Below are 57671 nucleotides of genomic sequence, written 5' to 3'. Positions count from 1 at the left end.
CCGAGATAGTGGCGCTCCCGGGAGCCACGCCCTTCACGAGGCCACTGCTATCCACCGTGGCCACAGCCGTATTGGAAGAGCTCCATGTAGTGCCGGCTGGCGCGGATGCCGTCGATCCATCGGAGTAGGTCGCCGTCGCGGAGAACTGTTGCTGCTTTCCCATCAGGATGGTGGTCGATCCTGGGGATACCGAGATAGTCTTCACGGCCGCCGCTGGAGTCCCGGTCTTGTTTGAGCCACTCCCACAACTGGACACCGCACATATAGTCAGAGACAGAACAATCACAAACCCGAATCGATGCAGCATGGGGCCTCATCTCGTCGGAAAGGGAACACCATCCCCAACCCGCGTAGCCAATGAGCTGATGCTCACCTGCCTCATCGATACGATGTCAGCAACGCACTCCGGGATGCCATGCCTCTAATGTTGATATCAGATGGGATTGATGACGTGAGCTAAGTTATGTGGCAGGGGGTATCTCTCAGCGCATGAACCGACCTTCCCTGGAGATGGCCGACATCGTTCACAGTGCTGGCGACGACTTCATAAAGCGCAGTCGCCAGTGGATCAGCTGGCAACATCAGAAGGTGTTGCTGGCCATCACCTGTTGCCGCACCGCTGCGCTGGGCGGACATCGCGATCGGTGCTCCAGCTGCGGACATTCCGCCATCTCCTACAACTCGTGCCGTAATCGACATTGCCCAGGATGCCAGGGCAACGCCCGGGTGCGGTGGCTCGAAGCCCTCCAACGCGAGTTGCTCCCCACCCGCTACGTGCATGTTGTCTTCACCCTCCCGCGCGAACTGGCCCCACTTGCCCTGCAGAACAAGCGGCTGATTTATAACCTGCTGTTCCACTCCAGCGCCGCGACCCTGCTCGAGATCGCTCGCGATCCCCGGCACCTCGGCGCCGAGATCGGCTTCTTCAGCGTGCTCCATGCCTGGGACCAGCGCCTGCAGCATCATCCCCATGTCCACTGCGTGCTCGCCGCCGGCGGCCTCGCTCCAGACCACTCCCGGTGGATCTCCTCCCGCCGCTCCTTCTTTCTCCCCATCAAGGTGCTCAGCCGCGTGTTCCGCGGCAAGTTCGTCGCCGGACTCAAGAGCGCCTTCCATACAGGCACACTCCAGTTCTACGGCAACCTCGCACCACTCGCAGCCCAGGGGACCTTTACCTCCTGGCTCAGACTCCTGTTCCGCCACGACTGGGTCGTCTACGCCAAGCGCCTCTTCGGCGGGCCGGAACACGCGCTGCGTTATCTCAGCGCCCACACCCACCGCGTCGCCATCTCCAACCACAGACTCGTTGCCCTCGCCAACGGCAACGTCACCTTCCGCTGGAGAGATTCCGCTCACGCCAACAAGAAGCGGCTCACGTCGACGAGTTCCTGCGCCGCTTCCTCCTCCACCTGCTCCCGCGCGGCTTCGTGCGCATCCGGAACTTCGGCTTCCTCGCCAACCGGTGCCGCGCTGCCCTCCTGCCGCTCTGCTTCCACCTGCTCCACAGCGCTGGACTGCCCCGACAGATAGAGGCAGCGCAGACTTCAACCCATACCCGCTCCGCACCGCTCTGGAACTGCCCTGTCTGTGGGGGAACCATGCACGTCGTCGAACACCTCTCCGCAGCTCAACTCCTGCTTCGCTCTCCTCCGCTGTCCCGCGAGTGTGCCGCATGAACCCACAGTACCAACCTCGACCTGCTTACCTGCCCCGGCACGCACAGAGTCCCTGTGTCGCATCTCGCTCCAACCGCACTCGAGACCACCGCTTCCCACGCTGTCTGCCGCCTCATCCACAAGCTTGCCTCCGCGAACTCTTTCCACAATCCGTATCCGCAGCACGCACCACCGACCTCCGATACCCTCGGCCTCCGCGCAGCACCATTCAAATCCCATAGCAACCCAACTGCCAGCGGCTCCTTCAAACGGCTCTATCCTAACTGCCCGACCGGCGATCCCGGCGACAGCAGGGCTCTGCGTGCTGGGCAGTCAAGATAGAGTCCTAACTCACTCGGGCACGACCTCAAAACCACCCCAGAATCCGAGTACGAGAATGGATCAATGGTTGCCTTCGGCAGTGGTCTTGAGCGCGATAACCGATACAATCCTCATGCATTCTTGGCAGGATCGTGGGCTGACGGAAAGAAGCAGCGCAATGCCTCTAGAGACGAAAAGCCTGGTACGCGCAATCGGTCGTTGGAGCTTGTCTGCATTGATGCTCAATACAATCATTGGTGCGAGCATCTTTGGGCTACCATCTTTGCTCGCCGCCCACCTTGGAAAGTTTAGTCCTGCCGGCTATTTGGTCACGGCGGTCGGGATCGCCGCAATTGCGGCCTGTCTGGCGGAGGTCGCCTCGCAGTTTCGGGAGGCGGGAGGTCCATACTTATATACCAGAGTCTGCTTCGGACCGTTTGCAGCGATCCAGATCGGCTGGCTTACTTGGCTGACACGCATCGTCGCGTCGGCGGCGGCGGCTGATCTTTTCGTTTCATACCTCGCCCAGTTTTTCCCGGCTGTAGAGGCTTGGGCTGTGCGGGCAATGGTGCTCGGGATACTCATCGGATTTCTCGCTGTCGTGAACTATCTTGGCGTGACTAGTGGAACAAGGCTGAGCAACTTCTTAACGATTACAAAAGTGCTTGTCATTCTCTTGTTCATCGTCAGTGGACTGATGGCGCTCCTGCTCCGTCCCGCCGTTCGTGTCATTCCGCAGGCAGTGTCTGTTACCAGCGAGAGTTGGCTAGAAGCCGTTCTGCTGATGATTAACTCATTCGGAGGCTTCGAGGCCGCTCTCTTCGTGTCGGGAGAAACACGCAATCCGCGAAAGGATGCTCCGATTGCGCTCTTGGTCGCTCTGACGAATGCGACCTTTTTGTACGTCAGTGTGCAATACATTGTTATTCATACGCTGCCAACTGCAACGACTGCGGCCAAGCCGGTTGCTGATGCTGCTCAGCATTTCTTGGGATCGTTCGGATCTTCGCTGATCGCAGCGGGCGCTTTGATCTCGGTTTACGGGTATCTCAGCGCGAACATGCTGCACACGCCTCGCCTCACCTTCGCCATGGGAGAGCAAGGGGACTTCCCGGCTCTTTTCGCGGCTGTTCACTCCCGTTTCCGCACTCCCTATGTGTCGATCGCGAGCTTTGCCGTTCTTTTGGTAATTTTCTCGGTTGCAGGCAGTTATGAGTGGAACGCGATACTCTCGGCGATATCGCGACTTTTCATCTACGCGTCCATCGCTGCGGCTCTCCCTGCGCTTCGAAGAAAACAGCCCTATGCCGACGCTTTTCGCCTACCTGCCGGAATATTGTTTGTGGTCCTTGCGCTTCTGTTCACAGGAGTCCTCGTTGTAAACATTCGTCTTGGCGGACTCATTGTTCTCGCAGTTACTTTCGCTCTGGCTTCTTTGAATTGGTTCTGGAGTAAACGACACCCCAGGACTCCGTCGGCATGGACGTAATCGGCAACCTGCATTCCCTGCGGAAGATTCGCCACTCGGGAAGAGAGTCCAACGGTTCACATGATTACAGAGGCGACTCCGTTGATGCGACGATTTATGAGCCACGACCTTAGCTCCTGGATGGTCGGCAACCCTTCCGTTACGCGCACGAACGGCCAACGACGGGGTAAGGTGCGATAGCCCGTAATCCGCCCAGAACCCTGAATCTGGAGAGTCTCGTGTCCGCACTGTTTGGTGAGTGAGTTGGTGATAATGTGCGATTTGAAATCGCCGACTGGTCCGCACTCCCTATGCCAGTACAGGTTCTAAGGTCGTCTTTGGCAACAGTTCGGGGGAGTCACCTTGGCTTTTCTGCTTTGGAATACAAGTCAATGAGAGAAAGGAACATTGCCCCAGATCTTCTGAAATCGTGGCTCCTGCCGCACAAAGTCAAACTTCTCGTCGCGCAGTTCCACCATCACATGCGCATCGGCGCCATAAGCAGCTTCGAGCCATTTGAGTGTGTTCTCTTTATCGTGCAAGTCGGCATAGACATAGACGTATGCGGTGGGCGACACATAGTTTCCAAGTGCGGACTTCGTTTTGAGCTCGCGCACTTGCCGTTCCAGATTGAATCGTCGAGCTGCCTCGGCACTTTTTTGGTAACCAAATCGTTTCAAATCCCTGTGAAACTGATCAGCAATTTCGGTTTCTCCTGAGAGCCTGTAACCCTTCTCCAGTTCCGGAGGCGCAAGATCGAGGTTCCCTGCCTTGTCGTACGAATCGGCGAGTCCGAAATGCACACCCGCGTCATTGGGATCAAAGTCCAACGCTTCTTTAAACGTCGAGATCGCTTCGGTGTAATGCTTATCACGTGCGAGATCGGACGCGTAAATCTTAATCAGAGTGACGGACGCAGGGTCAGTTTTCAGGGCCAGGCGCGCCTGTTCCAGCGCCTCCTCGGTTCGGCCTTTCTGATGGAGGATGTACCGATACCATCGATGTCCAATGGAGTTGCCCGGGTCTTCGGCAATGGCTGTCTTGAGTTCCAATTCGGCGCGATTCCAATCCCAATCCCGCTGCCCATAGAGGTAGCTTTGCGCCGCGTGCGCATCCGCATTGTGCGGGTCGAGTGTCAGGGCCTTTTCCGCCGCCGCGCTCGCCTGGGGAAAGCCGCCGAAGCCGGAAGCACCTGTTCATATTCCAGATGGCAGTAACTCTTCGCGATGCCCGCATGAGCGGCAGCGAATTCCGGATCGAGCGCCGCAGCACGCTGGAAGTGCCGCAGGGCAGCCTGGGCTTGCCAGGCGTTCCATAGAAACTGCCCCTTGAGGTACTCGTCATAAGCGTCAGCGGAGACTGCGGGAACCAATGGCCGACCTGGTCTGTCCGCAGCAGCGTGACCAAGCCGGGCACCAATATCCGACGCAATTCGCGCCACCATCTGAGGTACTTCATTCAAATCGCCCTTATAGCTCCCTGCCCAAACCTGAGTATCGGTGCTGGCAGCAACCAGGTGTGTGTTGACCTTAAAGGAGTTTCCGGTTCGTTGGAGGCTGCTCTCCACAAGAGCATCGACTCCCAATTCGCGGGCGACGATCGGGAGCGGCTTTTGCCAGTTCTTGTATCTCATCACAGAAGTACGCGAGATGACTGGAATACTTGTGTCTCTGGCCAGCGCGGTGATCAATTCGTCTGTAATGCCGTCGGTCACGTATTCCTGAGAGGAGTCTCCAGAGAGATTCGCGAGCGGCAACACCGCGACGGCCTGAAACTTCTCGCTCCCGATCACGCGCCTCGACCTCCTGCTGAAAGCCGTGAATCCGATTGCCGCGCTTAAGGCCACTGCGATGAGCGACATCGCGGCAAACCATCGCTTCCGTCGGGTCCAAAAGGGCGCGACAGGTGCAGGCTCAACCGGCATAGATTCCCCGGGAGGAATCCTTTGGATTCCATCGGGGGCCGGGGGGATTGCGCTTCCTTGTTCTCTAAAATCTGTTCGGCATGCCGGATTGGAGCGATGAACCTGTAGCCCCTCTTGGGAAGCGTTTCAATCCAATCGGGGGACGCGGCCGAATCTCCGAGCACTTCGCGAATCCGGTTTATGCAGTTGTTCAGTCCGTGATCGAAATCAACGAACGTCTCTTCATGCCATAACAGTTCGTGCAACTCCTCACGGGTTACGAGGTGACCGGCGTGCTGGAGAAGGATCACCAGGACCTGGGCGGGCTGGCCGGATAATCGGACCTTTCGTCCGTTCTTAAAGGCCTCACCCGTTGCCAGGTTGACCTCGAAACAGCCGAACAGGACCTTTTCAGCGACTTGTTCCCGGGGAAGCATACGGTTACTCGCTGGCTCCGAAGAGTACCACGCTTGATTCTCTCCATGGCACGTATTTCAGACCGTCACGCCACTGAACGGATAAGTTCCTTGCTCTCAACCATCTCGGCCGATTATGAATTCCCTGAGCTCCCTCCAGTTCTCTAATGATCGTCAGGTCGCGATCTTGTCTCGCACGGGAAGTCGCGCATCCCGCTGCAGCGGAATGGGTAACCAATCGAGGTTTTTCGGAGATTTTTATGATTGTTTGGGGATTGCACGTCCCCGGCAAAACTACGCAAAGTATGCGAGGCGATACTTGCGGGAACCGAATCATTCGCCAACTGTCGGACGACCGGCAGTTCCTTTCTGAACGATCCAATGGATCGTCCAGACCGATCTTCTCATTTTCATTCCACAGGAACAGTGGTCCCGGTCGTGCATTGGTCTGACCGATGTCCACCCGCGAAATCAAAGGAGAGATATATGCGAGAGTCTTTGCTACAGAGATGTCGGATGATTTCCCTAATCGTCGTGGTACTCAGCGTCCTCGCCTGGGAAGCTAAACCTGCTCTAATCGCCCAGGACAGGGCTGCAGAAGCGCTTCAGTATAACGTGGCAAGTATTCGAGGAGATTACGCCGTCGTCAACCACTACGGAGCCAACTTGGCGCTTGGCGTAGGAACTGTACACTTCGATGGAACTGGAATGCTTCGCGGATCCCTCCTCCTAAACAGGCCAACGTCTACCGGAGCTAGAGAACTCGTGCCACTAACTTCCACAGGAACATACAGCGTGAATGGCGACGGGACGGGAACCATTGTTTTGGCAGTTACATTGCCAGACGGTTCGATAAGAACCGCAACAGAAGACTTCGTAATCGCGCGGACCGAGGTGATTCGCCGAATTCCTGTCGCGACGGAAATCGTCGCCGAACAGCGTGAACCCAGTCTTGTTCTTGGGAACGGGGTATTCGTGACACAACATTACACGAGACGCGGGGAAGAGCCGAGGGATTAGCACAATTTCATCTGCCCTTTCGGCACCTGCTCCCGGTTCGCTACCGGAAACATGTAAGCCCCTCTGGGATTCGTTCCAGAGGGGCTCTTAATATGGCTCTGTTGCATTAACTAAGGCCGTGTATGGTGAGAGGTGAGTCGAGGAGTCCAGCAGATGTCCATCTTCAAGCGCCGCCGATTTCCGGTCGAGATCATCCTGGTATGCGTGCGGTGGTATTGCAAGTACGGCATCACGTATCGCGATCTCGCGGAGATGATGCAAGAGCGCGGAGTTGAGGTCGATGCCTCGATGATCTTCCGGTGGGTGCAGTATTACGCGCCTGAGCTCGAAAAGCGCATCCGCTGGTATCAAGGCTACCGCTCGAGCTCCTGGCGGGTGGACGAAACCTATGTTAAGGTCGGTGGACAGTGGAAGTACTTGTTCCGCGCCGTCGACAAGCATGGCCGATTGATCGACTTCATGCTGCTGGACCGCCGTAACGCGTGCGCGGCACACCGCTTCTTGGGCAAGGCACTGAAGACGATGCGCAACTGGCCGCCGCACTCGATCACAACCGATAAGCTGGGCTCCTATCCCAAGGCGATTGGCCAGGCGTCCATGTCGCGTTTGCAGAGGGGTCGGCAACAGTGCAGAATCTACTGCGTACGAACCAGCCTGCAACCGTGTACCGCGACCGCCCGGAAGAATGGTTTACGGACGCTAATTCGGAAGAGAAAGCTCTGCTGCGCCAGATCAATGCCGAGTTACTGCTTCCGATGCCCGGGCGTGCTCGCCTGATAGGTCTGATGACACTCGGACCGAAGAAGTCAGAAGAAGCTTACACGCCGACGGATCTGCGTACGTTGCAATCCGTTGCCGCACAGACAGGGCTGACCCTCGAAGTTGCTGGTCAGAACGCTCGCAGATGAATCAGCGCAAAGAGAACGAATGAATCGAGAAGTCGAGATTGCACGCGAGGTTCAACAACGGCTGTTTCCGCAGAGCATCCCTGAGATTGAGGGAGTGAGTTTGGCAGGAAGGTGCCGTCCCGCGTCCGAAGTTGGCGGCGATTACTACGATCTGATCGAACTGGACGGTGGCAATCTTGGCTTTGCAATTGGTGATGTTTCTGGAAAAGGCATTTCGGCAGCACTCATTATGGCCAGTTTGCGAGCTTCGCTCCTCGGCCTGATCCTTGACGATCCAGGCAATCTCGCGAAGATGATGCAAAAGGTGAATCGTCTTGTCTATGAAGCCTCAACGAGCAGCCGCTACGCGACGTTTTTCTTCGCCATTTTCGATCCTGAGACTCGCGAACTCCGCTATGTCAATGCAGGCCACAATCCGCCCGTACTGGTGAAAAAGGATTCAGGCGAGCTTCAACGTCTTGAAGCTTGTGGCCCAGTGGTTGGGCTGCTCCCATTTGTCGATTACGAAGAACAGTCCTTGATCTTGCAGCCTGGCGACTTATTGATTGCCTACACGGACGGAATCAGCGAGACCATGACTGCCGATGATGAGGAGTCGGGCGAGGATCGGATGCTCGAAGCAGCCCCACAACGCCCCGCTGCTTCGGCATCGGAAGTTATCGAAACAATCTTCCGCGTGGCTGATGAATTCACCGCCGGGGGCCGAACAGCATGATGACATGACGTTGCTCGTCATGAAACTCATCGGGAAATGAACTTTGCATAATTACCGTTCGCTCACTTGACTTCTGGATGGTCGGCAAACAGGAAGTTGGAATGGCGAGGGATGGAAGGTTCCGGATTGCCCGTTACCCGACGAGATACGCGCTGAAGATTCGGCCTGATTTCCGGCAGGTGTTGTGACGTCGAACAAAATGCCGTCAAAGAGGGCAGACCTTGATGTCCCGCAAAATCGGCCTCGGTGCAGGAACTGAGAGGTTGTCTGGATGCTCAGGCCGGCCCCGCATGCTAATATCCTCTCCGAGGCGGCCCAACGTGTCCGCTGCAAACGACATCTCACTCACCGCTGCCATTCCGTTGAACGCGCCTCCTCAGATCCGTGAGCGCGTGGCGAACGGGCGCATCACGTGGACCGGGCCGCTGCTCCTTGTATGCGCACGCCCGCTCCTGCTGGTGGCCTCCCAGGCAGTCGTGGCCCTGATTCTGTTCGCGGCGCATCGTCGCACCCCTTGGCGGGCGGCGGGTGATTGGTGGAATGTCTACGGCACGGTTGTTGACGTGAGTTGTCTGATCGGTCTGCGTTATTTCACACGCAAAGAAGGTATCCGTCTCCGCGATCTCATCGGCCAGATTCGCCTGCGACATGGGCACGACCTGTTCCTCGGCCTGGGATTTTTTGTTGTGATCTTTCCATTTTTTATGGGTGGCAGTTATCTTGCGCGTCGGATGCTATACAGCTCCCCTCATCAGGATCCCAACGCCTATCTTCTCCACGGACACGCCCTGCCCATCTGGGCCATTGTGTACAGCATGACTCTCTGGTGGGTGATTTGGTCGCCCACTGAGGAAACCACCTACCAGGCTTATGCACTACCGCGGTTGGAGGCGCTCACCGGCCGCACTTGGGTAGCTTTCCTAATCGTCGGCTTCTTTTGGACAGTGCAACATTGCGTGCTTCCCTTCGTCCCAGACTGGCGATATCTGCTCTTCCGTTTCATCACATTTCTTCCCGGAGTACTCCTCCTGATCCTGTTTTATCTACGCACACGTCGTGTCGCGCCGCTCATTGTCGCGCACTGGCCCATGGACATTGCGGCAGCCCTGATGACCGCTATCTACTAGCTCTCTCTGCACTACGACTTGCATCGCTACCATCCTCATGCAGTCTCGCCAAGGTGCTATTCGTACTCAGCGGGGGCGTTCGCAACACGCGTTGGAGCCTGGCGCCAAGCTTTCATGCGATCAGAAGGTTCAGAATTTCTTCGAGGTAATTCGATATCAGCGATAAATGGCCCTCGCCAGCGTAAGAAAAGGCATGGCTGTTCGGAATAGCCGCTGCCATGTAGCGCCCCATGGCAATCGGCGCACTCGCATCCATTTCACCATGCCAAAGGTAGACCTCTGATCGTACGTCGTAAGGGCGGAAATCCCAAGGGCCAACCATCAGAGCGGTATCCCACTGCGCCCCGCGCGGTCCGGCACGCAATGCTCCTCTGATCATCGCGATGAATCTATCCTGGAATTCCGGGTGGGTTAGCATCGCTTGGTCGGGAACTGGCAATGTTGCCATGGCCCCTTTAACAATTTGGTGTGGCGCGAAACGCGCCATGATAGCCATTAGTCGTAGCGTGAGTCTGGAAAGCCGAGGCTTGGTACGGGCCAGCTGCATGAACCGAAGGCTGGTCGAGTCTATGCCTGCAGACAGGCCGGGTTCATCAAACGGGGCTGTGCCACTGACGATGCCGACGCGAGTGAGTCGCTCGGGTATTTTCAATGCGCAGGCGGCGGCATACGGGCCACCACCGGAATATCCGAGAACGGCAAAGCGGGCGAGCGCGAGTTGATCTGCGAGTGCGACTACATCGGCGGGCCAGTCCCCTATCTGTCTGCCGGGCTGGAACTCCGAGCGCCCGAGGCCAGGCCGATCTGGGACAATCATGCGGATGTTGAGCCTGTCTGCCAGCACCTCACCACCAAACAGACCGTATTCCAGCTTGCCACTTGGCGAGCCGTGGAAATAAAAGATTGGAGCTCCATCGGGGGCGCCATATTCGTCATAGGCAAGCAGACGGCCACTTGGCAATCGAAGCTGCTGGTTGACCTTAGTCATGATTTCCTGGTCTGCTTACTCCCCGTTCAGCGACAACCCTGGATTGTTCGTCACGTTGCAAATTGCGCCACGAACTCACATCCGTGAAAGGGCGATCCAGATGACTCTACGTTTCGTTTGGCGATAATACTAGGGAAAGAACAGAGATTGCCTGGGGAACGTTACCAGTCCTGCCTTCCCAAACCCACACCCGTTCCGAGCGAACGGTCGGCTAACAGGATGTTAGCCAGCTAGCTGATCAAGGAGAAGAGTAACTTCCGTATAGCCCGTCAACCGGGAGGAGCCGGGAAGCTGGGGAGTCGAACCGCGGAAGCTCAGAGGCGAATACCTGCTACGTTGCAAGCACGGCTTGGATGAGCCTAGCTATCGCGCCAATGATGCCCGTGGTGCCAAACGCCTACAACCGCGAACGGTCCCCGGATCACGCCTGGATGCCAACATTCACTCCACCGTGAGTTTGACGGAAATAGGTGCGGGGTCTGGGACTCCTCCCGTGTTCTTCGATGAGATGGTAATGACGTAGTCTCCGGTGGTTGTGCCCGTTGCGGGGGGCGGTGGCGGAGTTGTCCCACCTCCGGTACTTGCGGCGCCTCCTCCGCATCCAGCCAGGCAGACAACGAACATTGCGAGCAACAGCGGAGAGAGCCTCGACATCTTGCGAAGGCGCGGTGCGAGCACGAAGAGGAGTATGGAACAGAGCGCGAGCATTGGGGCGTGGCGGCCGGGGTTCTTTAGCTTGTTTGCGGTGGTGTTGGAGCTATTCGCTGTGGTTGAAATAATGAGCAAGGAGTCTACATTTCCTGCCGGAAACGGGATGAAGTTTGATGCGAAGGTGCAAGTGGGAGGGTCGTTGACGGCTCCGGTTCCCTGATAGGCCACTTTGCAAGCCAGGTTCACGTTTCCAATGAAGTTGTTGGACTGTGTGAGAAGGATGTTTACTCCGTTCTGCGTGGTGGCGCCAGCCGTGACGGAGAGGGTAGGAGCGGAGGCAGAGATCTGATAGGGAGGATCGGACGAAACGGTCACGGAGGACGCGCTCGAACTGGAGCCCAGGTAGTTCGCGTCGCCGGAGTAGACTGCGCTGAAGCCGTAGGTGCCTGCGGACGATTGCGGCGCCGTGACGAGCGTGGCTTGCGCGTTTATTACTGCGGCTTTGCCCAGACTGGTGGAGCCCTGAAAAATTCAACGGTTCCGGTGGGACTGGGAACTCCGAAGCTGATGAAACCAATCGAAGCGACGTAGGGATCGGCGACACCGGTTGAGACGGACCCGTAGGCGGGACCCACCTGCGTGGTTGTCGGCTCCTTTGTGACTGTGAGGGGCTGGGCGGTGGAGGTCGAACCGAGAAAGTTCGCATCGCCGAGGTAGACGGCCGTCATGGGCGAGGTGCCGACAGTCGCCAACGCAGAGGCCGCGTAGGTCGTTAGCGTTCCGGCAGTCAGCGGGGTAATACTGAGGATGTTGGATCCCTGGTAGAACGCGACGTTGCCGGACGGGGTCATCGCAGACGAGGACGTGGCCGCGACAGTGACGGTGAAAGCATCATTGCCTGCGAGGGCGACTGTGGGCGAAGCGATGGAAAGCGTGACAATGGATGTCGCGAAGTTGTTCGGCGCTCAGCACCTTAGCACGACGAGTGCCGCTGCCGTGATGGCTGGGGCCATTCCGGCGAGACCGATCTCGCCGATGCCACGGGCGCCGTACTCTCCGATCATGGGGTCTGGGATGTCGAGAAAGGTCACTACCCGAAGAACTGAAGAACCATCCCGGAAATGTTCTACGCAGCGTACGGTTTCAAGCTAGTTGAAATCGACGGAAAAAGAGACGGCAACCAGGCACGTTTGAGGAGTAACGAAAGGTCATCGCCGCCGAGCGTGGCGTGGATCCGCATGCAACACCCAAGACAGTGCTTGCAATCGTCGACGCAGACCACCGCCGCTCCGATTCTTTCTCGGTCACTTCGGCCTTTCGCGTGTGCGCGACGCATACCACGGGCGGATCGCTCAATGGGAGCAGTGGGCCGACCTGTCCAACTCAACTCAAGGGCAACCGACAAAAAACATCCTTCTCGTTCTAAGCTGCGGGCGTGACTACGCAGTGCTATGACCGGTTCGATGGTACTGCGAAGTCTGCTCTTTGAAAGTGATCGTCAACTGGCGAGAAAAGCGTTTATGAGGACTCAGAAGTTCTGCAGTCTTGCCTCGCTGAGAGCGCACGGGGCTTGTCACATAAAATGATTTGCAGGTCGCCAACAACATATGGAATCTGCTCGAGTTCGAATCAGGCCATTTCGCCTCGCCTTCCTGGTTGAGCCAAGGGACAGGAAAGCTCTGAAGCGCGTGTTCGAGATGAATTCGTCGTTATGGGGAGGTGCTTTCAATTACATCATCCCACTGTTCAAGAGCGTTCCTACCCGCTACAAGCAGAAGTATCAGAAGCAGATCGCCGCGAAGGCGATGATCAATGGGTTCATCGAAGCGTTCCAACCGGATTACGTGGTGGAGACCCGCGCCGGACAAATCAGGGGATATGGTGTCAACTTTCCTGAGAAACGTTCGACGTCCTTCGACGAGCTACTGGCACGCGATGAACAGAACAGGTGCCAAGTCGGGGTAGACCTCCGAAGCATCTGCCACGCCATGTACGTTGAGCAGTTTCAATTCGTGCAGCGGCACGGGCCTGAAGTCGTAATTCCAACTTGCAAGGACAGCCGCTATGCGCTGCTCTTCGCAGCGATGTTCGGAGCTTTTCCAGAGAAATCTGACGTAGCGGAGGTCTACGTTGATGCCCTCGACGCGAAGCATAAAGAATACGAGGCGCTCGAGTATCCGGACCTTTTGATTCACGAAAACTCTTCCCGCTGCGGGTAACACGCCACAAACTTGAGACGTTCCGTAACAGCCATAGCTGGCAATCCCACCTATTCTTCATGGACGAGACCTCAGAGTGGGACTTGATTGAGTACTGGAACTACAGGGCTTTGGGGTGGCCGATCGTTCCTCTGCCCGCGCGACTGGCGCCACACCTGAGGGGATTCTGCGAAAAGTTCATCGCGGACCACCACCGCCCCTTTCCGCCTCCGTCGAATGCTTGGTACGCCACCTCGCTGCTATGCGCGAAATCTCAATCCTTCGAGGGTATGCAGGCATTTGTTAGGACGCTGACGATTCCAGATCACGATCATCCATTGACGATCGACCCGCGTGTTCCTCGCCTTTGGGAAGAATGGGGGCGGGGAGCCGATCATGCAAATCCGCAGACGGTCACGCATGCGCAGGAATCGACGAACGCCCACTTGATCGGTAATGGTCTTCATATCAGCTTTCAACCGCATGAATTTGCTGAATCAGACCCCTTTTGCTCGCGCTATCTCGCTTCGGCAAACGTGATCGAATCGATCGGCTCAAACACGCCCGTCATTCCGTGGAACCGGAACGTGGCCGCGAAACTTACGTACAACTTCGGACAGGAAAAAACTTGGATTTCGCGCGAAGGGATCGTGACGTTCGGAGGTACGTATGGAAGCACCGAGCATCTCCGAATGCCGAACCCAATCAATATCTTCGGTGCTCTGGCGGAAGCCTCTGGGTTTCAGTTGTCGCTGTCGCCAGCCGGGCGAGTCTGCGAGCAAATTATTTCATCGTTTGGAAGTCTCATAGCGGTGCGGACCATTCTGGAATCGAAGGATCTTCTTCGAATGCTGGACCGCATGGCCCACGAGGGTCTGGAAGTTGAGATTGAAGAGCCCGGTGATGATCCGGAGAAAAGAAAGAGAGTAAAAAAGCCTACGCTCCGCTTCGCGAGGTCCAACGGGTGCTTCGGATGAGCAATCAGGCTGACGCCTCAAGATTGGACCGTCATCTGGCGGCGTTGACACGTTGCAATGTCCTTCGGCTCGGCATGGCGCTGAGATGCGACTCTTGCTTGCATACGAGTTGGTTCAGCCTCGAAGACCTAAAGCACACTCTCAATTGTTCGGGATGCCTGACGGAGTTTTCCTTCCCGGCTGGCGTGCCGCCTTCAAACGCCTGGGCGTATCGCGTGCTCGGTCCGTTCGCGACCTCGAATTTCGCGCATGGTGCATATTGTGTGGCGGCCGCCATGCATTTCATCGAAGAAAAAGTTGCTCACAAGGCGACTATGATCCCAAGCTTCGAGATGAAGAAAGACGGGCAGGCGGAGTTCGAAGCCGACTTCGGAGCGTTCATCACTATGGGTGCGTTGAGTCAGATCACGACGCCCTACTTGGTCTTGGGCGAATGCAAGTCATTCAATCGTTTCGAAGCAAAGGATTTCGAGCGGGCACGGAGAGCCGGAGAGCTTTTTCCTGGCGCTGTTCTATGCTTCTGCACATTCAATGATTCGCTCAACTCAGCCGAGATCACGGGACTGAAGAAGATCGTGGAAGTTGGTCGAGAGAATTTGGATGTTGGTACTCGTTAGCTCCGTCCACTCCGATGCTCCAATCGTTGCTGCCTAAGCCCATGTTTGAGGGATTTAGCGGATCCGCTTCACTCGATCGCATTCGAAGATTGATGGCTCAGACTATTTGGTGGACAGCAAAAGAGATCGAGGCATCTCTTCCAATAGAGCGGTTTGCTCTAATCGCCGGGCAAGAACGTGACTTACAATCTGTTTTCAACGCTGTCACAGAACAGCACATCGAAAGGCTCATCATTCGTGATCCCTATTGTGGAACGAACACATCCCGGCTTAAGGAGCTGATACAGTTTCTCAAGCAAAATGCCACGGCGCTAAGCTCGGTGGAAGTGCATTGTCGCGAATTGCATAGCGAGGACAAGCGGTACGAATCTGTTCCGCAGATGACAGAGCGCATACAGAGAGAACTAGCTTTCTCAGACATGAAAGTAAGTGCCTACGTTGCTTCCTTTCATAAGCATCGCCTCTTTCATGATAGGAGTCTGGAGATCGGCATCATTTCTTCACGGGGATCGAAATTAACTCACAATTACGATCTCTCCGGTGGCGTCGACCATTTGATGGACAAGAGTCGAGCCACGACGGTCTATCGCTATGCTGACTGAGTCTCGCGTGTAACCGTCACCGCATCACGGCGACAGCAACCTGAAACTCATGAAGCCATATATATTGCTGCACATGGGTATCACAATTTCTGCTAGAGGTGAACACAGAACTATGGATTTCGACTTCGATACGATTTGGACCGCGGTCAAAGACACAGCGAAACGTGGAGGTGAAGCCGCTACGTTCATCATGACAGCAGGCGGCTCAGGCGCCATTGAGAAGAGTCTCGCCGCTTATCAAGGTGAGTTAAGCAAGCACGAAGCCTCTGCTCGGGATTTCCGAGCCGCCGAATTCGACTTTAGGTCAGAAGTTAATCTCCTAGGTAAAGAAACTGCGGAATGCATAAAACTACTCAATGATGCAAAAGATTTGGTCGAACGACTGTCCTACTCAGCAATGCGATCCGCAATCCCAACAATTCCTGGGTTCAGGCCGCCTGATATTTGCAGCGTGCGCGAGACGATTGCGAACTTCGACGCCGCGATTGTCGCAGGAAAGGGCGCGGGCCTAGGCGTAGCTGCATCCACTGGAGCTTGGATACTCGTTGCACATCTCGGAACAGCTTCCACTGGAGCTGCAATCGCTGGTTTATCTGGAGCGGCAGCCCATAGCGCGATCTTAGCTTGGTTTGGCGGAGGAGCACTTGCAGCGGGAGGAGGAGGCATGGCTCTTGGAGCCTTTACGATTGGCGGCTTGGTGGGCCTCCCGCTCATTGCATTCTCAGCTTATAAGAGCTACACAGAGGCGTCCCGCATCGATGATGTGCGCAAAGAAGTCGAACAGGCCAACGCAAAGAATAGCCAGAATACTGAAAAACTGAACCAAATTAAAACGGAAGTTGTGAAATTGCGAGACGAAGTAATTGAGAAACGTTCTAGATTCGTTTTGGAATTTGGGTTGGTTCGCGAAGAGTCAAGTAAGTTGGCCTATAAAATGGCGTCAAGCGCAAACTCCTTTGCAGCTGATCTCATGGCTAGTAGCCGCGCGAGAGGCGCGACCATGTGACCGCCGTATTGCCGCTATTATTCCTCCTCGCCTCTGTGTGTGCGGGGTAAGCGTGTGACCTTCCCCACTGGATTTATTGTTGGCTGCAGGATGATGATGCGGTCATGGAACGTGGGAAGTTGTAGGGGCGAGGCGGACGCAGCGGGTGCATCGGGTTGGGCGGAGAAGCGCCGGATCGTGGAGTTCGTGCTTCCCAGGGGTGAGCGTGGCGCGTGTAGCGCAGTCAGAAGGTGTAAACGCGAATCAGGTATTCAAGTGGCGGCGAGAGTATCGCAACGGCCGGATGGTGGAAGTCGAACAGTCCACAACATCGTTGTTGCCGGTTGTGGTTTTCGCAACCAGTTTTGAAGCCGGTATTGCTTGTCCAGAACCAGCAGCGCCAACCGCTGCGATTCACATTGAGTTCCCGGGTCGAGCAACGATCAACGTCGAGCACGGCGCAGATGGTTCTTTGCTGCGGATGATTCTGGAGGCCGCAGGCGTGACCAACGAGCCCCCCGTGGAACGAGTACTTCGTCTCCTGCCAAAGCAGTAATTAAATGGAACACAACAGGAGCGGGATAATCAGAGTTCCACTCCAGTCACCCCGTATCTGGACAGGGCTTCTATCAAGCTACCGAGGATTGGAGTTTCGCTATTACGCATATTTCGCCTTGTGATCCTTGAATACGTCCTGCACGGCGTTACGGAATCTTTCGACAACGACTACCTGGTTTGGCTGGAGCTGAGAAGCCCATTTTAGCCGCTTGTGAACGAGAAGTTTTTGAACCGAAGTCGACATCGAATTGGTTACAAAGAAGCTCTCTCGCGCCGACAGATCAGAGCACAACCCCACAAATCCACGACCCAGAAACAGTCCAATGTTGCTAGCATAGAACTTGCACTCAACTGTTAATACGCACTGGTGAGATCGAGGTGGAACTGAGTTCGTGCGACTGAGAGAGCCTTCCGCGGCCGTCAAAACGACAACGTCTGCCTCGTGTATCAGCTGAGACTTGCCGCTAACATAAACACCGAGGTGCACTTCTAACATAGGTATATCGGGAAACTGAACTCGAGCGTAACTATAGTTCTGGGTAGAGGAGTACAAATGCGCGGGGCTCGTCCTGAATATAAACTGATTAGGCACTGATCCATCTCTATTGCGAAAGTCGATTGTGCCGCCTTCATTCTCGGCGGCATCGACTACGAGCCCGAAGACGTACGCTTCAAAGACGTCACCGCCAGCAGATTGAGCAGTAAGATTTATAGGCAAGTTGGAGAGAGAAGCGTCAATCTCATTCAACAAGTCGGGTAGGGGAGGAAGTGTCGCCATTTTACCGTGCTCTCTCTCGAAGTGACCCGATCGCTTGCCGCAGCGAATCCACTTCGACTAAAGCCGATTCCCTGTTGCCATATGGCAACTCAGACGAAATTTCACCATCCCGTTCAAAAAGGATCCCACGGTATGGATGTTTACTGTCTCTGTCCGCCAAGTTGCTCATGACATAAGACTGCATATCACTGCTAGATATGATCGTGCGTTCTATTGCATCTAGAAGCAAATTCAATTCCTCCTGCGCCGAATAGGATTCTGTGGTCGGCACAGTTGTTTTACGACGAGCGGCTTTCTTTTCTTCTCCCGCAGAAGTGAGCACTCTCATATGGATCAGATCAGGGGCGTCCTCCTGTACCTCAATTACAGTGCGCACTGCAGGTTTGCCGAGGCGTAGCGTCTCGTCAATTTCTCGAAGAATCCAAGTCAGATTTGACTTGGCTAGAGATTCTCGAACTCGACGCACGGCGAAAAGAAGGTCGTCCTCATTCATCTTCGCAATATATCAGGCGATCTCAACTGACGCAGAAATCCTTGACGTGGAGTGCCTTGGGAAATATGCTTCTTATCACGGCATAAGGCTAGGATTCCGGGAAAAGCCACCAGGACAATCGAGCAGATCGCCCTCGCCATTCATTGCCGTTCTTTTTGAATCGAGCCTTCACCAGAACCCTTTTTCTGAGACGTGGACGTAGTCGCAAATAAGCGGCTTTCTTGGCGTACTGCTTAGCAGCCTGTGATGTGGAGTCGATGGACTGCGCAAGGAATTGCAGTAAGAGACTTAGTATCTGCGGCGCTTCTCCGGGCTATCGACGTTCCTGTACCAGAGTCGCCTCTAAGATCCGATACTTCTCCTCCGCCGTCCCCAAGGAATGCCCATATGCGGTAGAGCCGTCCACTCGAACTAGTAAGTGCGAGTGGAAAGCGCTTGCCAAAGGTGTATGGAGTGGCGTCGGACATCACCACTGTGGTCAGTAATACTGACGGATGTAGCTGTATGCCTTACCAAAAGCTCCTGATCAGTACGGAGACGGTACTTGACAGTGGGCGGAGCTCCTTCTGAATCAGGCGCTCGCCCTGAGTCGTTGTCTGCCACTCGGGGACCGAACTTCTTCACGATGTGATCGATATCAGTCACCATGCGTTTCACAATGACGTGAGTGTTCGTGCCCTTCGCATCTTCGAATAGCTCCGTCAGGGCCTCCTTCGCCCGATCACGTTCCTCTACCAGGTCGACGTCCTTCTCAGCTTCGACGACTTGTTTAGCCAATTCGAGCATCTCCTTCAGGAATTCGAGGCTAGTGAGAAGGCCCCGTTCGTGGCATTCCTTTGACCTTCTCCAGTCGAGACACGATCACGCCGAACCGTCAGACTCCTGTCCTGCGCGTCTCCAAGAAGGCAGCAAGCTCTGCCGGGTCGCACATGTTATTTTTGCCAAGTCGGAACGCCGGTAGCGTACCCGCATTAATCCAGTCGCAGAGAGTGTTTCGGGTTATGCCGAGGATGGACATGACCTCTGAGGCGCGGACATAAGTAGTCCGCTGCCTCAGCTGTTCGATGATTGTATTTTTGAGTGTTACTTCGCTCCGAGTCATGAAGGCTAATACCGTTCAAGTGGTGCCCGCTCTGAATATCAATACGAAGATTTTTCAATTTTTCTTTTGATACCGCCAAAGGTTTGAGGATCCTTTCTATACCGACGACGCTATTACCTGAGCCGAGATATGGACACGTTACCCAAGCAAACGGGCAAAGGAGGATTATTGCTGCGTTTTTTTCGAGAAGTTTCGATTCTTGACTACCGGTTGTACATAACTCGCCAGATCATGCGACGGTAGAACCTATACGTCCATCAAAATTTTTCCTGACGATATTGCAGGTTATTGGGAGCTGGTCGGTATTAGTGTGAGGGCGCCCCGCGCTCTGCACCTAAATCGAACGCTGGAGAAACAGATGTCCATGGAAGTCAGTCCCACCAGTAAGCCCATCCCCGTGGTATCAGCGACACAGGCCGCCACGTCGAATCAGAACTCACCCACTTCACCCCTGTACAGTCCGGATCGCTCGTAGTCGCGCCGAAGAATACCCCCGGGTACTTCCTCACAGTCGAATCAGAGGCCTTCCGTCATCTCCGAAAAGCACAAGCAGCACTCCGTAACTGGCGGTCGCGGCGAACGGACTGGCTCAATCCTGGGAACCCTTGAGACGGTTCCTTCACAAGATCATCGAGGAACGCTCGGGCGTTTGCCTTGGTGATTTGTTTTCTAAGGGCCTTGTAAAGTGTCTTTTCGGTGATGTACTCGTAGCGCGACAGCCAGTAATGGTGAATGAAGGTGGAAACACTTAGGTCCGCCTGAGACGTTTCGAATGTTTGCAGAATCTGCCCCCACTTGTCCCGGGTCAGGTCAACGCCGCTGTTCGAGGGTGTTAGAAGTCTTGTAAGGTGGCCCTTCACTAGGTCAGACAGCGTGAGATCCTTTCCTCGGGTATTCAGGGTCTCGAAAATGATGTAGGCATCGTCGTCGTTATCCAGCGCCGTGAAAATGAGCTCAAGACCGAGAACCTTATCCCTGACGTTGATAAGTTCGGTTCGCAACTCCACTTTCTTCTTTTTGTCAGAGATGCTTGGTTTGTCATGCACCGTAGCGACCAGGTCGGCCAGGTTGCTTTGGAAGTACAGGAACGCCTGCTTCAGCAACTGCTCTTCAGGCCCAGCCTCTTGAGGAACTCCTGGCTTTCCGGAAAATTTCTGGATGTGCTCCTGGAAATATGGATAGGAAGTCTCCGTCTGCAGTACATAGTAGAGCTTGTCTGAAATGTCCCGGCGCTCTATCAGGCCATGGAGGCCCTTGGCCAGATCGGGGAAACCCTCCTTCTGGAAGGTATTGCGGAGGGCGCACAGTAGCAGGGTGATTGTCGTCAGGCGCTGCTGGCCATCGACGACGCCGAGCGCGGTCTTATCGTCATAAACGACAAAATTTCCGATAAAATACTGCTCGTCGTTCTCCTTTACGGCATCATTCCAGAAATCCTCTATGTTCGTCCGGTCCCAAGAGTATGGTCGCTGAAAGCGTGGAATACGGTAGAACGACTCTTTCAAAAACTGGCCCACCTGCTTGTCCATGCAAGTAATCTTCATGTCGGAACACACCTCGAAACGGATTTCCCACGGGCGAACTGAGGCTTATCGCTGTAGAGAATTACAATCTTACCTCTATGCCAAACAGGAATCTGGACCCGGAAGAGCTCAAGCACGCCAATGCCTTGCTGTCGGAAATTCGAGAGAGACTAATTGCATTGGCTGGGGACGATCCGCTCCTGCTCTTCGCATACCGCCGCAAAGTTGTGAAGGAGCTTGGATACGATGAGCGCAGTAAAGTGGTCTTCTGGGAAGTCAAGACAGTCAACGACAGTCGTATCCGTTGCAGGGCCGAGTTAGAGGAGGACAAATTCCCTCACGTGCTCAAGCAGCTATACAACTATCGTGTCTTCCTTGAGCAGGATCGGCACGTTGAGCAAGTGGAAAGTGCATACCGAAATGCGGCTAAACTTCTTGTAAAGTTGAGAGCACTAGCTGACGAGATTGGACCCACGCTGGCGTTGGGGCCCAGCATGATAGCAGCCCGCCAGGCCAAAAAGCTCGCCGTGGCCCCCTTGGCGGCTCTAGCGGTGGTTGACCTGCAAGCAGACCCCAAGGGGCCGGCTTGGATTAGCTGGAAAGCCAGTCATGAGGGCAAGCTCTTAGGCAAAATCCCGATGCGCGTTTTGGAAATCCCCGAGCCTCTAGTGTTTGCGGGCGCTCAGTGAGCGAAGTTCGACTCACCGTCCATCGCGCCCCTCCGGAATTTTCGGCAAACCGATCGATCGGGACTTCAGACTCTGGAAGAGCGGGTCGCCGTTCGAGGTGGGGCCGTTTCGGATTACGCCGCACCTGACCGATCACAGTGCCTTTGACGCCCATATGTTGCTGATCGAGGTGCAGGGAAAACGCCTCCTCTACTCGGGTGACTTCCGGACGCACGGGCGCAAGTCCCCCTTGGTGGACCGCTTCATGGCTGCGCCGCCTTCGGACATCGATGTGCTTCTAATGGAGGGCACCAACCGCTTCGCCCGACGATCTGAGGGCCTTTGCCAACAGCATGCAACCGCGGTGGCTGGTGCCGATTCATGGGGTTGCCTGGGACACTGAAGCCGAAGGGTTTCTCGTATTCGCCGCCTGACAGACGGCGAATCGATGACGCTGCTAGCTGATGAGTGATAAGACGTTCTGCGAACCACGCCCTGGGCGGATGAGACTTGCCAAGTGGGCGCCAAATTCAACATTCTTTTCGTTGAGGTTGGTAGTTAGCTAGGCTCATGGTCGGCACGCAGGAAAGTTCTGAACTCGTTTGGTAGTCGGCCAAGCCTCCAGTCAGCGCGGAAATCAGAATATTGGATCGACCCTCCGTTGGCCGAATCACCCCGATGGTATGGAAGCGCCAATGTTGGCTCCGGCCTTGTGAGCACGCGCCAGCAGTTGAAGCAACTGTGGTGGCGTGCGACGCGGGCGATCCGCATCGCGGATGCGGTGCCCGCCACGCTTGCCGCTCAGATGCTCGCGCAGCAACTCACCGGTGCGGCGATCAAGCAGACGCACGAACATCGCGTCCCATTGCACGTGCACCTGACGCCCGATCCAGCCCGTGACGCTCCGTAGTAGGCCGCTTCAACCTCGACGCAACCATCCAGGTGCACCGTGCGCTCGCCATATAGTAGTAGCGGAACGGCTCCAGCGGCAGAGCTCGCAAAAAGGCTTCTCACTTCAGTCGATGAAAATCCGTCGAGGCAAACCGTCACGCTTAGAGCTTCTTAGGACGACCTCGTCGGTTCTAACGCTCCTAAACTCCTGATGCATTCACGCAGCCTGTAAGTATAGATAGATGACCCCTGCTCAATACCTTTCTTCAGTTCAACCACCTCCCGGAAAGGGGGATTGATTCTGGCGTCACCCACGACTGTCGTGAGTAGGGTGAGGTCGGTTCGAAGATTGTCTAGCACGTCAAGAATTCCCAAGAGAACGTCCTGCACATTTTCGAGCTTTACGGGTTCTCCGGGTTTCAGTTCGGAGGCACCCGATTCACGATAGAGAAATTGTTCTCCTTTCTTCGTCAATTCAAGCGCAGCATTGTGTTCGGTTACGTAGCCCTTAGATGTAATGTCAGCCCACGCTTGGCGAACCTCTTCGTCACGAATGAAGCCAGCTTCCCAAATTATCGAATCGCCGAAATCGGCAGGATGAATCATCCCGCCCGCTTGTAACTCACGCTTACGGAAACAGCCAAGTATCCTCTTTGCGGCGGGGGTAAGGTCTTCAGTAATCAATTCCTTCATCAGTATTGCTCCTCTTTCCTTTTTGATTCTAATGGCCGTCCGTTCAGTACGAAGGGGCGAAGACGCCGGGGGAACTCTCTTCGGGCACAAAATGGAAACTATTAGCAACGGACGAATAGAAACTGTCCAGCTATGTTTAAGCGAACACTTCAAACAACGGGAAGACAGCGATTCTAATATCAGCGTGAGCGTGGGTTGGCCACTTTCGCTTGAGCAGCCTGAAATAGCGTTTCGACCCGGACCCTGCCCACTAAAGAAAAACAACAATCTCTGGACGGTACGCCACCGACCTTCTTCACCCGGATAGGGACATCGGCGTGACCGTGGCCGTAATACGCCATACCGTCTGCCGCATCAATCCCAGAGAGGGATTCGAACCACCGGTAAGCCAGACGCTGCCACTCAAGGGGAACCCTCGACCATGAGCGGATCCCGAAGCTACGCCGCGCCCGGAATTGGCGGCAGATTGACCTTGCCGAGCAGTCCGGCGTCCACGAGGTACATATTTCAGATGTGGAGCGCGGCGCACGAGAGCCCGAGAGCTGGGGCTGCGCACCCTGAGCAAAATCACCTCGGCTTTGGAGATCACTCTCTCGGAATTGCCAAAGGGTTGTGATCGGGCAACCAGCTTGCAGAGCTACCCCTTCGTCCTCCGCGTCTACCTGCATCGTGGATAGCTACTGAACAACTAGCCTTTCGAGTCGACTCAAGTCCTCTGCGCCATCGTGTTCAATGAGCAACTCCGACCGCTCAGCAAGAATCTCCCGGGCAAAGCTCTGAGCGTCACGATAGGTTGCGCCAGGATGAGCCGCACCATTGAAGATCACCGCGACACGGTTTATCTTCCGAGGGATGACAAGCTCCGCCGCGTAGCGTGCGTACTGCCAAAAGGTATGGGCCACCTTGCCAGTGCGATTTATTGCATCCTTTGGGGCCTGAATCGAGAGATCAATTCCGTCCAAGACTGTCAGTCGGTCCTTGGTTCGGATCAGTAGGCTCACTTTACCTACCCCGGCGATCTTTCGCCCAAGCACCTGTTCAGCATTGGCATTCTCAATGACCGTTGGGTTTCTGTTTTGGATAAGGGGCCTCGCGAAGCTCAACAGATGTTCTGCGAAGCGCGTATCGGCGGAGACTTTTTGGGATGCCGCCACAGCCAATAGTTCAGTCTCTTTGCGAACTACAAAGCGTTCGAGAAGGCGCATTTTGATCGCGTCAGAAACCGGGAGACAACCTGCCTTTCAGCCGAAAGGCAGAGTTGCGACCCTAAGCTGGCTAAGGCCTGTTCCATGCTTAGATTCCGATCTTGCAGTTGACTGTCGAGACTCTTCATCAGAAATCTTAAGAGGCCTACCTCGAAATTGGGTGCGAAGCACCGGACGCGAGCGAAGCTGGAGTCGTAGACCAGCGTTCTCCTGTTGCCCCGGTCGGAGAAAAGGAGAGCGATACATAGGCGCTCCCCGTCCTCTGGTTCAGGCTGGAAGAAGACGAGGCGATATTCTGCGATGCGCTTGCCTATATTGAGTTCCATACATCCTCCACAAGCGTCTGAATCTGGGCCGAACGTCGGGACAGAGCATCACACGCACTATCGAGCCAATCAATGCCGATAGCGGTTGCAGAAGGAGATAACAGCTCCCTGCAGTGCTCCAAATTGAATTCCGCTATCTTCCTCATGATGTCTTGGGGTGGGTGCAGAAAGCCCCAGCCACGGATTAGACTCCCCAATTGTCCTCTTGGCCACAACTCATTGCTCATCACTTCCGCGGTACGCATCAGCGGCAGGGGCCGGAGTACGACAGATTTCTCAAAATCGATGAAGAACAGCCGGATTTTATCTTGTCCCGAGGATTGTCCGATCAAATTACCCCAATTTCGGTCTGTGTTTGCGAGCCAGGTATCCACGGCGACAACTCTCAAAAGGTCGGCTACGTTCTCTATTTTGTCACGTTCCCACAACCACGCCGATACGTCTCGGATACCACGTAAGTCTTCACTGCCGGCAAACTGCGTGCCCTCGAAGTCGCACAACGCAACGGCGGGACTGGTAGACCCACTGCATTCGCTAGTATGCAGCCACCAATCTCTGCGAAAATAGTCTCATTGCTTTCATGACCTTTGATGAAGTAAGACCGTCCGTTGTCACCTTCCGCCCGGCGGGGAGAAGTGCTGTAGACCAATCCCTTAGGTGCAACTACGGGTTCGTCAATTGTCAAAAGCGTGGTGCGGGAGTAAGAAAATTGCACGCCAGATTCCCCCGGAGTTCCCTATGTTGCGGATTCTTATGATCGATATAGGCTCGGCCAGTCTAGCAGGTACATTTCGATGTGTGGGCAGATGGGAGAAAAACCAGCCTGCCGAACCTGTTCAGCCTCGTCTGAGACTGCGCAGTTTGGCTTGGGTAGGCGCACCGCGGGTTTCAGACACTCTCCATCGAAATGGCCGTGCCTGCAATTAAGAACGTTTCCCCGCCGGAATATGCAGATCGAGCCAGCCCCCACGATCTCATCGTCCTGAATAATGTGCTGTCCTAACCGTCGATAGCTCTCAAACTCTGACTCCGTAAAGAACTGATTCAGGGTCGTCTCATTCGGAAACGTCGGATGTTGGTTGCGGAAGTTCAGCATATCGGCAGGTTCGTCTCCAGTCAGCGAAGACTTGATGTAAAGAATGTGACCAGGATGCCCTGGGTCTTCTGGATACGTAACCGTTCCAATTACAGCGTGCGTCGTATTATTCGGATAATCGCGGAACGAATTGAGCCCCATGCGTTGTCCAGGCGTAGGCTGACTGCGTAAGATCTCCCCACTAATACCCGCCGGATCGACTTTCGAAACCGACGCCGTGATATTGAAGCTCTCCGGAGCAGGCGGCGCTGGGGGATCTGCTCCCTGTCTTTCGCATCATCGTCCACACCCCCAACTCCACCTCAACCCCAAAGTCGAGACGCGCCTTCCGTATCGCCATCCCAATGCCTTCAAAGTGAAGCTGGCCGTCGGCCTCTGAATCGCACACAACGATCGTACGGCAGCGCCTGCGAATCAGCTCATACAGCCCCATATTGTCGAAGTGGCCACCATCCGTCAGGTAGATGAAAGATGCAGTATCGTTAGCGCGGCCCATCAACTCATCAAACAGGCGCAGCGGCCCAAAGCGCGGCACGGAGGGAAGGTGGGCCGGGTTAGCCGACGCGATCACCCGGCGACGCGTATTGCGGAGCCACCAGCCTAGGCGCACATTGAAAACCGTCAACAGAAACGCAATTGCCGAGTTCGTGTGATAACCCATGTTGGGGCTCGCCGCAGCACCGGAAATTGCGACTGCCGTGGCCAAAGACACCCCTCCCTGATCGGTGTAGACATACTCAGCGGTAGGAACGAATCCGTTAAATTGGGTGTTTGCGTTTCGTCCCGCGGTCCAGCCAACGTTGAAACCCGAGAACAGCGGCGTGAAAGCGAACGACGCAGCCTTTCGCTCCTGGTAGGCAAGATCCTCACCTGTTGTCAGATTAATCGAGGTGCAGATAATGGGGAAGGGCCCTGCATACGTCCCCTTAGTGCCAGCATGTTCCATCCCCTCCAACACGCTCCACGAGTCTGGGAGCAATGAGGTCATCAAAAGCTCACGATCACTAGTGTCGAATCCAGTAAAATGGTTTGGTTGGCGAGTCGAGTTTGAAGCGCCCGCATAACAACGCGCTAAGCGGTCGCGATAAAAAGTGTGCATAGAAAAGTCGTTGATGTCGACACGCCAGCCAAACAACAAAAATACGGTCAACGCCACCAGGCCTGAGATACAAACCACGTGGAGACTGGCGGGCTGAATATATGGCGTAGGAACGGACGAGATGCTCCAACTCGTTAGCTTCGCGATTAAAATCAGCAATCCCGCGATGAAGACCGGCGGGGCGATCGTAGCGACGAGCTCGACCCATGAGATCCCCTTCTTCGTGCTGTCGTCGCTATCGGTCGTCTTACCTTTGCTATTGGCTGACCGTCCGGCAAGCACTCCGCCAACCGTTGTCACCAGCCATCCACTCCACACCGCATACTTAGCCACTGCCATCCGTGCGATCGCGTCAAATAACTCCGCACCCAGAAGAGAGAAGGCGGTAAGCAGCAGCCAACCTGCGCCCGTAAGAAAGCTCGCAGCACGCAGCCGCGCCATCCATTCGCGCTGCTCGTCACGCATGTCGTTGCCGATCAGCCCGGAGCCGAGCGCGAGCGTAATAAATGGAATACCAAATAGAAGCGGAGGCAGAATAATTACACCAAGCGACGAGATCAACTCTGGTCGTATGCTGAAAGATGCCGCATAAAAAAGCGTTCGGACACCGAAAAGCAAAAGCCACGCGAATGCTATTCCTACGAAGAGAAGTGAAATCCTGCCAAGGGCGGGAGCCTTGTTCGCCGCAAGGCTCAGAAGAAAGAGCAGTAGGGCATTACCGAGGACAAACGCGATCCGCGTAAACGGAAAAGACGTTTGTCTTGTGAACCAAGAGGGAAGCGCAGATGGAAGAAACGAGGATGCCTTCAACGGATGAGGAAGAAACGACGCAGGGCGTTGCTCCCAGTGGCTGCGAAGCCCGGAGATAGGTTCGGCCTCGCGGGCGTCCGTGTCGATCTTCATAACGCTGCTATTGGCCCCCGCAGTGTCCTCAAAATGAGCCGTGTAATGGACGTGCGATTGCTTCTCCATAGGAGCGAACACCGGGTTCACCACGGGCGTCGGAGTATAGAAGTAACTGAACTCGCCTGGAAGACTAGAACGATAAACTGCAGGTGCCGCAATGACCGCGGCAATAAAAAGAGACATCATGGCTATAAAGATCTTGGAAAACCCCGGATTAGTATCGTTACTTTCGCCGCAGTTGCATAGCCATTTCCGGACAAAAAATCCAGGAATTAGGACGCAGGACATCGTTACGACCGCTACGATGATGTCGAATACGTGACAGGGAGATGGTTGAGAGTTCTTCTCAATGATCCATCGAGTGATCGGGGTGTGTGGCAGCAAAAGCAAAAAAACAAAGGCGCTCAAAATGATGACGAAGTTGAGAATTGTATTGCGCAGCCATACCGCCAGTATCGTCCACGTATCGAGTCCCGTCAGACCTTTGCGCGGTGCGAGATAGTTGCTAAATCGGCGCAGCCAGCGTAGCGGCTCCGAGACAACAGTGGCGTAACCAGCGTTGCCGAATGGATGTTCGCCAACTGCACTTGGGGCATTGGGAATAGGATGAAGAAAGTCCTGCACATCATCAAGAGCCGTTCGCTCCTTCACTTTATCGACAGTCTGAAATATTTCTGGGTGGAAGACAGCGTTGTGGCTTAGCTTCCGATTGTGAATCCAGTTAGCCAGAAACTGATGGATATACCCTCCACCGGAGACGCTGGAGAGGTACGTGAAGTTGGAAAGTCGATGATGCTGTGAAAGCCCCTGAAGAATGCCAAGGTTGAAGGTCGCGCTGCGAATGCCACCACCCGAAAAGCAGAGCCCCGTCGCCGAACGTTTGCCTGCGCAGGTGTAGGCGTCGTCACTCCCTGGCTTCCAATAGCCCTGCGCCTCGAGCTCGCGTTCTAGAAGCCACTTGCTCGGCGTGTACTCGGAAATAACAGCCAGCTTCGCCTGTGCGTCGGGGCTCTGTTTCAGCAAAGCCGCCAGCACGTCCGGCTCTACCTTGCTGGAGGCTTGCAGCCCCGTAAATAGCGCATTGATTTCGGCGCGAACATTGAAGGGATCATCTACCTTATCGGCGATAAGGCTACAAAGAACTTCAGCGAGGCGTTGGCAATAGCTCAGATTGGTGTCCATGACTCCCTATGCCGATCTTTGTTTAGAATGTATGGGTCTAAAGTTCGGTTCTGCCAAACGCCTCCTCGTCCTCATACCAAAAGAATGCAACCTAGTTGGCGAGAGCACAGCACGCGAAAATTAGGGCATGATGCATACGCAATTCTGTGACCTATCTGTCATTTTGACAATCCAATTCTTGAATTGCAGTACAACACCCGTCATGTTGATATTGCTTATTCAGTCTGAGGTGAGGTTGGAGCCGTGCAAAAGTTGCCTGTAACCGTTCTTTGGCGGCCCTCTACACCAATGAACCGTCAACCGGACGAGCTTCTGACAGGACTACGTCCCGTTTACAGAGGGTGTTGAATTCGGTCTCTGAGGTTCGGATGCTGTCTCGTCATTTTCACTTTAGCGCTTCTACATAGTTGATAGGTGCATGATCCGCGAGTTCGCGAACGGCTACATTTCCGCTGATCCAACTGTATTTCAAGATGTAGTCGGTAGAGGCGTGAAGCCGGTCGTCGAGTATGAAGGCGTCGGTTGGATTTTCCTGCAGATTGCGATCGCGGTCGATGTAGGACGGGTTGCCGAAGTGTTTATAAGGGTCAGTTAAAAATAGGTTCTCTGGTGGCACGCGAGTGACTATGTCGCAACAATCCACGAAACGGCGGAAGCTAACGCCTGCGAGAGTATTAACAAAATCGTTGTCGCCTACACGCGGAGATCCAATCGTGTAGAGATAGTCGGGTTTTCGTAGGCTGGCCAGGAGGGTCGCCATGGCTGCTCCCAGGCTGTGTCCTGTGTAGAAGGTCTTATAGTTGAGATCATCTATCGCTGCCAGAAGGTCATCCTGCACGTGCGCCAAGGCGTGAGCGAACCCGGCATGCACTCTTCCGCCGGGTTTCCAGGGAATTTGAAGCGCATACGCATCGTCGTACAGATCGGTTGGATCGGAAGCATCCGTGCCCCGGAACGCCACTATTGCGACTTTCCTGGCGGGGTCTGAGGCGAGGAAGCAGTGTGTGCCACTTCCGTCGGGCGTGCCCTTGCTCTCGAAGAATTGGCCGGCGGTGAATCCTTGGCTCTTCAATATGCCGGTTATCTGGTCTCTGTCGAACCCAAATGCCGGTTCCTTTCGGCAGTATGCCAACCTGGCCATCTCGGCACATACGGCTTCATACTTGTCAGAAAGGATGTTGGAGAAGAAGTTGCCTCTTCGTGCTGGAAAGAAAAGGTCCGCCTTTTTGGGGGAGTACTCGACGTTTGCCATTACGACCTCTCAGTATCGGAGCGACACCGCCGGATCAGAGCTGCACGACCTGAACCGTGTGATCAAATCAGAGCCAAATACAATCACAAGCCCGACGAAGCAGCAATACTACTGGTTTCGATTTACGAGGGTCAAAAGAAGCTAAGGAGACACCCAAGACCTAGTCGTGATACGCGCTGGGCGCACTCTTCCCCATTCCCCCTCGGTTCGAATCCTAATCGCCATCCATACCGAGTGCTGCCGTTAGTACCGTTCGAGACGTTTTTCAGGCATCCTAGAGTGTGGGCGGTTGCTGAGGCACCCGGGTCATCCCGGTACATGTCGACTTGCCTGATCGCATCCGGGGCAGGGAATATGCGGTGTTAGGTTGTAGCGACAGATAGACGGTTCGTGGTACTCGACTCTCTCAGATCGATTGTGTCCGGAATTCTCCCATTCCTTCGCTCGTCACGATTCAGCTGGTACGTCCTTATGCACACTATTCACAACCGTATGCCCGTCATCCTGCCGCGGGCTGACTATGCGCGATGGCTGGCACCTGTTGACGCATCCTGGCTCCCAATAGACCTCTTGCGCCCTTCCAATAAGGAGATGGCTGCATGGAGGTAGGGATGGCAGTCGGAAGCATACGGAACGTGGGGCCGGAGTTGTGCGAGCCTTGGAGTGAAAATACATCTGACCTGTTCAGTGTTGGAGGGGTTCTTGGTTAGTCGAGGGAAGTCTGCCAAAGCCGCAACAGAAAAAGCCAAGTTTGCCGGGTTGATGACGTTCTTGGCAATCTTGGGTGGAGTGACGGGTGTGGTCTCGATAGGACTAACCCTGTGGTTCGCCTACACGGGAGGCAACCTGCGGTCACCAAGTCTTGAGTTTGGCTTTGGAGCACAAAAAGCTTTATTCGGAGGCGATCTTCGTAAAACGGGTCTATCAAAGAACGGTCCTGTCCAATATCTCGTAATCGGCTCAACACAAGCCGAGAACAACCAACGTTCTCTTTTCTTGGTCCCGTTCTATCTCAAGAACTCCGGCTCTCGATCTCTTCACGATGTTATGGTCCGAATGACTTATCCAGGGCGGGTCTTCCCACCATTCAGCAAAATTAGCATTGACCAGAATCACGTTTTCATGCCCAACCCTGAATATGCAAAGTTTAGGACAAGAACGGTGGTGGGAGATAGCGAAGTAGTGGAATACACCTTTCCGGTTTTGCGTCCCGGCGAAGGTTATGTTTCTCGGGGATTCCGTATTGCTGGGCGGGCCGTCCTCGATTGCTACTCTTCCTTCAACTAAGGGCGTCGACATAAGGCATTTGGCTTTTCCAGCAAGGCTTCGGGAACAGGTTGATCTGTTGGACGTCGTTAAGGTTCAGACTTTTGTGGCTGCATCTGAAGCGGCTCCCTATACGACGGACCTAACAATCGTTTGGGCGAAAGACGATGTAGGGCAGGACAATATGCCTGTCTTAGGTGACCGTGTTGCAAGCGCCGCTTGGGGAGTCTACAGACCAAAACCTGGTCTCCACTTTAGGTGGTTCTGGAAGCGCGACGAGTTCGTAACTGGCTTCTTCGAGTTGGAATACGCGCCATTGAAGAAGGGGTCGATGAGAACGGAAACACGGTATATGTTCAGCAAGTCGATGACTCCACGTTGCAGTCGTTTTCAACTGCGATGCCCTCGTGGGATTTCTGGGGTCTAAACGCTGACAACGAACCCCGGCTTTCTAGGTAGCGACAATTCCTGCTCTTCTGTCACTAGCGCACATGAGACAAGAGCCAGAACTCAATAGCTACCGAATGCAGGAAAGCCATTTTGCTGATTAGCGGTAAGTCCTCCGCTTGGAAGCGGTCTCGATTGCCAAATCCAGCGGTCAGCGGCGGCATGGCGACTCCGGTCGGAGCAACAGGCGGTAAGGTGCGGTTTGCCCGTGATCCGACAGCAACCCGAAATTTGGAGTTCTTCAACGAAGATCAATGAGTTCTATAAAAAGGGATGTCAAGAAAAAGTTTCTCCCTCGACCGGACGCCGAGAAGATTTTTGTCTCGAGATCCAGCCCACTGCCTGTGAACGTGCCCCTCGATTCGCTCGAGAGGTTTGTCTTGGCTTGTTTGCCATTCCGTGGCTTGCATCTTCCGGTGGTGACGACGCCAATCGAGTCTTAGACTTGGGCAAGCGGACCTGGTATTTGAATGTCAACCATGGTTCTATTTGAGGCTCGTGGCCTATCGCTATTTCTGGTTATCCGAGGAGGCATAGCGTGCATTAGTGACTCGGTGCCGAAGCACACAAGGCCGAACTCATTGACTGATACTCACCTCGAACCGAGCGTCTCGAGAACCCGACCGACCACCACCTAAGAGAATGGCCGGAGATGGAAAGGCCTCCTTATCAGAGACGCTCAAGCTTCTTGCCGATGCAATTGTGTGGCGTCGAAATCCACTCCTTTCTTCCAAATCGTTAGAGTGATGCTGGCAATCTTGCGTGCCAGGGTGAGACGCGCCATCGTCGGTCGCATTCCTTTTTCAAGAAGAGCAACATAGAAATCGTACAGGGGGCCAGGGTGAGTGCTAGCGGAGATCGCAGCCCCTTTGAAGAGATTCTTCACATCGGGATTATGGTTGTTACTCAGGCCACGCACGGTCATGCGCTCCCGGTTTCGTTGCAGTTTCCCTCGGACGTAGCGATACTCGCCGCTGTCGTGGGTCTCCAGCGCGAAACCACTGTAAGCCCACAGCTGGCGCTTGCTACGGAAACGGTGGGGCGTCTGCAGCTGCGCAACCAGCAAGGCTGCACGAATCGGACCGATCGAAGGAATCTGGCGAAGCAATTTCACGGCATGATGCTTGCGGCTCTCGGTCAGCAAGTCGCGTCGCGCTTGCTGACGCACTGGTTGCAGCAGATCCAGTTGCTGATAGAGCCGTTCGGCCCGGAGACGAACTCCGGGTTCCGGGATCTTGTCTAACCATTCTGTGCGATGCCGCGGTGCATAGACGCTGGTACCGCTACAGGGAATGGCCCAGCTTCGGTAGAGGGCTTTGATCCGATTCATGACTCGTGTGAGATCCTTCGTAATGGTTAGGTAGCTGCGACCTAATTCTTTTATGGTGCGCATCCCGTGCTCGCCATGGTAAACCGACGTGAGCTGGTTGCCACGCAGCAGCTCCGCCAGCTTTCGCGCATCGATTCGGTCACTCTTGCTGCCGTCTTTCAACAGGGCGTTCTTGCGCGGATCGCAGACCACGAGATGGGTGACGTGAGGTTTCAGCAGGTCATGTAACCAGGCCGCAGAGACTCCTTCTTCGAAGGTCACCGATAAACTTCCGTGTAGCCCTTGGAGGAACTCAAGGATCGTGGCCGCTTTCGTCTCCAGAATACTTTCCATGATCAACTTCCCCGGGAATCTGTGACTGCAGCCGAGATCGTTGCTTGGTGGACGTCCATGCCGATATATTTCTCTTGGCTCATAACGCCGCTCCTTTCGGTAGGTGGTGATACGAATAACCACAACCTACAGCAAAGTGGGCGCCTTTTATATTGCGTACATTGGCGATTTCGAATCATTCCAGAAACCAGCGCCGAATTTCGGGCCGACGTCCTCTTTGGACCTCGGCCAAGAGGTTTTAGAGTTTCTGGACATCGGCTTCCAAAATCCCGTCTTATCCCTCGTTGAGAATTCAATACATTAAGATGGGTGCGTGAAAAGATGGGCTGCTGCTCATGTCTGGTTTCCGCTGGCGCTGATTGCGATCAAGCTCCGGGACAAATTGCGCCGGACGGCGACCCAATTGCTGTCGAGCTTGCGACGGTGCGCGAGGCTGCCTCCAGAATCGATGCTATGCCGACATTGACTCAACTTACCGACCAGACCGGGCCAAGGTTGACCGCGAGCCGTTGCGCACATGAGGCCGAGGAGATTGTGCTGGCACGGATGCGCACCATCGGCCTGGAGAATGTCCATGCAGAGCCATGGACGTTGCCGCGCGGTTGGGAGCGCGGTTCCGCTGAAGCTGAATTGATAGCCCCATACCGGCTCCCGATCCCCGTAGCCGCTTACGGCTGGACCGGTTCGACGCCTGCGCATCACGGGGCGGTTCCAGTTGTGCTGCTGAATGCAAACGAGGTTGAAGCCCACCTCCAAGATCTGGTCCGAAGCCAGGGTCCCAGTTGGAAGGGCAAGGTGCTGTTGCTTTCTTCGAAGGCAGACAAACCGGTGCACGCCTATGCAGAGCTACTTCCCCTGTTGCGGGCTGCTACCGCCGCGCATGCGGTCGCCGTGTTTCGGCACGACACCCGACCGGGGAACGGCCTCGTACACTCGGAACCAGTTGCGGTCGAGCTTCCCGATCCCGATCCAAACCTCATTCCTGCGCTCGATCTTCCGGTTGAGCATCAACTGCTGCTCGAGCGTTTACTCCGAGCCAATCAACCTGTGCGCGTATCGGTCAATGTGCTCAATCACTTTACGCCGGGGCCCGTAATTTCGCGAAATATCGTGGGGGAGATACCCGGCACAGTCCATCCCGATCAGGTCATTTTGATTGGAGCGCACCTGGACTCCTGGGATCTCGGCACGGGTGCTACCGACGACGGCTTTGGAGTTGTTGCTGTGCTTGGCGCCGCGGAGGCCATCCTTCAGTCGGGGCTTCATCCTAATCGCACACTGCGCTTCGTTCTCTTCACCGGCGAGGAGCAAGGTCTGCTGGGCTCACGGGCCTACGTGCGTGAACATCAACGTGAACTCCACGATATCGGTGCGGCACTCGCGCTGGATTGGGGAGCTGGACCGATTACGATGCTACCCACCGCAGGTCACGCGGAGCTGATTCCCATGCTCACGCGCCTGAATGCGCTCGCACCCGAGCTACACCTGGACACTCCGAAGAACGGTTGGTTGTTCATGACGGATGCCTTTGCCTTTACTCTTGCGGGAATTCCCGGCATTGCTCCGCTCGTTGATGATCCGCGTTACTCCGAACAGGGGCATTCGGCAGAGGATACTTTGGATAAAGTGAGTCTGGCCGACCTCCGTCAGTCCACGGCCGTACTGGCCGTCAGCGGTTTTTATCTCGCGGAAGTGCCGGACTTGCCCAGCATTCATTTTTCGCCGGAGCAGACTGCCGCATCCCTCATTGCCGGGAAGCAAAGGTCGATTCTGGAAGCATTAGGTCTCTGGCCTTTCTAGGCGGATTTCCTGTTTTGGCGCCCACAGGGTAATGCATTGATCGACAAGCGCAAAAGACTCATGCCCGGGTTACTCCCGGGTGGTCGGCAACTCGTCAAATAACCCGCCGCCCCGACCGTTCGGACCGGAAGGCAACCGTAAGGTACGGTTTGCCCGTCATCCAGGAGCAACGGCCTGAGGTCAATCGCTGAATCAGACAGCATGAACGCCACAGCCCTCCAAGCTACCCGAGGAGTGAGTCGCCAACAGCCTGGTGTAAAAATGCTCGAAATGGTTCCCGGACATCGTTTTGGAGTTGTTGCTAGCATCTGGTTATGTCCATCTCAGGGGATGCTCAAGTGCGTGTTGCCTGTCGGAATATCGCGCTCAAGCGAGGCAGGAGCAATCCCATCCTTGCCTGTTCTGGACTGTGTCCAGCTGAGATGAAACATGGGGCCTGCATTACGTAAATCCAAAGTGAAGTGTCCGTTCTCTGAATGCCAGCTAAAATCAACAACGCTGTTGCCGACGCGGACATGTTCGACATGCAATAAATGCCAAGAGGTAGGGACCTGCGGCTCGAAGTGCAGCACGTTCTTCCGTCCTTCGGATTCCAGCCCCAGCATGCCGTGAATCGCTGCGGAAAGAAATGCTGATGAGGACCAGGTCTGTTCCGGCACAGATTCGCGCTGCGGCGTAAAAAACTGCCGGACATCACTTCATGCATGTGACCAAGTGAATCGACTGACTCCCAAGGCACGAGACTCTGCCACAAAGTGTTTGCAGTGTCTGGCCGATGAGCCCGCCACATCATCTCGGCCGCCCCAGCCGTACTGAAGGGCCCACACACTCCCTTTCGCATATCCGGTCGGATCGTAATCCGGAGCCGTGGTTGGCTTACTGCGTAATCCCCACGGAGTCAAATAAGGTGGGGTCGCAAGCAGGTCCAGAGTTGCTGATGTCTGTTCCGGTGTCGAAGCGCCGGAAGCAATAGCCGCCAGATCCGCTGCGGACGTCCTCTCCGTCGCCGTCCCGGAGCGGGTAAAGCCGCTAACCCAGCGCCGCGCAGTGGAATCCCAGTATCGCGATCGGATGCTCTCCCGGGCGCGGAGACTCGCAGACTCCGCCTGCCGACTCAGTGCCTCATCGTGCATTGACGCAGCAAGTTCAGACATGGCATGGGCTGCACTCACCCAGGATGCGGAGAGTGTCAGTTCGTCTGTGAGGCGATCCTGCTCGTTACCGCTCATCTTGCCCGCCGGTACACGCGGCAGGCCGTCGCTTTTATCCAGCGTGGAGAGACAGTATTGATACGCTTTCAAGGTTGCGGGCCAATGCCGGGAGAGGAAAGCTTGATCCCCGCTGATCCGGTCGTATTCGGCAAGCTCCGTCAGAAAATCGAAGGTTATGTCGACGTGAACATACATGTAAGGATAGTCCTTCGCCCAGTTTATAAAGCCTGCACTTTGAGAGATCTCGTGCCACATCATGCCGTCTTCCGGCTTTTGATACCGGTAGAGAAAGTCGAGTTCGTCAGCGGCCCGCTTGTAGTTACCCTCATGCAACAGCGCCTCCGCTGCCAACAGACCATCTCCAGCGAAGGGCCAGGCGTACTGTGGACGGCGCGAACTGTGCGAAGGCCCATAGCCGGCGACCACAGCGCAGCCGAGACGCGCATTGCACGTCCAGGCCTGCTCCAGGGCTATCTGCGCCCACTGGATCGCACGATTCGCCTCCGCATCAGGCGTAGTGACCTTTACGATCTCCGACGAGCTAAAGCGCTTCCCGTCGTCAATCGCAGAATCCTCGGACACACGCAGCAAAGAAGCTGCTGTCGCATGCACCTCATCCTCCTTTTCACTTTGTCCCGCAAACACCAGCGTCGCGCATTGGCCGCCAGCACAAGGTTTCGGTTCGAGTGTGAGAGTGGTGGAACGATTGAAATCGCTACCGCGGCGATCATTGTTTATTTCACTGTGCTCTGTTGCCTCGGGTGACGAAATGAGTGCTCGGAACTGCTGCGTGGGTTCGCTCAAAAGGAAGCCTCGCGCATCCTGATCCCACGAGGTTTCCTGCCCGCCGATGCCAGCTGGCCACATCAAATTGAGCGACGGCTGAAAGTGAACTTGAATATGAAGATCACTGCGGCCTTCCACGGTAAAACGGACGAGAACACCTGGGTCCTTCGCGTGTGTCGTAATTCGTTCACGCACGCGGAAGGCCGGTGCAGTGTAGATACGAGTCACGCCGAGGGGATCGACCTCGACCGACGTGAGTATACTGATCGCAGAAATAGAGGGAGCTTTTGGCAGCACGAAGCTCAGGTGATATCCGGATACGAGCTGTAAGGGGAAACTCCAGAATTCCAGACCATCTTCAGAGTACCCGCCAGCGAAGCCTCGAATCCCGTGCGCCGAGATATACCTGTTGGGCTGCGTCAGAGTAGTCGACCACACTGGAAGGTCGGACGCAGCCTCCGGCTTGGTCGCCGATGCTGCCGAATGACTCTCTTGTGCAGAATTGAAGCTGCTGAGCAGGAGGAGGGTTATGAGTAAGCGAAGCATGGAGTCTCCTAATATCGTTGGGGCGAGTCCTGTGACTCGTGAGCGGCGTGTACCAAATTATCCCCGGTTCATTGCATGTACAAGCATGCTTGAATAAGGCGGAATCATGAGTGAACAGGTCCATCCCTACTGCCCTTGCCCCTATTACGCGGCGAATGCCCTGCCCAGAAACATATCCAGGCTAGGCGAAGACGCCTTCTCCCGCACGGGATTAGCCCGATTACCTTGGTTTCCTGCTCATGACGGTGAATCGAAACCCTGGCGTGCGGCCTCGAGGCGGCTGAGATTTATGCTGCTGGACCCCAGCACAGTCACACGACTGGTAGAGAAGCTCCGGAGCAAGGGTGGTCACCCATAAGACTCAGGGACGTACCTCTCCGGATGCGAGAATTGGCTTTTCCTGTTCGATTGACTGCACGCTTTGGTCGGTACAGGTAAACGCCCGAGTATCCACAAGGCACAGTTATTCCCGAGTCGTCGGCAACCCTTCCGTTAGGCGCCCGATCAACCAATGTGGACAAGTGCGGGTTGCCCGTCACTCGGAAGAAGCTAGCTATTTTTACACGAGCCTGTTTCGGACGATGCTTAAAGCCTTTGCTGTTCTTTAGTGTGATTAATTCTCAGCTGGTGACGAAAGGACTGTTTCCGCAAGATTCAGCCGATGATTTTCCACTTTGTCATACTGCTGCTGGGCGCGGCTGACGAGCTCTTCGAAGTCAAACTGACGTAGTCGAGAATCGAGCCCGGAGGCCGCATGGAGCGCTTTCCACAGAATTAGTTTCCCATGTATACCGAGAGCAAGAAGTTCCAGCGACTCGAACATCTCGAAATTTGTCGAGCCAGTGTGGCCCAGTTTTACCCGCGCGAATTTCTCGACAAGCCATCCGCCTGCCTGCTTGATCACGCTGGGACTGGCGCCAATCTTCTCTGCGATAGAACGGAGCATGGCGTCGTCAGCTTGAATCTCCGGCAGCAGTGCGCTGGCGAGGTCCCGGAACGTTGGGTCGTCATGCTGATCGCGCATACCTTCGAGGAGCTGAATTGCGACCTGCGCACCGCCCAGGTGGTCGTGTAGGTAAGTGACAAGGGGTTCTGACATGATAGATACCTCGCGTTGCATCAGGACTATCTACAGATCGATGAACTGAAATGCGGCGTTGGGCGTCGGGAGGAATATTAGCGATCGATGATACCAGTGGCAAAGATTGGGATGTGCGGAACAAATCTACACAATTCAACGGACCACAACAAACGATGGGATCAGACTGGATCCAGTCGCCATTTCAACTCACGGCAGGTTGGCGATAGCCGCGTCTTCAGCACTGTAATCAAACCGTTGAGGATTGACGGTGCTTGGCGGGTTTCGCTGCTCCCATGCAATCGTTCGTCGTATCGCTTCGTCGATTTCAACCAGTTCCTCGTAGCCCAGCTCCGTTCGGATGCGCTCGGAATTGACGACCACATGCTGAGCCGCATTGCCGGGTTGCAATAGGTGCTTTGGCGTCTGGCCTCTCGGCAGTACGAGGAACTTCCCAGTCCAGTTCATCTGCTTTGCTATCCTCGTCTGCCACGCGAGTTCTGGCAAGCTTGGCTCTTCACAAATGTTGTAAATACGTCCCGCCACCCGGTCCGATGTTGCAACGAGTGCAATCGCATGCGCAACGTTCTCCACATATCCTCGCGGCCCCCGCCATCCTGCGAGATCCTCGGAATGAAGTATGGAGGATCTCCCATCTGTGATGCGTTTCAGCAGTGGGAAGAATCTATGGAGGGGATCGCCTGGGCCGTACACCATCGGCAGCCTTAAGATGGTCCACGGCACCGCGGGATCGCCCCGTATGGCATCTTCGACCGCGATCTTGTCGTAGTGGTCGTCGAGCCACGTGAAGGTGTTCTGCAGCATCTTCACCGTCTCCGGTGGGTAGAGTCTTCGAGTGGTACGGAGCGGGGAGTCCTCCGTGAGCGGCAACGGATCCAATGGGCCCGCTTCGACCTCGAGCATCACACCCCACGCCCGGTAAACGTCCATGCTGCTGATCGCGACCACCCGCCGCGCAATTTCACGCGCGGTCTCCACTAGTTGCCGAGCCTGGTCGCCCGAGCTCAAAATCAGATCGACGATGACGTCAGGAGAAAATCGGCGCAGCTGACCTTCGTAATCTGAAAGCCGATTCCTGTCCCCCTGGATTTGTACAATTCCAGAGTCGGCAAGACCAACATCGGAGCGGCGGTGAAAAACCGCGACCTCATGTCCGGAACTGAGCAATTCACTCACCAATGGTGAGCCGATGAAACCGTTCCCGCCGATCACAAGGATTCTCATACAAGATTGGATGAACAATTCCGCTGAAACTGCACTGAACTTCACTTACGATGTGCGGACGACGGGCACTTGAAACATTTCAAATGCACACAGACAGTTTATGTCCGATATCGACTACTTCGCGAGTAGTCTGTTCCTGCCAACCATCCGGGTAGCCCGTAATCCGCCCAGAACCCAGAAAATCTGGAAAGTCTTGTGTCCGCACTGTTCGGTGAGTGAGTTGACGATTTGTCACTCCCAAGGCTCGGACGCACTGCTAATCTCCGGATGGCCAACGAACGGGAGACACATTTTGCAGTGGGGTCGATATGATACGGCTATTCTGACTAGCACTGATAACGTCATTCTACGGAGTATTAGACCGCTTTCGATAAGTTGGACACATCGGAGCAATCCCTCGTCGCAGATCCAATCCATACTTATCTGCGAGGTTCTCCTGGTATTCCCCGCATATTGCGTGGCCCATCTCATGGGTGACCGCATAGTCGAGGATACTTCCCGGTGGCAGTCCAAATCTGCGAGCTACCATTGCCTGTCGAGAATTCGCGGTTTCAAAGAGTTCATCTTTCAACACTGTGACGCGAGCGATGAGCTCGCTGAATGCGGGCGATTCCGTGTCCCCGCCCAACTCCTTTATCGTCTGCCTCCAGCGTGCTGAACCTGCGAGCACGAATGTCCACTGGCCCATTCTTTCAGTTGGATATCTTTCGAGAACCTTTGCCAGCAACGCGGCGTTCCTAAGACATTGTGATGGGTCGTAGTCAGTTGTGCAGGAGAAAGCGATAGCGTGCGAGAGAGAGGCGGGACGGTTTGGGAGTTCTATCGGCAGAATCTTAAGTGAGGTCGTTTGCGCATTGAGTGAAGACACACAAAGAAAGATGACAACGGCGAAGATTTTCATGGCGGATACCTCATCGGTTCCGCCTACGTTGCTCCCTTCGACCTGCTACCTCAATGCAAGGCAGATCGCAATGTGTGTCTCAAGAAGATCACCCCCTAAACTTTGTTTTATTACTGAGATAGCGGGGACAGTGAGGCATCGAGCCGCGCTCACAGTGTCCTACGATGATGATCTGTGAACAGATCTGCGACTTACTGTAGCTCCGGCTCGCACGGCTGACGGGCTGCGCCTTTTTCGGTGGCGATACACACTCGCCTTTATCGGGGTCCTACTCGCTGCTGGCGCTGATTGCCAAGCCTTTTGGAATAGATCTTGTTCTTCTTGTTCAGAGGCGTGAACACCTGCGGATAAGAAGCTGCGCTCTCGGCGCTTCCCAACAACAGAAAGCCGGATGGGTTCAAGGCATAGTGCAAGGTCGAGATGATCTTTTCCTGCAGCTCCGGTTGAACATAAATGAGGAAATTCCGCCACGAGATCAGATCCAGGCTCGAAAAGGGGGATCTTTGGCGACATCCTGACGCGCATAGACACATAGATCGCGGACCGCCTTGTTGACCGGATATCTGCCCCCACTTTCGTGAAAAACTTTGCAACGCGCTCCGCTGAGACATTCTTCATTGCGCTGTCGGAGTCACGATGACTTGATTGCTCGATCGTTTATGCTGCAGTGTGAACATTGCGGACATTTTACGAGCCGACCTGTGGAAGCCACAGTCGGATTCCTTGATAGTAGGCCGCAAATATGCCCAGGAGGCGGTCCGATGAGCGTGTCAGCGGGCGCAAAGTAAGAACGCTGGGTGCCATCGTTTCTGCTGTGCATCGCCAGCCGCCCAGCCGCCTGATTCAGCTTTGTCATCCGGAATGCCTTGGGCGTAAACTCGTCTGGAACCGATAGGTGGCCCCTTGCGTGATGTGGCTCAATCCGCGGAGATCCTTCGCTTCGGCCCCTTCGAGGTGGACTTAAGAAGTCAGGAACTGCGAAGGAAGGGCATGCGCATTCGTCTGCCTGCGCAATCCTTTCAGGTTTTGGCAACTCTGCTGAACCGACCGGGAGACTTGGTCACTCGTGAAGACCTGCAGCGGAAGCTCTGGCCAGCCGAAACTTTCGGCGATCTCGACCATGGGCTGAATGCTGCTGTGAACCGTGTCCGCGAGGCGCTCGACGACTCCGCCGAACAGCCCCGATTCATCGAGACCTTACCTCGACGCGGCTACCGTTTCATCTCGCCTGTCGAACGAGATGGCGATGGAGGCGCAAAGACAGCTCTGGAAGCGACCGCGAACGCCGAAGTCGCGCAGGTTGCATCCGGCCAAGTCCACCCTGATGGGACAGAACCCGCGCCTTCCACCTCCGCGGCCAGCACCAGCACCGCTCACCCAGTTAGGGAGTGGTGGAAAAAGCGGCGCTTTGCGGTCGTGTTGGCGCCTTTGCTCCTGCTCCTCAGCGCGGGTGCGTTTTTGTTTCAGCACCTGAAGCAGAATAGACGTTCCGCTCAGTTCGTCCACCCCGAAATCGCCGGGCTCAAGTCCGGACGCAATCAGACACAGCAACGCGGGAATATTCCTAGTGAAGCACCGGAAGATATCAGCGTCATGCCATTGACGGTGCTGCCAGGAAGCGAGTTCTCACCCGCATTCTCCCCGGATGGTAGTCAGATCGCATTCGCGTGGGATGGTGGCAGGAGTGACGGGGCGGGCCGCTTCGACCTGTATGCGAAAGTGATTGGGGCCGAGAGGGTGGAGCAACTCACACATCATCCGGCAGTATGGATCGTGCCTGCCTGGTCGCCCGACGGCCGCAACATCGCCTTTGCTCGGCAAGATGCCGGGGAATCTGGCATCTTCATGGTTTCCGCCCGGGGTGGGCCCGAACGCAAGCTGGCCGATGCCACCTTCTGCAAAAACAGCCCTACCATTTCTCTCAACTGGTCGCCGGACGGTCGCCAGCTACTGTATGCCGGCATAGACGGCATGCACCTCCTGACACCGGAGAACGACGAGACGCGCTCTGTCACCAAGCCGCCCCAGTGCAGTGCAGCGCTTTCTCCCACCTTTTCTCCTGATGGGCAATGGATCGCCTTCAGCTGCTTCTTCGATGTGAGCTATGACATTCACGTTCTTCCTGCAAACGGCGGCACCAGCAAGGTCTTGACCAGGGTGAAGGACGCTCCGTTTCCGCTTGCCTGGTCAGCGGACAGCAAGCGTATTGTTTACTCTGAAAAGTGGAACCTCTTCGAAATCAGCAGCAACGGGGGCAAGCCTCAACAGCTGACGTTCGCGCATGACGCATTTCAACCCGCCATTTCCACGCATGGAGAGCGTCTGGCCTATTCGCAGGGAAAGGTAAATATCAATCTGTGGCGAGCCGATCTGCGCCGTCGGGGCCGAACATCCACAGCGCTGCTGTTCCCGACCTCCCGGGATAATCTACAGCCCGACATATCCCCTGACGGTAAGCGGATCGTCTTCACATCGGAACGTTCCGGGGCGTCTGAGATTTGGGTATCAAATCTGGATGGCAGTGACGCCGTGAAGTTGAGCAACTTCCATTCCCATACTGGCACTCCGCGGTGGTCGCCTGACGGCCAACAAATCGTCTTTGATTCACGCGTATCCGGGGAAGCGGGCCTGTACCTTGTTGATCCAAACATGGCACTACCAAAGCGCATTGCTACGAACGGGCTCGTCGCCAGCGTGCCAAGCTGGTCCATGGATGGAAAATGGATCTATTTCCGGTCCGGTACAAAGGAGGACGAAGGAGGCCTTTACCGGGTCTCTCTACAGGGTGGGAACCCTCAACTGGTGAGTCAGACGCGCGGCTTTAACGTTCAGCAATCGAAGACCGGCAGCACTCTCTACTTCATTGCAGGACAACAGGACGCAGCGATCCACGTCATAAATATCACTACTGGCGAAGAACGACCGCTGGAAGGTATGCCGAGAGTCGGCGTGCCGACGGAGTGGGTCGTGAGTTCCAAGGGCATCTTCTTTGTCGATCGGTCGTCTGCCCAGCCGAGCATTGACTTCTTCGAGTTTGCGTCCGCGCGGGTCACCAAGCGGATACCCCTCCCCGGGAACCGGCTTACTGGGGTGGTCTTGCCCTCGCTCCCGACGAAACCTGGCTGGCATACGCTCAGATTGATCAAAGTGCCAGCGACCTGATGTTGGCAGAGGGTTTCCACTAAACCTGCCGACCTTAACTCTCGCGACCTTTGCGCGTTGTCAGACACAGGACGGCCGTACGGAGGCAGACGCCAAGTGTGCGGCCTTATGGGGTCTCTAAATCGGGAATCTACTTTATGTCCCACTAGAAGGGTAAGACCGACAATAGAGCTGTACGACACCAGAACCCAAAAGATTCTCCCTAATTTTTCTCGCTGGGGAGTGCTACTGCACGTGGCTGTCGAGCGTCCGTTCCTTCGCCTGCGTGACCGCGTCACGCGGCACAGCTTTACATCTGCGCTCGAGAACGAGATGCGCAGGGAGCCCGCACGGTAACCGCTCATATGACTTCGCCGCCTCAGAGCGATCGATAACGTTACCGAGAATGCGCTTGTGGTCACCCAATCAAATCCTAATTTCCGGATGGTCGGCAACCCTTCCGTTACGCGCCCGAACGGCCAACGACGGGTAAGGTGCGGGTTGCCCGTTATCCGCCCAGAACCCAGAAATCCGGAAAGTCTTGTGTCCACACTGTTCGGTGGGTGTTTCTTGGAAAACACCCAAGCAGGTTGCTAATCTGGGTCCGGGTTAGCTAATCCCCACCGGTAGAGCCTAGGCGAGGAGGATCTCTAACATGTCACGGAAAGTAGATCTCTACGATAGTGCGTATGGAAATTATGAGTCGGCTACCTACCGCCAGGTGCGCATCGAGACCTACGGCGAGGATTTTGGGCAAACAAGCTGGGTTACAACGGAAGAATCTAATGCAATCCCCCAACTGCTGGGTCTGAGATCCGATTCGTTTGTGCTGGAACTGGGGTGCGGTTCGGGGGATACGCGTTGCACCTTGCAGAAAAAGTGGGCTGCCGGCTCATAGGGCTGGATATTAATGAACCGGGAGTTCGCAATGCGAACCAGCTTGCGCTGGCAAGAGGTCTCGCTTCCCAGGTACGTTTTGAACAGTGTGACGCCTCGAAGAATCTACCTTTCGACGACAACACCTTTGATGCTGTGTTCTCGAATGACGTTCTGTGCCATCTTTCAGGACGCCCCGAGGTGTTGGTTGAGATGTTTCGCGTACTAAATCCCGGCGGACGGATGCTATTCAGTGACGCTCTGGTAATTGGCGGAATGGTTTCCCACGAAGAGATCGCTACGCGTAGCTCGATCGGCTTTTACGTGTACAGCCCGCCCGGAGAGAATGAACGGCTCATGGAGCGAGCGGAGTTTCGCCACATCCGCGCAAAAGACACAACCGAGAGCGCGGCTCGCATCGCGAAGCAGTGGTATCACGCACGGGAGAAAAGGAAAGAGGAACTGGTCGCAGCCGAAGGCAATACTAACTTCGAGGGACTGCAACGGTTCCTCTCCTGTGTATATATCTTGACGAGCGAAAAGCGTCTGCTGAGGTATCTGTACGTTGCGAGTAAGGAGCCACGACACGATCCCACTCCGTGATTGCATGAAATGTGTCGCAGATACTGAATGCCGCGCTATGTGTCAGTGTGGGCGTATAGTCCCTACCGTGACAACTGGAAACCGCGGCAGTTGGCAGCCGGCCCCAAAATATTGAATGGATAACTTCAGGTTTGCCCGTTACTCGGGATCGACCGAGGGATACTAGAACCGACCCGCGCGCGGAACTCGACAATGCCCGCTCGCTGATAGAGTTGTACAAACCTGAAATGTTCCCTGTCTTCCCGCGATTCTCCCGTGATCGCGGACAATCGTGCCTCAGTTTGAAGGGAGTTGCAATGAAGCTTTCCTGGGTATGCTCGCTCATTGTTGTGCTCGGCGCCTGCTGCTGCAGCGCGTCGGCTACGGAGGCGAGCCTGATCTTCGTCAACGCCAAGCTATGGACCGAAAATCCGGCGCAGCCCACCGCCCAGGCAGTGGCGCTCGATGGTTCCAGGATCCTCGCGGTCGGCAATAACGAAGCGATTAGAAAACTCGCCGGCCCCGACACCCGCATCATCGATCTCGGCGGCCGCCTTCTCCTGCCCGGCTTCAACGACTCCCACGTGCATTTCCTCATCGGCGGCGGTTCGCTGATCACCGTGCATCTTGGCGCAGCCAACAGCCAGGCCGAGTTCAAGGATCGCATCGCTCAATTCGCCAGAACCCTGCCCAAAGGTGCGTGGCTTCGCAATGGCCTTTGGGATCATCAACGCTGGAATCCGCCCGTTCTGCCCGACCACCAGTTGATTGACGATGTCTCCGGCGATCATCCTGCATTCTTGTGGCGGCTCGACGGACACATGGCCCTCGTGAATGCACAGGCCATGAAGCTCGCCGGCATCGACCGAAACACGAAGGACGTGCCGGGCGGAGAAATCGAGCGCGACAAGGACGGCAACCCGACCGGCATTCTCAAAGACGCTGCCATCGCTCTCGTCCAGCGCATCATGCCTCCGCTGTCTCCCGAAGAGGAGGCCCAGGCCATGGAAGAAGCCATGCGCGAAGCGGCAGCTCACGGCGTAACCAGCGTGCAGAACATGGCCGACAGCTCTGAAGACCGCGGCCAGCCGGACAATTTTCGCGAGTTTCAGAAGATCGAGCGCGCTGGCAAGTTGACTGTCCGCATCTACGAGGCTTTTCCCGTCCGCGATTGGAAGACTCTGGCCGACGCCGGCATCGTCGCGCCTTTTGGCAGTCCTTATCTCCGCATTGGCAACCTGAAAGCCTTCGCCGATGGCGCCCTTGGTTCTGAAACTGCCTGGATGGATGAGCCGTTCACGAACAATCCGGCGAAGAGCGGCCTCGCCAGCCCCGATCTTCTCGACGTCGAGCATTTCTACGAATCGATGCGCCAGGCCGACAAGGCCGGACTCCAGCTTACGATCCACGCCATCGGCGATCGCGCCAACCGCACCATACTCGATCTCTACGGCCGCCTGGAAAAAGACAATGGCCCTGCCGATCGCCGCCCCCGCATCGAGCACGCGCAGCACCTTCATCCGGAGGACTACGCGCGCTTCGCAAAGCTTGGCGTGATCGTTTCCATGCAGCCCTACCACGCAATCGACGACGGACGGTGGGCTGAAACCATCCTTGGCCCGCAGCGTATCAAGTCGAGCTATGCATGGAAATCCCTGCTGGATGCCGGTGCAACACTCGCCTTCGGTTCCGACTGGCCCGTCGCGCCATTGGATCCCGTGATGGGCATCTATGCCGCCACCACTCGCCGCACCCTCGACGGCAAGAACCCAAACGGCTGGATTCCCGAGCAGCGCATCACCGTTGCGCAGGCAGTGCACGCCTACACAATGGGATCCGCATTTGCCGAACACCAGGAGACGGTCAAAGGATCCATCGAACCGGGCAAGCTGGCAGACCTGGTAGTGCTCTCCGACGACATCTTTACAATCCCGCCAGAGGCGATCGAGAAGACCAGGGTCGACATGACCATCTTCGACGGCAAGGTGATCTACCAGCGCTGAGCGGGCGAGAGGCGTATAGCTAAGCAAACGTTCCCAGCGCTAGCGCGCTTTGCGGATAGATACCCGCCGCTGCGGGGTGGTCACACACTGAATTGAGCGCAACTTCCGGATGGTCGGCAACCCGCACCTTACTCCCCGGGTTCGAACCGGAACATCGTCCTGACCGAACCGCTACCGCGGCAGCGCACAAGATTGCCAACCAAAGGCGTCGATCAGATAGCAGGAAGGGTGGGCGTAATTGGTTGCGCTCGGCCATCCCTGAGCCAGATGGGATTCGAACCACCGGTAAGCCATGACGCTGCCACCCAAGGGGGAACCCCGGACCACAACCTGTTCGGACGGCGAGCCTATAAGGGCTTGTAGTGTTTCGCTGTGACAGTTTTGTGACACTTTTACATCTTTACGGTTGATATAGTGCGATATAAAGCCGTATGATTCGGCATGCGGTGAGAGCCGCGAAACCCAAGATTTTAGCGGGTGAAATCGCTTAACTTGATGATTAATAAGTACTTCGGAGTTTTGGCTAGAGAGATCCCCCATTCTCCGCCATACTTTTTCATAAGTTGTTCATTGTAAACGGTTTATGAACGAAATTTGGATACCACGGGATACCAGATTTCAGTTCAATTCTGACACCAAGAACTTAGCCTGCAAACATCTCATTACAAATGTGAAACTTGGAAATCAGGGGTGAGAATAATACATTCTCCGCCGCGCATGAGTTGACCGAGTGACTGACCGAATCGGTCGATTAGACAGACTCTGTACTTGGCGTCGATTCTTTATGTCTGAGTCGTGGCTCAGGAGACAATCGGCAACAAGGTGCTGAATACAAGTGGTTCCGCCACGACTGCAGCGTTATGCTTTGCGTTCGCTCAAGATTATGGTTTCTGCCAAAAGTTGCAGGTGGTAGTGGTGATGCGGTGACGCTGGGTGGCGAGTTAAAACTCAGGGGAGTAAGGTGCGGTTAGCCGACGATACATCCGCTGCTGATATTTACAGAAAGTGCTCTATCTAAAAATAGATGGAACGCTTTTTGATGAATAGGCAGGATTCGAGGCGCGGATTCAGTTCGCGAGCTTTGCAGCCTGCCGTTTGTAATCTTCAGCTTTTGACGAGTTGCCCTGCTTCGCATAGACGTTTGCCAAGGCGAGATAGAGTTCTGCGCTAGGAGGCTGGAACTGAAGCTGCTGCTCAAGAATGTGAGTTGCCCCTGGAAGTCGCCCGTCTGGGCCCTGGCTTGTGAGATCAGAATCACTGTCTGCTGGCTCACATCGTGCGAGAGGGAGTGTTTGGCGGAAAGGTCTGCTACTTCCTTATATCGATTGCTTTGCGACAACAGGTCCACCAGTTGATCGAGCGCGGGAACATACGTCTGATCGTCGGCGATTGAGCGTTGGAGCCAGGAGATGGCGCTATCGTTCTGCCCTGTCATCGTTGCACAAAGGGCCCGCTTGTAGTCGTCGATGGCCAGTCCGCGGCCGTTCGCCCCGCTGGCGTCATAGGCTGTCCACAGGTCTGTAGACACGGCATCGTTGATGATGTGCAGGTTCAAGGACGCGTATGCCTTTTGTTGTGTCGCCTCGTCGGTGGCCGTGATCACGACACGGTAATTTCCGGCGGAGAGGCCTTCGGTAGAAAGGGTATGCCCGGTGAGCAATGTGCCAGAAGCATCGAAGTTGGCGGCGTCGATTTCCTCATCTTCCTGATGTGGCTCTCCCCGGACTGAACAGATCCAAGGACGTAATGAACCTTGATCTTGTGTCCTTCGAAGGATGACGAAGGGGCTGGCTTACTCCAGAGCTGAAAGAGCAGATGCAGTGGCTCGCCGGTATGAAGTGAGCCCTGCTGTACTCCTCGAGGCCCAAAACGCAATCCAGCAACACTGAAGGGGAACCTTGTTTCCGCGTCGTGGACCGGCGGCTGCGAGGAGAAGACAAGCACGTTACTGATCGTCCAGGCAGTCTGTGCGGGATCCGGTACTTTGACCTGTACTCGTTGACGCACGGCGAAGTGGGTCAGGTCATTGGTTAGAGTGAAGACGAGCTGGTACTGCCCTGGAGCCAACGGTATCCGGGTCTCTGCGCCGAATCGCTTTGTGCGCAGATCAGAGGCCTGGGTTGCGTCCAGAACGCCGGTGAGTTTGTCATTCTGCTGATAGATGGCATCTTTTCCGTCAGAGGTCAGCACGGTGGTCTGGAGCGTGAGCGAATAGCCGAGTCTTTTGTCAGGCAGTGTACCAATGACTGCCTGCTCCGGCCTGTCGTAGGAGAGCAGGGTGTTGGCTGTCATGCGTCCTGTCGCATCGCGAAAGATTGCGGTTTGCGGAGTGGCGGAGTTCGTGCCCAGAAAGACGCTTGTCGTAACTTTCTCACGTGCTCTTCGCTGGTTCAACATCTCCGTTGTTAGGGGATTGTCTGGCAGTCCTTTAATTGTGCTGAGCAGCACGTCGGATTGCAGGCTGGGAGTGTAGTCGTTGAGATCGACGGGCTCGGTCGGGATGAGAGAGAGGGTCGTACGAGCTACTTCATCTCCCAGGGACTTCTTGATGATATCGACATTGTTCTTTTGGTCGTTTTTTCCTTCGAGGCCAGTGACTAGTCTTGAGGGACCGTCTTGGTAGGGCGAGTAGAGAGTGAAGTCCTCGCCGGTGCTTCGCTTATAGAAGACGATGTAGAAGTGCGTCGGAAGAGCGGGCGTCTTGGACTGATAGAACCAGATAATCATTGGCCGGAGATTTCTGGGGGCCATATAATTTGCTCGCTGCTCCGGCGGGCCTAAAACGATGTAGATATGTCCCTGGTCGGTTCGCCATCCGTCCTGGGCTTTGACGTTGCCGAAGTTCTGATTGGCATAGGCGAGTCGGCGGTAGTGCTCTTCCTTATATTCATTGATATCGGAGCCGGGATCGGAGTTGCGGGCATCCCAGAATGCCTGGATGAAGGCGTCTCGTTCTGCGTCGCTCTTCAGTGCAAGAAACTCTTTACGCTCCTCGGTCTGAATGATGTATGGGACGTCTTCTTCGATCCAATGGCGGTAGTGTGGAGAGAGGCTCTTTACCGGATCGACCGCATGAAGCGATGAGGATAAGAAGAGGAAAAGGAGAGGAAGCAACAGAAGAGATTTTTGGAGGCGTGAAGACAAGGAAGGGTACTCCTAAAGAAAAACAGGAGAGGGTGGAATCACCCCTCTCCCGTTAATTTAAGTAAGCGTCGGGTTAGAACTCAAACCGGATTGAGCCGCGTGCATAGAACGGCGTCTGGAATGAGGTCGGACGGTTATAGTCGAGGTTCAGTGGCGGTGCGACACCAACGGCCGAGGCCGTCGTCTGCGTGTACTGTATCCTTCCCGTCGTGAACTGACTGTTCGTCACGTTGAACATATCCATCGCAAGCTTCAACTTGTACTTCTCTGTGAACCGGCCAAGAGGCACAGGATAGTCAGTGTGAAGGTCGAGTTGCAATGTCGACGGTGTGCGCCCGGCAGCGCCGCGACCGCCGATGGGAACCTCGCCCTGATTGAGGTAGATCGGGTGGTCGCCCAGGATGCTCAGCGGAACGCCTGATTGACCGCGCAGACCCGTGCCGAAGGTCAAGCCTCGCGCACGATGCATGAACGGCGTATCGGAGCCAATGTTGTAGCTCAGGAACAAATTGCCAACCGTGCGGCGGTCGGTGCTCAGGTCTCCATTCGCGAACTGGTCACCGAGCAGATTGAGTTTCCCGGCGGTGAAGTCAAACAGGGAGCTGATGCCAGGGTCAGACTGACCGTTGTCGTTGCGGTACGCACCCTCGTAGTTGCCGTAGAGCGTACCCCAGCGGAAGTTGACGACAGCGAGCCAATGGTTGCTGAACCGCTTGTCCACCTCGAACTCAGCGGCCTGGTAGCGGCGAACGGGATTCGCAAAGCCGTCGGGAACACCGTCGGCGGGAGGGCCGTCCATCGTGGCCAGGTTCGAGAAGCAGGCGCCGCCGACCTGCTGGTTCCTGCCGTCGATGAAAGGTCCGCCCACGGCAAAGAAGGTGTCGTTGCCTGCCGTGCAGCCTGCAACCGGCGGTACATACTGGCCTGCTGTCGGGTTGCCGCTCGGGTTCTTAGCAAGGAACTGGGCCTGCGTGTAGGTAATTTCCTGCTCGTTGACTGCGATGTCGGTCCCCGCAGTGGGATTGGCGATGCCGCCGACGAAGTTCGAAGAGATTGTCGATCCTTCAGGCGACTGCGAGCCGATGTCCTCGATGATCCTTGGAAGACGACGGTCGGTCCAGCGCGCCTTGACGACGATCGACGGGGTAAGCTCGTGTTCGACGCCGATCACATACTCGTCCTCATACTCGCCCTTGGTTCCAGGAAGGATGCCTTCGCCGGTCGAAGACGCAAAGCTCGGAGCGCCGAACTTCGAGACGACCCCGGTTGCGCTGGTGGAACGCGGGAGGCCATTCAGGTTATGCGCAGCGTCCGGGATCACAGTAATCAATCCACCGGCACCAATGACAGGGGCAAAAGCGTAGCTTGTGTCATCCTGCTCATTTCCTAGTTGACGGATCGCTGCGTCCAGAGGCATAGCCCAGTAGTTGCGACCATAGTTGAAGAAGAGCTTGCTCTTGTGGTCACCCACGGGATCGATGTTGATACCGATCCGCGGCGACCAGCTGCCCGTGAAGGTGTATTTCAGCAGGTTTCCCGCAATCCGCTCCTGCTCCCAGCGGACCCCGGCGTTGATCGTGATGAAACGGTTCATCTGGTAGACATCTTCTCCATAGGCGGTATGATAGCGGCCAGCCGCATTCACGTTCAGGCCCTGGTAGGTGCCGCGGTTGATGGAAGCGTAAATCTGCTGACCATGCGAATTGACGGGGCATATCGTGCAGGTCCGGTCCGTTTGTGTGAGAGCCGGACTGATGTTGGTTGCCGAGACCCGGAACAGCGCATTGGTCATAGCGCCAATCGCCCGGGCAGGAATATTCGAGAAGAGATTGGACAACGTCTGCCCGGCTGCATTCTGATTCGGGATCGGGAACAACGGCCCAGACCGCGAAGGCAGGTCGAGGAAGTTGGTGTGGTCGTAGGCATAGCCGGCAGAGACAACGTGCTGGCCCAGGAACCCGAACGTCTTGGAGGTATTGACCGCGATGCTATAGGTATTGTTCTTCGATGGCTCGTAAGCACCAAGCCCGGTGATAACAGACCCTGTAGCGCTCGCCAGGGAATTGCCGCTGGCGTCGGTAATGCCATAGTCGTTGGTCGCCGGATATTCATTGAAGTGGTTGTAGTTGTAGGCATACGAGGCGTCGACCGTCCAGGTCGACGTAATCGCACTATTGATGCGGGCAACTGAGTCCCGCGAACCAAACTGCCAGGAACTGGCAGTCGTCTTTGGGAAGAGCGACGAGAGGGCATTCTGACCCACTGCGAGGGGTAGTCCGTTGTGCTTCGATGGATCGCCGAAGCTCGACGCTTCGAAGGTCGTCACGGCGCCAAGCTTGAGGGTCAGTTTGCCCGCCCAACTAAGAGTCGTTGTGCTGTACTGGAGTGCGCCAAGGGCGACGCTTGGAGCCGGCGCACTCGGATTGGCCAGCAGAGTCGTCTGGTTCAAAGAGGGATTGAACGCGCCGAAGAAGAAGAACTTGTCCTTGAAGTGAGGGACATAGCCACCTAACTCAAACGCGGCGTCGTACTGCGGCGTGTTGAGGAACGAGGGCGGAGTCACCTGCTGGTAGCCAAACTGGTAGTACTGGTAACGGCTCGCGTACCAGGACCCTGGCCCAAAATAGGCAGCGAGCGCGCCGTGATAGCTGTCACTGCCGGACTTGGTGACGATCTGCACGATGCCACCTGTCGCCTTGCCATACTCCGGCTCAAAGGCCGTCGTCTTCACGTCAACTTCTTTAATAAAGGCAAGGTTGATTCCGGTTCCGAGCGACCCGTGATAACGGTTGTAGGTGCCGATGCTGCCGAACGCCTGGTCGGTGATCGTCACGCCGTCTACAACATAGAGATTCTCAAGGCCTGATGCGCCACCGATCGAGGGGTTTGCCGCGCCAGGTCCAATCTGATTCGGGCTACCTGCGACCTGGCCTGTAGCAACGCCCGGCGCCGCATAGAAGATGGCGGAGACGTTTCTCGGTACTGGGACGCTGTTGTAGAACTGGTCGGTCAGGTTGGTCGTGACTGCGGTGCTCTGCGTGTCGATAGAAACCGCCGCCGCCGTTACCTCGACTACCTCGGCGACACTGCCGGTCTGCAGCGAAAGATTGAGCGTCGACGAGGAGCCCACCACAACCTCGTTATGCTTTGACTCAACCTTCCTGAAGCCGCTCATTTGGACTGTTACATCATAAAAACCTGGTGTGAGCCCGTTGACGCTGTAGCGACCAAGCGAATCAGTCGTTACAACCCGGGTTCCTTGAGGCCCCGCTAAAGTTACAGTTACGCCGGGCAGATTCGCGCCGGTCGAATCGGTGATTTCCCCGTTCAAACCGCCAGTGATCGAACCTTGCTGTTGTGCCGAGACACTAAACGCTACCAACACCAAGATCATGATTTGGGATAGGTACCAGAAGGTACGTTTCATGTTCTGCCTCCAATGCTTGAACTGATCGCGGGTCGCAGTCTGCATGGCTTGCCTGGGGAGTGTCTCTTTTTCTCGAATCAGCTAGCTGAAATAGAACAAGCAATTTTAGGGCCGCAATGCGACAAACGTCGGGAACCATAGAATGCCCATAATATTCAACGTGCTAGGGCGAGGCGGAAGCGTCGGTTAGACAGCTCAAGACATGCGTATATATAAATTTTTGTAGATCATTACCACATTAACTGCACGAAAGCAAATCCAATCTATCAATTTTTATTCGCCTGCAGATGTTTTGGTAGGTCAGGTCGTGTACTGGGCTGCCGTTCGTGACGATTTGATTCGATCTCCCAGCAAAGCGTTATCCGCCTCCAATTCGCAGCTGCGCGACTTTTCTCAGGGGTCATTGAAGCACAATCCGGGGTGATCGAGAAGCGTTCTTGAGCGGCTGAAGGCGGCCGAGCTCATGAAGTTCTGGTCCCCGGATAGCGCCTTCGAAGCGATTGTCCAGGATTCAAGTGGCCGGGTGGCCCACCCTGTACCTAAACGACAAATCTCGGGTGCCCCATCCTTCGCGTTTTTTGCGAAGGGTGGCATGTAAACTGCCAATTCCGCCACGCCTGCAGGCCTCAAACTCTTCCAGCAAACCAAACGACTCCACTTCGTCACCTTCAGTTGGCGGGTGCCCATGCCAAGTGAGCCCAATATCTCGCATGCCCCCTTCATTCAGTTCCATCGCATGAGTAAGCATTCGCGCCACGCTAACCCCGATGCCAGATCCAATCAATCTTTTGGTGGAGGGTCTTAACTTCACTCCACGAGTACCATCATCCGATGATTCCGACCGAACCAATTGGCAGCATCCCGCGTCCTCCTCAATTGATCGAAGCGCTAACGTCGTATCATGCCGCCGAAATCCCCCGCAACTCGCTGGACAGCGTCTACGCCGAAGCACTTCGAGACACCATCGCTCGCCTCGAGCAGACCGGGTCGCCGGTCCTCACAGATGGCGAACAAACCAAGCCCAGCTTCGCCACCTACCCCCTCACCGGTCTCTCAAATCTCGCGCCCGATGGAGTCGTCATCCCCTTCGCCGATGGCCACCAGCGCCAGCTTCCTCGCCTCACCTCAGGCCCCTTCCGCTACGGCACTCATGCCGAAAGCTTTCTCAAGGCCGCCCGCACCTACACCAATCGCCCCATCAAGCAGGCCGTCATCTCCGCCTCTGCGCTCAGCCTCCTCTACCCGTCAACCGGCATTCCCGGCTACTCTCGCGAGTCCTTCCTCGCGGATCTAATCGACGAGGCTGAAGCCGATATCCGGGGCGCTCTCTCCGCCGGTGCAGCATCCGTACAAATCGACTTCACCGAGGGCCGGCTCTCTCTCAAGCTCGATCCCTCTGCCAATCTCCTGCGCAGCTTCGTCGACCTGAACAACAAGGTCTTGCACCGCTTTACCGCGAACGAACGCCAGAAAATTGGTGTCCATGTCTGTCCCGGCGGAGACCACGATTCGACCCACAGCGCAGACGTTGACTACGCCGGATTGCTACCCGATCTATTCAAGCTCAACGTCGGCCGGTTCTATCTTCAGATGGCCAGCGAACCGGACAAACCGCGCATCCTGCGACTCGTAGGCGACCTCGCAAGCCCTCAGCATCTTGTCTTCATAGGGGTCATCGACCCAATCAATCCAGCCATCGAAACCGCCGCCCAGGTCCGCGACCGCATCCTCGAAGCGGCATCCTTCCTGCCCCTCGAGCGACTTGGAACCACCGACGACTGCGGCTTCGCGCCCTTCGCCGACGACACCTCGACCGCCCGAGACACTGCATTTCAGAAAATTCAAGCCAGGGTCGAAGGAACAGAGCTGGCCAGCAGGCAGTTGGGCCACTAGAGCAACCGTCCCGTGAAAGCGCCGGGTGTCCCACCCTTTACCTAAACGACAAATCTCGGGTGCCCCATCCCACCAAATGAAAAAGTGACCGGCTACGACCAATCCACAAAAATCTCCACCACTCCCAAAACCGGAAGCCACAAAATAAATCCAAAAACCTTATCACATTTTTCACCCCAAAAAAACTGTCTGCTACAACACCACCTCCACCACGCAAAACACCACAACGACACCACCAAAACACCACGTCAAAACACCCTCTTTTTCCAAAAACCCCAGCAAAGCACCACAAACCCGCCCGCCAAAAAAAACACCCAAACCGCCAATCAGACTAGCGGCCTGGGCATTCCATCGACTTGGTGACTCGTCAATTCCCGCTGGGCTTCAAGGTGACCCCCGTCTTCAACGGCAGCGATTCAACCGAATCACCTACGGAGATCGTGAATCGATTGGAGCCGATCGCCCACTTCTTGGCCCCAACATCATAGTAGGAAAACGATCTCGCCCCCAGTGGAATTTCTACATGTTTCGTTTCGCCCGGCGACAGCTCTATCCGCTGAAAACCCTTCAACTCATGTTCCGGCCGCGGAACCTTCGGGTGGTCCTCTGTTACATAGAGCTGCGCGACTTCAGCCCCTTTCCGCGCGCCTGAATTGGTCACATCAAAGCTGGCAACGCCTTGCACCTCGCCGCCAGCGTCGTTGGACTCGATCTTTAGATTCGCGAATCTGAAGGTGGTGTAGGAGAGACCGTATCCAAACGGAAACAGAGGCTTGACCTTGTTCTTCTCGTAACCGCGGTATCCAACGAAGATGCCTTCCTTGTAGTCGACCCGCTTTGAGTCGCCCTCAGGGTAGTAATTAGCGAAGGTTGGATTGTCCTCCGCCTTGCGCTCGAAGGTGGCAGGCAGATGTCCCGACGGGTTAATGTCGCCAAACAAAATCTCCGCCAACGCCTGTCCAGCCTCTTGCCCGGCATACCATGTCTCCAACACCGCGGGCACGCGGTCGATCCACGTCGTGGATTCCACGTTCCCACCCGATGTGATCGCAACTACAACCTTCGGATTCGCGGCAACCATCTCGCGAATCAGTTCAGTTTGCCCGTACGGCAACTCAAACGTTCTGTCGCCGCCTTCGCCCTCGCTCTCTTGCTCGAAGCCAGCTTCTACCAGCACAACGTCGGCTCTCGCTGCAAGCTGCACAGCCTGCGAATTCACCACCTTGTCTTCAGGTACGATTCCCACCACCACGTGGCCTCCGATAGGGTCTTTTGCCACTCTTCCACGACTATCTTGTGAGGTCCAGCCGTAAGCTCGAGCGTGACATGCGGCTGGAAC

At 55.6% G+C, this 57671-nt stretch carries 53 protein-coding genes and 3 pseudogenes (2 of these 56 only partly in view); 26 read left to right on the top strand and 30 right to left on the bottom strand.

Annotated elements, in window-relative coordinates; translation table 11 throughout:
• Window positions 1–307: the 5' end (the start) of an Ig-like domain-containing protein gene (locus RBB80_RS02815; RefSeq protein ID WP_433966816.1), read on the bottom strand. It extends 428 nt beyond the left edge of the window; only the first 307 of its 735 coding nucleotides appear in the window; its start codon is at window positions 305–307; the stop codon falls past the left edge of the window.
• A gap of 182 nt (window positions 308–489) precedes the next feature.
• On the opposite strand from RBB80_RS02815, the pseudogene RBB80_RS02810 reads away from it, so the two are divergent.
• The 3 genes and pseudogenes from RBB80_RS02810 (at window position 490) to RBB80_RS02800 (ending at window position 3465) form a co-directional block, all read left to right on the top strand.
• Window positions 490–1676: pseudogene (locus RBB80_RS02810) on the top strand (IS91 family transposase).
• A 54-nt stretch (window positions 1677–1730) separates the two neighbouring features.
• On the top strand, window positions 1731–1997 hold the full coding sequence (locus tag RBB80_RS02805) for a hypothetical protein (RefSeq protein WP_433966815.1): 267 nt from the start codon (window positions 1731–1733) through the stop codon (window positions 1995–1997).
• A 55-nt stretch (window positions 1998–2052) separates the two neighbouring features.
• Entirely contained in the window at window positions 2053–3465 is a 1413-nt protein-coding gene (locus RBB80_RS02800; protein ID WP_433966814.1) for an APC family permease, read from the top strand.
• Between the two features lie 368 nt (window positions 3466–3833).
• On the opposite strand, the gene RBB80_RS02795 is transcribed toward RBB80_RS02800, so the two are convergent.
• Genes RBB80_RS02795 through RBB80_RS02785 form a run of 3 tightly spaced genes read right to left on the bottom strand, consistent with a single transcriptional unit; the run spans window position 3834 to window position 5784 of the window.
• Window positions 3834–4583, bottom strand: a complete 750-nt coding sequence (locus tag RBB80_RS02795; RefSeq protein WP_433970066.1) for a tetratricopeptide repeat protein — start codon at window positions 4581–4583, stop codon at window positions 3834–3836.
• Complete coding sequence (locus tag RBB80_RS02790; RefSeq protein ID WP_433966813.1) at window positions 4580–5236, bottom strand: hypothetical protein; 657 nt, start codon at window positions 5234–5236, stop codon at window positions 4580–4582. The genes RBB80_RS02795 and RBB80_RS02790 overlap by 4 nt, the downstream gene beginning before the upstream one ends.
• A 44-nt stretch (window positions 5237–5280) precedes the next feature.
• On the bottom strand, window positions 5281–5784 hold the full coding sequence (locus RBB80_RS02785) for a winged helix-turn-helix domain-containing protein (protein WP_433966812.1): 504 nt from the start codon (window positions 5782–5784) through the stop codon (window positions 5281–5283).
• A gap of 495 nt (window positions 5785–6279) precedes the next feature.
• Here RBB80_RS02785 and RBB80_RS02780 point away from each other — a divergent pair, with 495 nt between their 5' ends.
• The 5 genes from RBB80_RS02780 (at window position 6280) to RBB80_RS02760 (ending at window position 9533) form a co-directional block, all read left to right on the top strand.
• Window positions 6280–6783 (top strand): hypothetical protein, encoded by a 504-nt coding sequence (locus tag RBB80_RS02780; RefSeq protein ID WP_433966811.1) that lies wholly within the window; start codon window positions 6280–6282, stop codon window positions 6781–6783.
• 153 nt (window positions 6784–6936) lie between these two features.
• Window positions 6937–7560: an IS6 family transposase gene (locus RBB80_RS02775; protein ID WP_433966810.1), complete on the top strand. Its 624-nt coding sequence runs from the start codon at window positions 6937–6939 to the stop codon at window positions 7558–7560.
• Window positions 7446–7691 (top strand): GAF domain-containing protein, encoded by a 246-nt coding sequence (locus RBB80_RS02770; protein WP_433966809.1) that lies wholly within the window; start codon window positions 7446–7448, stop codon window positions 7689–7691. Before RBB80_RS02775 ends, RBB80_RS02770 begins: the two co-directional genes overlap by 115 nt.
• Window positions 7666–8406: a PP2C family protein-serine/threonine phosphatase gene (locus RBB80_RS02765; RefSeq protein ID WP_433966808.1), complete on the top strand. Its 741-nt coding sequence runs from the start codon at window positions 7666–7668 to the stop codon at window positions 8404–8406. Before RBB80_RS02770 ends, RBB80_RS02765 begins: the two co-directional genes overlap by 26 nt.
• Window positions 8407–8726: 320 nt before the next feature.
• Window positions 8727–9533, top strand: a complete 807-nt coding sequence (locus RBB80_RS02760; RefSeq protein ID WP_433966807.1) for a CPBP family glutamic-type intramembrane protease — start codon at window positions 8727–8729, stop codon at window positions 9531–9533.
• Between the two features lie 112 nt (window positions 9534–9645).
• Here RBB80_RS02760 and RBB80_RS02755 read toward each other — a convergent pair whose 3' ends face one another.
• From RBB80_RS02755 to RBB80_RS02740, 4 genes and pseudogenes are all read right to left on the bottom strand, one after another.
• Window positions 9646–10521: an alpha/beta fold hydrolase gene (locus RBB80_RS02755; RefSeq protein ID WP_433966806.1), complete on the bottom strand. Its 876-nt coding sequence runs from the start codon at window positions 10519–10521 to the stop codon at window positions 9646–9648.
• A 441-nt stretch (window positions 10522–10962) separates the two neighbouring features.
• Window positions 10963–11547, bottom strand: a complete 585-nt coding sequence (locus RBB80_RS02750) for a hypothetical protein (RefSeq protein WP_433966805.1) — start codon at window positions 11545–11547, stop codon at window positions 10963–10965.
• Between the two features lie 48 nt (window positions 11548–11595).
• Window positions 11596–11664 (bottom strand): annotated as a pseudogene (locus RBB80_RS02745) (hypothetical protein); the annotation flags it as partial.
• Complete coding sequence (locus RBB80_RS02740) at window positions 11664–12098, bottom strand: Ig-like domain-containing protein (protein WP_433970065.1); 435 nt, start codon at window positions 12096–12098, stop codon at window positions 11664–11666. The pseudogene RBB80_RS02745 and the gene RBB80_RS02740, both read right to left, overlap by 1 nt.
• A 762-nt stretch (window positions 12099–12860) precedes the next feature.
• Here RBB80_RS02740 and RBB80_RS02735 point away from each other — a divergent pair.
• The 6 genes from RBB80_RS02735 (at window position 12861) to tnpA (ending at window position 17107) form a co-directional block, all read left to right on the top strand.
• Window positions 12861–13391: a hypothetical protein gene (locus RBB80_RS02735; RefSeq protein ID WP_433966804.1), complete on the top strand. Its 531-nt coding sequence runs from the start codon at window positions 12861–12863 to the stop codon at window positions 13389–13391.
• Between the two features lie 59 nt (window positions 13392–13450).
• Entirely contained in the window at window positions 13451–14347 is an 897-nt protein-coding gene (locus RBB80_RS02730) for a hypothetical protein (RefSeq protein WP_433966803.1), read from the top strand.
• Window positions 14344–14964 (top strand): hypothetical protein, encoded by a 621-nt coding sequence (locus RBB80_RS02725; RefSeq protein ID WP_433966802.1) that lies wholly within the window; start codon window positions 14344–14346, stop codon window positions 14962–14964. Before RBB80_RS02730 ends, RBB80_RS02725 begins: the two co-directional genes overlap by 4 nt.
• A gap of 92 nt (window positions 14965–15056) precedes the next feature.
• Window positions 15057–15566 (top strand): hypothetical protein, encoded by a 510-nt coding sequence (locus RBB80_RS02720; protein ID WP_433966801.1) that lies wholly within the window; start codon window positions 15057–15059, stop codon window positions 15564–15566.
• Window positions 15567–15615: 49 nt separating this feature from the next.
• Entirely contained in the window at window positions 15616–16572 is a 957-nt protein-coding gene (locus tag RBB80_RS02715; RefSeq protein ID WP_433966800.1) for a hypothetical protein, read from the top strand.
• Window positions 16573–16717: 145 nt separating this feature from the next.
• Entirely contained in the window at window positions 16718–17107 is a 390-nt protein-coding gene (gene tnpA / locus RBB80_RS02710) for an IS66-like element accessory protein TnpA (RefSeq protein WP_433966799.1), read from the top strand.
• Between the two features lie 781 nt (window positions 17108–17888).
• Here the strand turns inward: tnpA and RBB80_RS02705 are convergent.
• From RBB80_RS02705 to RBB80_RS02690, 4 genes are all read right to left on the bottom strand, one after another.
• The gene (locus RBB80_RS02705; protein ID WP_433966798.1) at window positions 17889–18380 is read right to left on the bottom strand and encodes a hypothetical protein; all 492 of its coding nucleotides are present in this window, start codon (window positions 18378–18380) and stop codon (window positions 17889–17891) included.
• A gap of 411 nt (window positions 18381–18791) precedes the next feature.
• Window positions 18792–19166: a hypothetical protein gene (locus RBB80_RS02700; RefSeq protein ID WP_433966797.1), complete on the bottom strand. Its 375-nt coding sequence runs from the start codon at window positions 19164–19166 to the stop codon at window positions 18792–18794.
• An 88-nt stretch (window positions 19167–19254) separates the two neighbouring features.
• The gene (locus RBB80_RS02695) at window positions 19255–19482 is read right to left on the bottom strand and encodes a helix-turn-helix domain-containing protein (protein ID WP_433966796.1); all 228 of its coding nucleotides are present in this window, start codon (window positions 19480–19482) and stop codon (window positions 19255–19257) included.
• A gap of 530 nt (window positions 19483–20012) precedes the next feature.
• Entirely contained in the window at window positions 20013–21011 is a 999-nt protein-coding gene (locus RBB80_RS02690; RefSeq protein WP_433966795.1) for a DUF262 domain-containing protein, read from the bottom strand.
• A 92-nt stretch (window positions 21012–21103) separates the two neighbouring features.
• Here RBB80_RS02690 and RBB80_RS02685 point away from each other — a divergent pair, with 92 nt between their 5' ends.
• Window positions 21104–21694 carry a hypothetical protein gene (locus RBB80_RS02685; protein WP_433966794.1) on the top strand — a complete coding sequence of 197 codons (591 nt, stop codon included), beginning with the start codon at window positions 21104–21106 and terminating at the stop codon, window positions 21692–21694.
• Window positions 21678–22076 carry a hypothetical protein gene (locus RBB80_RS02680; RefSeq protein WP_433966793.1) on the top strand — a complete coding sequence of 133 codons (399 nt, stop codon included), beginning with the start codon at window positions 21678–21680 and terminating at the stop codon, window positions 22074–22076. Before RBB80_RS02685 ends, RBB80_RS02680 begins: the two co-directional genes overlap by 17 nt.
• 285 nt (window positions 22077–22361) lie before the next feature.
• Here the strand turns inward: RBB80_RS02680 and RBB80_RS02675 are convergent.
• Together RBB80_RS02675 and RBB80_RS02670 are read right to left on the bottom strand one after the other, a co-directional pair.
• Window positions 22362–22674: pseudogene (locus RBB80_RS02675) on the bottom strand (Mu transposase domain-containing protein); the annotation flags it as partial.
• Between the two features lie 61 nt (window positions 22675–22735).
• Complete coding sequence (locus RBB80_RS02670; protein WP_433966792.1) at window positions 22736–23257, bottom strand: hypothetical protein; 522 nt, start codon at window positions 23255–23257, stop codon at window positions 22736–22738.
• A 429-nt stretch (window positions 23258–23686) separates the two neighbouring features.
• Between RBB80_RS02670 and RBB80_RS02665 the strand changes: the two genes are divergently transcribed.
• Complete coding sequence (locus RBB80_RS02665) at window positions 23687–23818, top strand: helix-turn-helix domain-containing protein (RefSeq protein WP_433970064.1); 132 nt, start codon at window positions 23687–23689, stop codon at window positions 23816–23818.
• Between the two features lie 116 nt (window positions 23819–23934).
• Here the strand turns inward: RBB80_RS02665 and RBB80_RS02660 are convergent, their stop codons facing one another.
• The 4 genes from RBB80_RS02660 to RBB80_RS02645 form a co-directional block, all read right to left on the bottom strand.
• On the bottom strand, window positions 23935–24462 hold the full coding sequence (locus RBB80_RS02660; protein WP_433966791.1) for a hypothetical protein: 528 nt from the start codon (window positions 24460–24462) through the stop codon (window positions 23935–23937).
• 1077 nt (window positions 24463–25539) lie between these two features.
• Window positions 25540–26025, bottom strand: a complete 486-nt coding sequence (locus RBB80_RS02655; RefSeq protein WP_433966790.1) for a hypothetical protein — start codon at window positions 26023–26025, stop codon at window positions 25540–25542.
• A 40-nt stretch (window positions 26026–26065) separates the two neighbouring features.
• Window positions 26066–29071: a hypothetical protein gene (locus RBB80_RS02650; RefSeq protein ID WP_433966789.1), complete on the bottom strand. Its 3006-nt coding sequence runs from the start codon at window positions 29069–29071 to the stop codon at window positions 26066–26068.
• Between the two features lie 385 nt (window positions 29072–29456).
• Window positions 29457–30323 carry a lipase family protein gene (locus tag RBB80_RS02645; protein WP_433966788.1) on the bottom strand — a complete coding sequence of 289 codons (867 nt, stop codon included), beginning with the start codon at window positions 30321–30323 and terminating at the stop codon, window positions 29457–29459.
• A gap of 471 nt (window positions 30324–30794) precedes the next feature.
• Between RBB80_RS02645 and RBB80_RS02640 the strand changes: the two genes are divergently transcribed.
• Both RBB80_RS02640 and RBB80_RS02635 read left to right on the top strand, forming a co-directional pair.
• The gene (locus RBB80_RS02640; RefSeq protein ID WP_433966787.1) at window positions 30795–30932 is read left to right on the top strand and encodes an SOS response-associated peptidase family protein; all 138 of its coding nucleotides are present in this window, start codon (window positions 30795–30797) and stop codon (window positions 30930–30932) included.
• A 54-nt stretch (window positions 30933–30986) separates the two neighbouring features.
• Window positions 30987–31610 (top strand): hypothetical protein, encoded by a 624-nt coding sequence (locus tag RBB80_RS02635; protein WP_433966786.1) that lies wholly within the window; start codon window positions 30987–30989, stop codon window positions 31608–31610.
• 1105 nt (window positions 31611–32715) lie between these two features.
• Here RBB80_RS02635 and RBB80_RS02630 read toward each other — a convergent pair.
• Complete coding sequence (locus RBB80_RS02630) at window positions 32716–33699, bottom strand: transposase (protein WP_433964555.1); 984 nt, start codon at window positions 33697–33699, stop codon at window positions 32716–32718.
• A 309-nt stretch (window positions 33700–34008) separates the two neighbouring features.
• On the opposite strand from RBB80_RS02630, the gene RBB80_RS02625 reads away from it, so the two are divergent.
• The gene (locus RBB80_RS02625; RefSeq protein WP_433966785.1) at window positions 34009–35499 is read left to right on the top strand and encodes a M20/M25/M40 family metallo-hydrolase; all 1491 of its coding nucleotides are present in this window, start codon (window positions 34009–34011) and stop codon (window positions 35497–35499) included.
• 323 nt (window positions 35500–35822) lie between these two features.
• Here RBB80_RS02625 and RBB80_RS02620 read toward each other — a convergent pair whose 3' ends face one another.
• From RBB80_RS02620 to RBB80_RS02595, 6 genes are all read right to left on the bottom strand, one after another.
• Window positions 35823–36158, bottom strand: a complete 336-nt coding sequence (locus tag RBB80_RS02620) for a hypothetical protein (RefSeq protein ID WP_433966784.1) — start codon at window positions 36156–36158, stop codon at window positions 35823–35825.
• A gap of 39 nt (window positions 36159–36197) precedes the next feature.
• Complete coding sequence (locus RBB80_RS02615; RefSeq protein ID WP_433966783.1) at window positions 36198–38042, bottom strand: MGH1-like glycoside hydrolase domain-containing protein; 1845 nt, start codon at window positions 38040–38042, stop codon at window positions 36198–36200.
• A gap of 613 nt (window positions 38043–38655) precedes the next feature.
• A complete protein-coding gene (locus tag RBB80_RS02610) occupies window positions 38656–39141 on the bottom strand; it encodes a hypothetical protein (protein ID WP_433966782.1) in 486 nt (161 codons plus the stop codon).
• Window positions 39142–39330: 189 nt separating this feature from the next.
• Window positions 39331–40365, bottom strand: a complete 1035-nt coding sequence (locus RBB80_RS02605; RefSeq protein WP_433966781.1) for an NAD-dependent epimerase/dehydratase family protein — start codon at window positions 40363–40365, stop codon at window positions 39331–39333.
• Window positions 40366–40711: 346 nt separating this feature from the next.
• Entirely contained in the window at window positions 40712–40993 is a 282-nt protein-coding gene (locus RBB80_RS02600; RefSeq protein WP_433966780.1) for a hypothetical protein, read from the bottom strand.
• A 530-nt stretch (window positions 40994–41523) separates the two neighbouring features.
• Window positions 41524–41799 carry a CheR family methyltransferase gene (locus RBB80_RS02595; RefSeq protein ID WP_433966779.1) on the bottom strand — a complete coding sequence of 92 codons (276 nt, stop codon included), beginning with the start codon at window positions 41797–41799 and terminating at the stop codon, window positions 41524–41526.
• Between the two features lie 379 nt (window positions 41800–42178).
• On the opposite strand from RBB80_RS02595, the gene RBB80_RS02590 reads away from it, so the two are divergent.
• The 4 genes from RBB80_RS02590 (at window position 42179) to RBB80_RS02575 (ending at window position 47868) form a co-directional block, all read left to right on the top strand.
• Window positions 42179–44428, top strand: coding sequence for a winged helix-turn-helix domain-containing protein (locus tag RBB80_RS02590; protein WP_433970062.1), 2250 nt, complete (start codon window positions 42179–42181; stop codon window positions 44426–44428).
• A gap of 634 nt (window positions 44429–45062) precedes the next feature.
• Complete coding sequence (locus RBB80_RS02585; RefSeq protein WP_433966778.1) at window positions 45063–45305, top strand: hypothetical protein; 243 nt, start codon at window positions 45063–45065, stop codon at window positions 45303–45305.
• Entirely contained in the window at window positions 45269–45886 is a 618-nt protein-coding gene (locus RBB80_RS02580; protein ID WP_433966777.1) for a class I SAM-dependent methyltransferase, read from the top strand. Before RBB80_RS02585 ends, RBB80_RS02580 begins: the two co-directional genes overlap by 37 nt.
• Window positions 45887–46215: 329 nt before the next feature.
• Window positions 46216–47868, top strand: a complete 1653-nt coding sequence (locus RBB80_RS02575; protein ID WP_433966567.1) for an amidohydrolase — start codon at window positions 46216–46218, stop codon at window positions 47866–47868.
• 967 nt (window positions 47869–48835) lie between these two features.
• On the opposite strand, the gene RBB80_RS02570 is transcribed toward RBB80_RS02575, so the two are convergent.
• From RBB80_RS02570 to RBB80_RS02560, 3 genes are all read right to left on the bottom strand, one after another.
• A complete protein-coding gene (locus RBB80_RS02570; RefSeq protein ID WP_433966776.1) occupies window positions 48836–49471 on the bottom strand; it encodes a hypothetical protein in 636 nt (211 codons plus the stop codon).
• Complete coding sequence (locus tag RBB80_RS02565) at window positions 49468–51012, bottom strand: GWxTD domain-containing protein (RefSeq protein WP_433966775.1); 1545 nt, start codon at window positions 51010–51012, stop codon at window positions 49468–49470. Before RBB80_RS02565 ends, RBB80_RS02570 begins: the two co-directional genes overlap by 4 nt.
• A 73-nt stretch (window positions 51013–51085) precedes the next feature.
• On the bottom strand, window positions 51086–54439 hold the full coding sequence (locus RBB80_RS02560; protein ID WP_433966774.1) for a carboxypeptidase regulatory-like domain-containing protein: 3354 nt from the start codon (window positions 54437–54439) through the stop codon (window positions 51086–51088).
• A gap of 831 nt (window positions 54440–55270) precedes the next feature.
• Between RBB80_RS02560 and RBB80_RS02555 the strand changes: the two genes are divergently transcribed.
• Together RBB80_RS02555 and RBB80_RS02550 are read left to right on the top strand one after the other, a co-directional pair.
• Window positions 55271–56332 carry a cobalamin-independent methionine synthase II family protein gene (locus RBB80_RS02555; protein ID WP_433966773.1) on the top strand — a complete coding sequence of 354 codons (1062 nt, stop codon included), beginning with the start codon at window positions 55271–55273 and terminating at the stop codon, window positions 56330–56332.
• A gap of 84 nt (window positions 56333–56416) precedes the next feature.
• Window positions 56417–56695: a hypothetical protein gene (locus tag RBB80_RS02550; protein ID WP_433966772.1), complete on the top strand. Its 279-nt coding sequence runs from the start codon at window positions 56417–56419 to the stop codon at window positions 56693–56695.
• Between the two features lie 4 nt (window positions 56696–56699).
• On the opposite strand, the gene RBB80_RS02545 is transcribed toward RBB80_RS02550, so the two are convergent.
• Both RBB80_RS02545 and RBB80_RS02540 read right to left on the bottom strand, forming a co-directional pair.
• Window positions 56700–57611 (bottom strand): glycoside hydrolase family 3 C-terminal domain-containing protein, encoded by a 912-nt coding sequence (locus tag RBB80_RS02545; protein WP_433966771.1) that lies wholly within the window; start codon window positions 57609–57611, stop codon window positions 56700–56702.
• Window positions 57548–57671, bottom strand: the 3' portion of a protein-coding gene (locus RBB80_RS02540; protein WP_433966770.1) for a PA14 domain-containing protein. It continues 299 nt past the right edge of the window; only the last 124 of its 423 coding nucleotides appear in the window; the start codon falls outside the window, past its right edge; it ends in the stop codon at window positions 57548–57550. Before RBB80_RS02540 ends, RBB80_RS02545 begins: the two co-directional genes overlap by 64 nt.

Source organism: Tunturiibacter gelidiferens, assembly GCF_051013345.1.
GTDB lineage: Bacteria > Acidobacteriota > Terriglobia > Terriglobales > Acidobacteriaceae > Edaphobacter > Edaphobacter gelidiferens_A.
Note: the sequence above shows the minus strand (reverse complement) of the source record. Positions and strands in the feature narration are given on the sequence as shown.

What these genes read in the sequence shown, in the direction of transcription:
- RBB80_RS02605 (WP_433966781.1), bottom strand. Translation starts at nt 40,365, where the DNA reads ATGAGAATCCTTGTGATCGGCGGGAACGGTTTCATCGGCTCACCATTG.
- RBB80_RS02640 (WP_433966787.1), top strand. Translation starts at nt 30,795, where the DNA reads ATGCACACTATTCACAACCGTATGCCCGTCATCCTGCCGCGGGCTGAC.
- RBB80_RS02690 (WP_433966795.1), bottom strand. Translation starts at nt 21,011, where the DNA reads ATGGACAAGCAGGTGGGCCAGTTTTTGAAAGAGTCGTTCTACCGTATT.
- RBB80_RS02700 (WP_433966797.1), bottom strand. Translation starts at nt 19,166, where the DNA reads ATGCTCGAATTGGCTAAACAAGTCGTCGAAGCTGAGAAGGACGTCGAC.
- RBB80_RS02650 (WP_433966789.1), bottom strand. Translation starts at nt 29,071, where the DNA reads ATGGACACCAATCTGAGCTATTGCCAACGCCTCGCTGAAGTTCTTTGT.
- RBB80_RS02595 (WP_433966779.1), bottom strand. Translation starts at nt 41,799, where the DNA reads ATGTGTCTATGCGCGTCAGGATGTCGCCAAAGATCCCCCTTTTCGAGC.
- RBB80_RS02630 (WP_433964555.1), bottom strand. Translation starts at nt 33,699, where the DNA reads ATGGAAAGTATTCTGGAGACGAAAGCGGCCACGATCCTTGAGTTCCTC.
- RBB80_RS02720 (WP_433966801.1), top strand. Translation starts at nt 15,057, where the DNA reads ATGGCTCAGACTATTTGGTGGACAGCAAAAGAGATCGAGGCATCTCTT.
- RBB80_RS02660 (WP_433966791.1), bottom strand. Translation starts at nt 24,462, where the DNA reads ATGCGCCTTCTCGAACGCTTTGTAGTTCGCAAAGAGACTGAACTATTG.
- RBB80_RS02645 (WP_433966788.1), bottom strand. Translation starts at nt 30,323, where the DNA reads ATGGCAAACGTCGAGTACTCCCCCAAAAAGGCGGACCTTTTCTTTCCA.
- RBB80_RS02800 (WP_433966814.1), top strand. Translation starts at nt 2,053, where the DNA reads ATGGATCAATGGTTGCCTTCGGCAGTGGTCTTGAGCGCGATAACCGAT.
- RBB80_RS02725 (WP_433966802.1), top strand. Translation starts at nt 14,344, where the DNA reads ATGAGCAATCAGGCTGACGCCTCAAGATTGGACCGTCATCTGGCGGCG.
- RBB80_RS02610 (WP_433966782.1), bottom strand. Translation starts at nt 39,141, where the DNA reads ATGTCAGAACCCCTTGTCACTTACCTACACGACCACCTGGGCGGTGCG.
- RBB80_RS02560 (WP_433966774.1), bottom strand. Translation starts at nt 54,439, where the DNA reads ATGAAACGTACCTTCTGGTACCTATCCCAAATCATGATCTTGGTGTTG.
- RBB80_RS02615 (WP_433966783.1), bottom strand. Translation starts at nt 38,042, where the DNA reads ATGCTTCGCTTACTCATAACCCTCCTCCTGCTCAGCAGCTTCAATTCT.
- RBB80_RS02585 (WP_433966778.1), top strand. Translation starts at nt 45,063, where the DNA reads ATGTCACGGAAAGTAGATCTCTACGATAGTGCGTATGGAAATTATGAG.
- RBB80_RS02705 (WP_433966798.1), bottom strand. Translation starts at nt 18,380, where the DNA reads ATGAATGAGGACGACCTTCTTTTCGCCGTGCGTCGAGTTCGAGAATCT.
- RBB80_RS02785 (WP_433966812.1), bottom strand. Translation starts at nt 5,784, where the DNA reads ATGCTTCCCCGGGAACAAGTCGCTGAAAAGGTCCTGTTCGGCTGTTTC.
- RBB80_RS02555 (WP_433966773.1), top strand. Translation starts at nt 55,271, where the DNA reads ATGATTCCGACCGAACCAATTGGCAGCATCCCGCGTCCTCCTCAATTG.
- RBB80_RS02695 (WP_433966796.1), bottom strand. Translation starts at nt 19,482, where the DNA reads ATGACTCGGAGCGAAGTAACACTCAAAAATACAATCATCGAACAGCTG.
- RBB80_RS02685 (WP_433966794.1), top strand. Translation starts at nt 21,104, where the DNA reads ATGCCAAACAGGAATCTGGACCCGGAAGAGCTCAAGCACGCCAATGCC.
- RBB80_RS02775 (WP_433966810.1), top strand. Translation starts at nt 6,937, where the DNA reads ATGTCCATCTTCAAGCGCCGCCGATTTCCGGTCGAGATCATCCTGGTA.
- RBB80_RS02670 (WP_433966792.1), bottom strand. Translation starts at nt 23,257, where the DNA reads ATGAAGGAATTGATTACTGAAGACCTTACCCCCGCCGCAAAGAGGATA.
- RBB80_RS02780 (WP_433966811.1), top strand. Translation starts at nt 6,280, where the DNA reads ATGATTTCCCTAATCGTCGTGGTACTCAGCGTCCTCGCCTGGGAAGCT.
- RBB80_RS02730 (WP_433966803.1), top strand. Translation starts at nt 13,451, where the DNA reads ATGGACGAGACCTCAGAGTGGGACTTGATTGAGTACTGGAACTACAGG.
- RBB80_RS02715 (WP_433966800.1), top strand. Translation starts at nt 15,616, where the DNA reads ATGAAGCCATATATATTGCTGCACATGGGTATCACAATTTCTGCTAGA.
- RBB80_RS02755 (WP_433966806.1), bottom strand. Translation starts at nt 10,521, where the DNA reads ATGACTAAGGTCAACCAGCAGCTTCGATTGCCAAGTGGCCGTCTGCTT.
- RBB80_RS02655 (WP_433966790.1), bottom strand. Translation starts at nt 26,025, where the DNA reads ATGGGGCTCAATTCGTTCCGCGATTATCCGAATAATACGACGCACGCT.